Genomic DNA, 55295 nt, shown 5'->3' on the forward strand with positions numbered 1-55295 from the left:
CGGGCGGCGAAGGCGAGGTTCTCCAGCGCGAGCTTGTCCTGCTCGGCCTCCGGGACGCCTTCGACGCGGTTGCCGTAGAGGGCGTTGAAGGTGGTGCAGCCCAGCGACGCGGCGAACTCGATCGCCACGGGGACATTGGCGCGGAACTTGTCGGACTCGGCACCCGGGATGGACAGGGCGCCGCGGTCGGGGCCGGGCAGCTGTCCGGCGTAGAAGTTCAGGCCCACCAGCTGGGTCCCGGCGTCGTTCAGGGCGTCGCGCAGCGCGTCCAGGTCCGCCTGCTCGGGGACCGGGGCGTCCACCCACGGCCACCACAGCTCCACCGCCGTGAAACCCGCCGCCCGTGCGGCCGCCGGCCGCTCCAGCAACGCGAGCTCGGTGAACAGAATCGACAGATTGACGTTGAAGCGCGTGTCCGTGAAACCCATGAAGGCCGGCGCCCCTTCCGAATAGCGGATTTGCATTTCTGTTGTACGGGATGGTGGCGACGCCGGGCGCAGCGGTCAAGCGCGCCCGGCACACCGTGTGAATCCGTACCGGTGTCAGCCCTTGAGGGGCTTGATCGCGGTGGGCGCGTGGCCCGGCTCGGTCGCGATCTCCTCGAACTCGGTGACATCGCTGATGTCGGCGGTCTTGCTCATCGCGATGTTGGTGATGCGCTCCAGGATCGCCTCGACGACGACCGGCACGCGGTACTCGGCGGCGAGCTTCTTGGCCTCCTCGAAGGCGGCCCCCAGCTCGTTCGGGTCGGTGACCCGGATCGCCTTGCAGCCCAGGCCCTCGGCGACCTTGACGTGGTCGACGCCGTAGACACCCAGTTCCGGGGAGTTGATGTTCTCGAACTCCAGGTTGACCTGGAAGTTGATGTCCAGGCCGATCTGCGCCTGACGGATCAGGCCCAGGTAGGAGTTGTTCACCAGGACGTGGACGTAGGGGATCCGGTGCTGCGCGCCGACCGCCAGCTCCTCGATCATGAACTGGAAGTCGTAGTCACCGGAGAGGGCGACGACCGGGGACTGCGGGTCGGCGGTGGCGACACCGAGCGCGGCCGGGATGGTCCAGCCCAGCGGGCCCGCCTGGCCGCAGTTGATCCAGTGGCGCGGCTTGTAGACGTGCAGCATCTGCGCGCCGGCGATCTGGGAGAGGCCGATGGTGGAGACGTAACGGGTCTCCGGGCCGAAGGCCTTGTTCATCTCCTCGTAGACGCGCTGCGGCTTCATCGGGATGTTGTCGAAGTGCGTACGGCGCTGCAGTTCGGCCTTGCGCTCCTGGGTGGAGGCGGCCCACTCGCCGTGGTCGGGCAGCTTGCCCTCGGCCTTGAGCTCCTTGGCGACCTCGACGAACAGCTCCAGCGCGGCCTTGGCGTCCGAGGCGATGCCGTAGTCGGGCGCGAAGATCTTGCCGATCTGGGTGGGCTCGATGTCGACGTGGACGAACTTACGGCCCTTGGTGTAGACGTCCAGCTTGTAACCGGTGTGGCGGTTGGCCCAGCGGTTGCCGATGCCGAGGACGAAGTCCGACTCCAGGAAGTTGGCGTTGCCGTAGCGGTGTGCGGTCTGCAGACCGACCATGCCGGCGTTCAGCTCGTGGTCGTCGGGGAGGACGCCCCAGCCCATCAGGGTGGGGATGACCGGGGTGCCGGTCAGCTCCGCGAACTCGACCAGCAGGTCGGCGGCGTCGGCGTTGATGATTCCGCCGCCGGCGACGATCACCGGGCGCTCCGCCGCGAGGTAGAGGGAGAGCGCCTTCTCGATCTGGGCGCGGCTCGCGATCGGCTTGTAGACGGGCAACGGCTGGTACGTCTCGGGGTCGAACTCGATCTCCGTCTGCTGGACGTCGATCGGCAGGTCGATCAGGACCGGGCCGGGGCGGCCGGAGCGCATCAGGTGGAAGGCCTGCTGGAAGACGCCCGGGACCTGCGCGGCCTCGAGCACCGTGGTCGCGGCCTTGGTGACGGGCTTGGCGATCGAGGCGATGTCGACGGCCTGGAAGTCCTCCTTGTGGATCACATGGGTCGGCGCCTGGCCGGTGATGCACAGGATCGGGATGGAGTCACCGATCGCGGAGTACAGGCCGGTGATCATGTCGGTGCCGGCCGGGCCGGAGGTGCCGATGCAGACACCGATGTTGCCCGGGTTGGTCCGCGTGTAGCCCTCGGCCATGTGCGAGGCGCCCTCGACGTGGCGAGCGAGCGTGTGATCGATGCCGCCACCTTCCTTGAGCGCCTTGTAGAAGGGGTTGATCGCCGCGCCCGGCACTCCGAAGGCGTTGGTCACGCCCTCGCGCTTGAGGATCTCCACTGCAGCGCGGGCGGCTGTCATTCGAGGCATCGAGTACTCCTGCGTCGACCTGTCAGGGGCATGTTTCCGGCGAAGAACCGGAAGGAACCGGCAAGCTCTTAATTCCGCATTATGGAATCAATGTTTTGCTTTATGGAAGAAACGTAGAGCGAGTCGATCCACCCGTCAAGGGGAGACGAGGCTCGCGATGCCGAAAAACCCGCGATGAGGTGCGCGAACGCGGCCGGCCGGACGGCACGCGGGCATGCGGCGCACGGACCTGCGGGCGGTACGGCTGGCCGGCGCACGGCTTGCCGGCGCACGGGCACGCGAAGAGCCGCGCACCGGGCGACGGCCCGAGGCGCGGCTCAGAGGTGTCCGGGTTGCCGTACGGGTTGCCGTACGGGTTGCCGTACGGGTTGCCGTACGGGTTGCCCGCTCAGCGGGCGCCGGGCGCGACGCCGCGACGACGGACGGCCTTGCGGTGGATGACTGCAGCCACGGCGCCGGCCGAGAGGGAGAAGCCCAGCAGAAGGACCTCGCTCGCTGCGGCGAGGACCGCATCGCCCCGGACGGCGTCCGCTCCCCCGTCGAGCTGCGGATCGACCAGGCCCGCGGGGTCCCGAAGCACACGTACGCGATCGCCGACCCGGTCGTCCTTGCTGCAGAAAAGCGCACCGGACGCCGTGGCGGTGCGCTCGTAGCGGAGGGCGCACCAATACGAGGTGCTCCTCCCGCGGGACTCGGTGATCCGCGCGATGACGCCTGGACGCGCCACACCCCGCGCCTGCAGCACCAGCCCCCGCGCCGCCCCCGCAGCGAACGCCGGCGTGGTGAGCAGCGGAACGATCATCAGCCACACCGTCACTATTCGCAGCAGCCGCAGCCGGAGCCGGAGCAGACCGTACCGAATGCGGGACAACCACCACCCAACAGGCCCGAAGGACGCAGACCAAGCGGCCCCCAGAACCCTCGACGTCACCTCGACATCGCCCGCCCTCAAGAATCCCGGCAGCGGCACGGGCAACTGACAACTCACCAGGTGAATCGTCATCATCCCCGCGAACGGATCCGGACGCCCACCAGCCACCGGACCTCACTCGGCGATCACACCTCCGCAAACCGTCGAGTCCCCCGCCTCCCCCCGCCCCCCAACCCGATATCGGATGGCGAACCCGGGCGTCAGTGAGGAAGATGCCGGAATGCGCACCTTCCTGGAAACCGGCCGGCTCGCCCTCCGTGCGTTCACCGAGGCCGACGTCGACCACCTGCTCGCGCTGGACAACGACCCCGAGGTCATGCGCTTCATCAACGGCGGCCGACCGACCAGCCGCGAGGCGGTCCAGGCGCAGACCGTGCCGCGGCTCCTCCACCACTACCCATGCTTCGGCACACGCGGCTACTGGGCTGCGGAGGAGAAGACCACCGGGACCTTCCTGGGCTGGTTCGAATTCCGGCCGCTGGCCGACTGCAGCCCCGCCGTGGTCGAACTCGGCTACCGGCTGAACACGGACGCCTGGGGCACCGGCTACGCCACGGAGGGATCGCGAGCCCTGATCCGCAAGGGATTCACGGACCTCGGGGTGGAGCGAGTGACCGCGAACACCATGACCGTCAACGCGCGATCCCGGCGCGTGATGGAAAAGGCGGGTCTGTCGTTCGTCCGGAGCTTCACCGGCGACTGGCCGCAGCCGATCGAGGGTACCGAGCACGGCGAAGTCGAGTACGCACTCACCCGGGCCGACTGGGAGCGGCGTCGGCAGGCTCCGGCCGTACCGTAGAGCGGTCGCGCCTGTTCACGTGCCGACGGGCCGTGCGCCAACTCAGCCCACGCCTCCGCCATCGGGGTGGAGGAAGACCTTGATCCAGCGGGCGTCGTGGTTACCAAGGTGCCGGTAGCCCTGCGGCACCTGGTCCAGCGGCAGTTCGTGCGAGACCATCCACGACGGCTCGGCCTTGCCTCCGTCGCGAGTCCAGCTGGAACAACGCCGGATCGAGCTGGTCTTGCGGGACGACGAACAGGACGGTGCGCCGAAGAGGACCGGCATTGATCTCGACTCGGGCACCGCCCTCATTGAGAAGCAGGGCGATCGATGACCCGACCCCAATCTCCCACAGGCCGCCTGAGGCGTCCGCAGCGAATCGATGCCCCCGTCCCCCCACCGAGGACGAGGCCATCGCTTACGCGTTGATCTACGCGTGTCCTGCTGGCACTTTGCCTTACCGGATCGGCATTCCCGAAAGAGTCCGGGCGATCACGAGGCGCTGGATCTCACTCGTGCCTTCGAAAATGGTGTAGATCGCGGCGTCGCGATGCATCCGCTCGACCGGGTATTCGCGGGTGAAGCCGTTGCCGCCGAGGATCTGTACGGCCTGGGCGGTGACCTTCTTGGCGACCTCGCTGGCGAAGAGCTTCGACATGGAGCCCTCGGCGGAGGTGAAGGGCTTGCCGGTGACCGCCATCCAGGAGGCGCGCCAGACCAGCAGGCGGGCGGCGTCGATCTGGGTGCGCATATCGGCGAGCTGGAAGGCGACACCCTGGTTGTCGATGATCGGGCGGCCGAACTGCTCGCGGGTCTTGGCGTACTCCAGGGCCTCTTCGTACGCGGCGCGGGCGGTGCCGACCGCCATGGCGCCGACCGCCGGGCGGGACGCCTCGAAGGTGGCCATCGCAGCGTTCTTCACGCGCTCGCCGCCGTTCTTGGCCCGTTCGCGGGCGCGGGCGAGGCGCTCGTCGAGCTTCTCCTTGCCGCCGAGCAGGCAGTGGCCGGGGACCCGGACGTTCTCCAGGACGACCTCGGCGGTGTGCGAGGCGCGGATGCCGTGCTTCTTGAACTTCTGGCCCTGGGAGAGGCCAGGGGTGTTCGGGGGGACGATGAAGGAGGCGTGGCCCTTGGAGCCGGCGTCGGGGTCGACGACCGCGACGACGACATGGACGTTGGCGATGCCGCCGTTGGTGGCCCAGGTCTTGGTGCCGTTGAGGACCCACTCGTCCTTGGCCTCGTCGTAGACCGCGCGGGTCCGCATGGCCGACACGTCGGATCCGGCGTCCGGCTCGGAGGAGCAGAAGGCGGCGACCTTCACGTCACTGGCATCGCCGTACATCTGCGGCACCCAGGTGCCTATCTGCTCCTCGGTGCCGTTGGCGAGGACACCGACGGCAGCGAGGCCGGTGCCGACGATCGACAGGGCGATGCCGGCGTCGCCCCAGAACAGCTCCTCCATGGCCATCGGGATGCCCAGGCCCGTAGGGTCGAAGAACTGCTGGGCGTAGAAGTCCAGCGAGTACAGGCCGATCTTGGCGGCTTCCTGGATGACCGGCCAGGGGGTCTCCTCGCGCTCGTCCCACTCTGCGGCGGCGGGGCGCATGACGTCCGCGGCGAAGCCGTGAATCCAGTCACGGACTTCCTTCTGCTCATCGTTGAGCTCCATGGTGAACTCGGCCATGACCCCTCCAGCGCTGCGATCTTTCAGATGTTACTTGCGGTAACCTGAGTCTGTTACTCGCCAGTAAGGGATGTCAACTACCCGGGCTTCGAATTCACCGTGGAGTTCGGGTGTTACGTTGCGCGAGCGCCACGGATTCACGAGGGTGGGAGCACAACCATGGAGAACACACAGCACGGCGGCCGTCGGCAGACGGCGACCGAGCGCAGACGGCGGGAGCTTTTGGAGGCTGCGGAGCGGATCGTGCTGCGCGACGGCCCGGAAGCGTCGATGAACGCCATCGCCGCCGAGGCCGGCATCACCAAACCGATCCTCTACCGCCACTTCGGTGACAAGGGCGGGCTCTACCGTGCGCTGGCCGTACGGCACACCGACGCCCTGCTGGACAATCTGCGGACCGCACTGGACGCACCGGTCCTGCGCCGCGACCGGGTCGAGGCCACCCTCGACGCCTATCTGGTGGCGATCGAGACCCGGCCGCAGGTCTACCGCTTCCTGATGCACCCGTCCGACGAACAGGGGCAGGCCGAATCCGGCTTCGACGTGGGCCGGCACTCCGCCCCGCTGCTGCGCCGGCTCGGCGAGGAGCTGGCCAAGGTGATCGCCGACCGGCTCGATCTGGGGCCCGAGGGCGAGGAGCGGGCGCGGGTGTGGGGACACGGCATCGTCGGCATGATGCATGCCGCCGGGGACTGGTGGCTGCGGGAACGTCCCTGCTCCCGCGAGAAGTTGGTGCAGCATCTGACGGATCTGCTGTGGGGACAGCTGGCCACCGTCAAGGACTTCGCGGGCGGCCCCGGCTTCTAGCTGCCGGCCCCGGCTCATAGCCGCCGGTCCCGGCCTATAGCCGCCGGCGCCGGCGCCGGCAGCCGGGCAGCGGCTTGCCGATGATGTGGGGAGCCACGGGAATAGCACTCCGGAGCCCCCGCGTTGTGGCCCCGAAGGGGGCGCCCGTATCCCCTACGGGATCTGTTCCCCCCACCCCTAAGGGGTCAGCGGCCGATCCCGGGCTTCCCCACAGGGGTGGCCCACGGCGCGCGGGCGGCCGCGCGCAGCGCCCGGCGGCGTCGCAGCCCGGTGAGGTGGTCGACGTACAGGCCGCCCTCCAGGTGGTCGCACTCATGCTGGAGACAGCGGGCGAAGAAGCCGGTGCCGGTCACGGTCCTCGGCTCGCCGGTCGCGCTGAGCCCTTCCACAACGGCGTGGTCGTGGCGCGGCGTACCGGCCTCGATACCGGGCAGCGACAGACAGCCCTCGGGCCCACGGATGACGGGGCCGTCGGCCTCGACGAGCCGGGGGTTGACGAGGTGCCCGAGGTGGCGGCGGTCCTCGTCGTCGGGGCAGTCGTAGACAAACACCCTCAAAGGGACGCCGATTTGGTTCGCGGCGAGGCCGACGCCACGGGCCGCGTACATTGTCGCGTACATGTCCTCGATCAGCCGGGCGAGCTCGCCGTCGAAGGCGGTGACCTCCTGGCAGGGCGTATGCAGGGCCAGGTCGCCGAGGAGGCGCATGGGGCGCGGACGGCCGGTGCTGCCGGGGATCGTACGGGAGCGCATGGCGTCAAGCGTACGGTCCACAGGACGGCGTCCCGGTCATACCGGATGTCGCGGCACGGGTGGCGGGGTTCGGGCCCACGGCCGGATCTCGATAGGCTGATCCCCGACCGAAGCCCCCGGCCGGTCATCGGCTGCGGAGGAGGCGTTCCACCGGCAGCCACGTGGCAGGCGGGCGCCGGATGCAAGGAGGATCAAGGACGATGGCAGGCAACACGGAGCCGCTGTCGCCGCGGGCCAAGCTGGCCGTGACGGCGGGCAAGGCCGCGGCGGCGGTATCGCGCGCGGCGGGCCGCGGCAGCGGATCGGTGATCGGTGGCCGGGTGGCGCTCAAGCTCGACCCCGACCTGCTGGCGCGGCTGGCCCGGCACCTGGACGTGATCCTGGTGTCGGCGACCAATGGCAAGACGACCACGACGCGACTGATCGCGGAGGCGCTGCGGGCCAGCGGCCCGGTGGTCTCCAACGCGCTCGGCGCCAATATGCCGGCGGGCATCACCTCCGCGCTGGCCGGCGGCTCGGACGCCAAGTACGGCGTTATCGAGGTGGACGAGAAGTACCTGGCCGGCGTGGCCCGGGATGTCACGCCCAAGGCCATAGCGCTGCTGAACCTCTCGCGTGACCAGCTGGACCGCGCCGCGGAGACGCGGATGCTGGCTGAGCACTGGCGCGAGGGGCTGGCCGGTTCCAAGGCCCTGATCGTGGCCAACGCCGACGACCCGCTGATCGTGTGGGCGGCTTCGTCGTCCGCGAATGTGGTGTGGGTCGCGGCCGGGCAGGAGTGGAAGGACGACGCCTGGTCCTGCCCCTCGTGCGGTGGCGTGATGCAGCGGCCCGGCGACGACTGGTTCTGCGGCGAGTGCGGCTTCCGCCGGCCGACGCCCAGCTGGGCGCTGTCCGGCGATCATGTCCTGGACCCGCACGGCAGCGCCTGGCCGATCAAGCTTCAGCTGCCGGGGCGCGCCAATAAGGCGAACGCCACGACGTCGGCCGCGGTCGCCGCCGCCTTCGGGGTGCCGCCGCAGGTCGCCCTGGAGCGGATGTACGGCGTGCAGGCGGTGGCCGGCCGCTATGACGTGGTCACGTTCCTGGAGCGGGAGCTGCGGCTGCTGCTGGCGAAGAACCCGGCCGGCTGGCTGGAGACGTTCTCGCTGATCGACCCGCCGCCGACCCCGGTGATCATGTCGGTGAACGCCCGCGGCGCGGACGGCACCGATACCTCCTGGCTGTGGGACGTCGACTACACCCGGCTGGCCGGGCACCCGATCTTCGTGCTCGGGGACCGCAAGCTGGACCTGGCGGTGCGCCTCGAGGTCGCCGGACTCGACTTCCATGTGTGCGACAACATCGATGAGGCGGTCCAGATGGCGCCGCCCGGCCGGATCGAGGTCATCGCCAACTACACGGCCTTCCAGGACCTGCGCCGCCGCGTGGGCAACTGAGCGCGATGCGCGGACAAGGACGAGCGAGCATGAGTGACAACAGCCTGCGCCTGGTGTGGATCTATCCGGACCTGCTGAGCACATACGGCGACCAGGGCAACGCCCTGGTGGTGGAGCGGCGGGCGCGTCAGCGCGGTCTGGACGTACAGCGCCTGGACGTACGGTCCGACCAGCAGATTCCCACCTCCGGCGACATCTATCTGATCGGTGGCGGCGAGGACCGGCCGCAGCGCCTGGCGTCCGAGCGGCTGATCCGTGACGGCGGTCTGCACCGCGCGGTCTCCAACGGCGCGATCGTCTTCTCGGTGTGCGCCGGATACCAGATCCTGGGCCATGAGTTCGTCAATGACCTCGGCAAGCAGCAGGAGGGCCTGGGGCTGCTGGACGTGGTGAGCACCCGCGGCGAGGCCGAGCGGTGCGTGGGCGACGTACTGGCCGATATCGACCCGCAGTTGGGGCTGCCGCCGCTGACCGGTTTCGAGAACCACCAGGGCGTGACGCATCTGGGTGAGACCGCCCGGCCGTTCGCCAAGGTGCGCTTCGGCAAGGGCAACGGCGTTGGTGACGGCTACGAGGGCGCGTACAACGACACCGTCTTCGGCACGTACATGCACGGTCCCGTCATGGCCCGTAACCCCCACATCGCCGACCTGCTGATCAAGCTGGCGCTGGATGTCAATGCGCTGCCTCCGGTGGATGACCGCTGGTACGAGGCGCTCCGACAGGAACGTATCGCCGCGGCAACTCAGCCCGCCTGATGTCCGCCTGACGCCTGCTTGATGCCCGCTTGATGCCCATTTGGGCGTTTCGCCGGCTTCCAGGTGATTTCGTACGCCCGCAGTCCGCACTGCGGGCGTACGTGTGCCCGGTGGCCCCGCGCTTGTAGGGTGAGCGGGATCCAACCGGACGACGGGGTCCGGGCCTCCGGTTGAGTTGCAGAGGGTTTTTCGAGCAATGCGTATTGGTGTCCTCACCTCCGGCGGCGACTGCCCCGGTCTGAACGCCGTCATCCGGTCCGTCGTCCACCGCGCCACCGCCGATCACGGCGATGAGGTGATCGGCTTCCACGATGGCTGGAAGGGCCTGCTGGAGTGCGATTACCGCAAGCTGGACCTGGATGCCGTCGGCGGCATCCTGGCGCGCGGCGGCACCATCCTCGGGTCGTCGCGGGTGCAGCCCGCGCATCTGCGGGACGGTGTCGAACGGGCCCGCGGCCATGTCGCGGAGCTCGGCCTGGACGCGATCATCCCGATCGGCGGCGAGGGCACGCTGAAGGCGGCGCGGCTGCTGTCGGACGCCGGGCTGCCGATCGTCGGCGTACCCAAGACCATCGACAACGACATCGCCGTCACGGACGTGACCTTCGGCTTCGATACGGCGGTGGGCGTCGCCACCGAGGCGCTGGACCGGCTCAAGACCACCGCCGAATCGCACCAGCGGGTCATGATCGTCGAGGTCATGGGGCGGCACACCGGCTGGATCGCGCTGCACTCGGGCATGGCGGCCGGGGCGCACGCGATCGTGGTGCCGGAGCGCCCCTTCGACATCGACGAGCTCACCGCGCGGGTCTCCGCGCGCTTCGAAGCCGGCAAGAAGTTCGCGATCGTGGTGGTCGCCGAGGGCGCCAAGCCGCGCGAGGGCTCCATGTCCTTCGACGTCGGCGCCAAGGACATCTACGGCCATGAGCGGTTCGCCGGGGTCGCCCGGCAGCTGTCCGTCGAGCTGGAGAACCGCCTCGGCAAGGAGGCCCGGCCGGTCATTCTCGGCCATGTCCAGCGCGGCGGTACGCCCACCGCGTACGACCGGGTGCTGGCGACCCGCTTCGGCTGGCACGCCGTGGAGGCGGCGCACCGCGGTGACTTCGGGATGATGACGGCGCTGCGCGGCACGGACATCACGCTGGTGCCGCTGGCCGAGGCCGTGGAGAGCCTGAAGACGGTGCCCGCGCAGCGGTATGACGAGGCCGAGTGCGTGCTGTGACCGCGGCGGTCCCCGTCCGATAGTTCCGTGCTGTACGAACCGCCCCCGGCCGATGCGATGGCCGGGGGCGGTTCTAGTCTTGTCGCCGGAGCATTGGTACGAATCAGGAGCGAGCGGATGCATCACGGCGGGCACGGCATGGACGGCATGAACATGGATCTGCCGCCGTTCACGCTGGGGCGGGGGCTGGAGTTCGGTGGTGATCCGTTCTTTCTCGTCGGCTGCCTGCTGGGACTGCTGCTGTACGGCTGGGCGGTGCTCCGGCTGCGGCGGCGGGGGGATCACTGGCCGGTGAGCCGGGTCATCGCCTGGGTCGTGGGCGTACTGACGGTGGCTCTGGTGATGTGCACCAAGCTCAACGACTACGGCATGGCGATGTTCAGCGTGCACATGGTGCAGCACATGGTCATCAGCATGCTGTCGCCGATCCTGCTGCTGCTCGGGGCGCCGGTGACGCTGGCGCTGCGTGTGCTGCCGACCGCCGGGCGCGGCCGCAAGGGACCGCGTGAACTCCTGGTGGCGCTGCTGCACAGCCGCTATATGCGGATCATCTCGCACCCGGCATTCACCATCCCCCTCTTCATCGCGAGCCTCTACGCCCTGTACTTCTCGCCGCTCTTCGACTTCCTGATGGAGTCGCGGGCCGGGCACATCGCGATGATGGTGCACTTCCTCGCCGTCGGCCTGGTCTTCTTCTGGCCGATCATGGGCGTCGACCCGGGTCCGCACCGGCCGGGCTATGTGATGCGGATGCTGGAGCTGTTCGCCGGTATGCCCTTCCATGCGTTCTTCGGGATCGCGCTGATGATGGCGTCGGAGCCGATGGTCAACACGTTCCTGCACCCGCCGGCCTCGCTGGGCATCGAGGCGCTGTCCGACCAGACGGCCGCGGGCGGCATCGCCTGGGCGTTCAGCGAGATCCCGTCCGTAGTGGTCCTGATCGCCCTGGTCTTCCAGTGGTACAAGTCCGAGGAGCGCCAGGCGACGCGCGCGGACCGGGCCGCCGACCGCAACGGCGACAAGGATCTGGCCGACTACAACGCCTATCTCGCCTCGCTCAACGCGCGGGGGCAGTAAGCGCGGGGGCAGTAAGCGCGGGGGCAGTAAGGCGGGCACGCCAGCTAGCGGTACGGGCCGCGGCCGGGGACGATGGTCCCATGGCCGCGGCCCGTGGCACAGGTGCTCCGGGCTGCCGTGAGGAGGTTGCGGGTATGCCCGGATCTGCCAAGACGATGGCTGTGTGCACGGTGGGCGGCCTGGTGGTCGCGACCGCGTACACCGTGGCCTTGGGTGGCAACGGCTGGGTCTGGTTCCTGTGGGTCGTGCTGGCGTTGGTGACGGCCGGGATGGTGACGGCGCGGCGGGTCTGAGGGCGGCGGGCGCCGGAGCGGCCGGGTCTCAGAAGCGGAAGACCGGCCCGGTGTCGGAGTCCATGACGCAGCTGTTCGGGAACGACTTGCGCCATGCCACCGGGCGGCCGTGCCAATCACCTGTCACCGCGACGGTGACCGGGTCGTACTGCTTGGTGCACGGGCGCGGGTCCCCCGGCAGCGCGTCCAGATCGCCGTCGGCCTCGGCCAGCGCCACGCAGGCGGCCTCGCCGTGCGGATGGCTGCCGCGGGTGTCCGGGCAGTTGAGCTGCACCCCACGGATCCAGGTGTCGCCGGAACCGGACACCGTCAGAAACAGGCCACGGTCACGGGGCGGCTCGACCGCGCCCGCCGGGATCCCCGAGGCGGCGGCCAGCGTGCTGAGCACGGCGACGGCGGTGAGCGCGACGGCACGGGGTACGCGGCGGGCATGGGGCATGCGGTTCTCCTGAGGGTGGCTCGGTGGGAGCGAGCGCGGGTGCACGCGGGGCCAGCGCACCCCGGCATACGCCGGTGGGCCAGCTGCCACGCCGCGAGGTCGCCCGTATGGACCGGCAGCGGCGTACTCGGGCTCGGGGAGGTGGGAGGTGAACCCGGCGGCGTTCCGTGTGGAGGCGCAGCTCTCCCCGCGATGCCGCGATGCCGCGATGCCGCGATGCCGCGATGCCGCGAACGAGCGGATCCGCCGGTCTCGGACCACCACCCGCGTGAGGTGCCGCGCCCGGTCAGTCCCGCGGTTCGGGTCTTCCGGCGCCGCGGTGGAAACCGTCGAGGTGGGTGATCTTCCCGTGGTGGCGTCCATGGTGGTGAGCGGGTGTCCGGTGAATCGCGATGATCGCGGCGTCGTCGCCGAGACGTCCGCCGACGTGGGCGAGGAGATCGCGCCGGAGGTGGTGCAGGAGTGCCTCTGGGGAGTTCTCGGTCCACTGGGCGGCCCGTTCCTCGAACGGGTAGAAGTCTCCGCCCCGGTCACGCGCTTCGATGACGCCGTCGGTGTAGAGGAGGAGGGTGTCTCCGGCCTCGAAGGTGAACACGTCGAGGGTGTAGCCCGCCGGCCCTGTGCCGCCGACCCCCAGCGGGGGCGCGGGGTGCAGACTCGGAACGGTGACGGAGGACCCCGGGCTGAGCAGCAGGGGTGCGGGGTGGCCGCAGCTGGTCATCCGGGTGACGTGGCCCTCGTCGGGGATCTCCAGCAGCAAGGTGGTGACGAAGCGTTCTCCGGCCTCGTCCGCCGGCTCGAAGTCGGCCTGGTAGCGGGTGACGCTCTGTTCCAGGGCCGCGGCCAGCTCGGGCAGCTGGGATTGCTGGTGGGCGGCCTCGCGGAAGGCGCCCAGCAGGAGAGCGGCTTCTCCCACGGCAGCCAGGCCTTTGCCCCGTACGTCACCGATCATCACCCGGGTCCCGCTTTCGACGCGGGTGGCCGCGTACAGGTCACCGCCGATCTGGGCCTCGTCCTCCGCCGCCAGGTAGAGGGAGGCGATCCGCAGTGGCCCGATTCTTTCCGGGAGCGGCCACAGCAGGACGTGCTGCGCGGCTTCGGCCACCGACCGGACCTGAGCCAGCTCCCGTCTTCGGCGCTCGCGCACGACGCAGAAGAACACGATCAGGGCGGAGAGCACGGCGAGGGCGACGATCTGCACCAGCACGTTCCGGGTGGCCAGCACACCGAAGTGCAGGCCGATGTATGCCTGGGCCGCCATCGCCAGGATCCCGATCACCCCGGTCAGCAGTGGACCGGCAAATGAGGCGGTGATCGCCGGCGCGATGACCAGCAGCGGTCCCAGATGGATGTCGGCCGGTACCAAAAGGTCCACGATCGTGATCACGATGATGAGCACAACGGGAATCGCCAGCAGTGCATGACCCGGCCGCCATGGCTCCCGCAGACCCGCAAAACGCTCCCTGAGGCCCACGTCTTCCACAGTGCACCGCCCCCGGACGGTGCACGAGTCGGCCGGGTGGCGTCGATCGGTCGATCCCGGTCGTTGCGGGGCCCGCGCCCCGCTCGGTACCGGACCTCCAGAACACTCCGTACTCGACCCGTTGAACCCGTTGAACCCGTTGACCCCGTTGACCCCGTTGAACCCGTTGAACCCGTTGAAACATCAACCGAGGGGGCGTGCGCGCTGCTGGGGATTTTCACGGCTCCGACCGGAGTTCCGGAGTTCCGAAATTCCGTCAACGTTCTGGCTTATTCCCTCTCGGCTGTGTACGCAATGACCTCCGCCGCGGCTCAGCCCGCCCCGGGAAAATCGTTCACCAGCTGCGGCGGGGCTGCCTGCTTCCAGGAGTCCACCAGGATGTCCCGGAGCTCGTCCATATCCTCCAGCTCGGCAAGTCGCACCCGTACCCAGGCGGAGGCGGCCTCGTGCGGCGGCACCCAAAACTTTCCCGGCTCCGCCGCGATCAGCTCCTGCCGCTCGTGGATGGGGCACCGCACGGCGAACGACGTCTCATCGTCGGGGAGCGTGATGAACATCTTCCCGGCGACCCGGAAGGTGGGCATGCCCCAGGCGATCTTCTCCACCGTCTCCGGCAGGGAAAGGGCGATGCGACGGACGTCGTCGGAATCGGTCATCGTCATGGTCACTACGTTAGCCACGCAGAGGAGCTTGCACGGAGACACCTGCTTCGGGCTGCCATGGAGCCTCCACGGAGCGCTGCCGCAGAGGAAGGCAGTGCCCCGGCGCCGTGATGACGGCCAGGGACGGGATCACAATGTGCGCAGGGCGGGAAGCAGGCTCGTGTTTGCCCAGTCGAGTGCTATCACCCTGCGGTCGTCGCCCGGAAGTCGGCCACCGTGCAGTTGCTGTCCGAGGGGCGCTTCCGGCTGGGGCTGAGCTCGGGCGAGAACCTCAACGAGCATGTGGTGGGCGGCGGATGGCCGGGCGTCCGTGAGCGGCACGCGAAGTTCGCCGAAGCGGTGGAGATCATCCGCGCACTGTTCAGCGGTGAGACCGTCCATCGCCGCGGCGCGCACTTCGATGTGGAGGCCGCCAAGCTCTGGGATCTGCCCGACGCACCCCCGCCCATCGCCATCGCCATCGCCATCTCCGGCGAGGACTCCTGCGCCCTCGCCGGGCGGCTCGGGGACCCGGTGATCGCCGTCGAGCCGAAGGCCGCACCGGTCAAGTCCTTTGACCGGCATGGCGGCGCAGGCAAGCCCCGCGTGGGCCGGCTGCCCAGCTGCTACGACCCGGACCGGGACGCCGCGATCCGCCGGGCTCATGACCAGTTCCGGTGGTTCGGCGGCGGCTGGAAGGTCAACTCCGAACTCTCCGGCACCAGCTCCGGCACCTTCGCCGACGCGACGCAGTTCGTACGGCCCGACGACGTGGCCGGGGCGATCCCGTGCGGTGACGACGTCGGGGACTTCGTCGACGCCGTACGGCCGTACGCGGTGGCGGGGTTCACTGAGATCGCCGTGGTCCAGTTCGGGGCGAACGTACGAGGTGACGTACGACATGAGCGGGATACGGGAGGTCGCCTGCACGGCCGCTCCCAGCACACTCCAGGCGTAAAGGGCGTGCCCTGAGAAGCCGGCCAAGGGGAGTGTTGGGGTCGGGGGCAGCGTGGTAGCCGGTGATTCGGCCGGCCCGCCCCGGTCGGCCTGACGACGCGGCGTACGGCGGCAGGAACGTCAGCACGAGCCGAGCGGCGCGGCGCCGGCCGCTCCGAGCCCGTGCGCGGTGTGCCGTGCATGACGATCCGGGCCGCATGTCACAGGGCGGGATGGCCGGTTATGGCCCTCTCCTCCATTGAACGCAAGATAAGGGGAGTAGGCTCTTCCGCCCCTAGCTCTTCCCTTGCTCTTCCCTTGACTCCTCCACCCGCGGAAGTGAGCCGATACGGGTACGGCCGCCCTGTCGTAGCGCTGCGGTCGCCGGCTCGGCACCTCGGGAAGGGGACAGGAGCGAGGCGGACGGGCGCTCCGTCAAGGCGCCAGATCAAGCCATCCAATGCAGACCAACGCCCGCACTCCGCAACGAAGCTGTAGCAAGCGGCGTCTTGAGGGCATGTCAGTGATGGTTAAACTTTTCAGCACCGACGTGGCGATGGCGACGTCCAGGCGAAGGGAAGCACGATGGGGGACGGGCTCAAGGCCGACATCGCCTCGTTGCGTACGGGCGGCAGCGATTTTGACCGGATCGGCCAGAGCTACCAGAGCCTCGTCGACACGTTGAAGAACGGGCTGACCTCACTGGAGGGCCAGGACACGCCGCCGTGGGGGGATGACGACCTGGGGGAGAAATTCGGCGTCGTCTACGAGGGCCTGCGGGACGGCATGTACGAATCGATGGGCCATCTCGCCGCCAAACTCCAGGAAATCGGCGGCGGGTTGAACAACATGGCCAAGAACCACGAGGCCGACGAAAACTTCAATGAGTCCATGATGAAGCAGCATGTGGCGAATGCCGAGGCGGAGAGCCAGTTGATTTCCCGCTTCAAGAGCCCCAGCGTCTAGAGCCCTTGTCCAGGCTTTCTTTCACTCAAGGCGATCAACCTCGCTGATCCGAGCCTTTGTCCCTGACCCTTGATCCGTTCATACGTGAACCACAGCCAGCCGGGAGAACCCAGCCGTGTCGTTGATGCTGCCGGACGCACTTGAGTGGGTTCTTGAAATGCTGGGGTTCAACTGGCCCACAGCGGACGAGGACAAGTTGATGGACTCCGCCCAGAAGTGGCGGGACTTCGCGGCCGGGGTGGAGGACCTCCAGCATCAGGGCGTCAAGGCGGCCGGCGACGTGGTGTCGTCCAACTCGGGCGACTCCATCGAAGGCTTCCATACGACGTGGGAGAAGTTCGCGAGCGGTTCAGGCTACTTCGACGACGCCCGTAACGCGGCGAACGCCATTGCCTTCGCTCTGGATGCCGCGGCCGGACTCGTCATCGGAATGAAAGTCGCGGTGATCGCCCAATTGGCGATCCTCGCAGCGGAAATCATCGCGGCTCAGGCCGCGGCGCCGTTCACCTTCGGATTGTCCGAGGCGGGAGCCGTGGCGGCGACCGTCGCCACCCGTGCGATCGTACGGAAAATCATCAAGGAAGCGGCGAAACAGGTTCTAGACGCGGTCCTGGAGACGGTGAAGGAACCGGCAATCTCGGCGCTGCAGGCCATGATTTCGGACGTCATCGCACAGTCCGTGAACATGAACTTCGATGCGCAGAACGGCTTCGACGTCGGCCGTACGGTGAAGAAGGGCGCCGAGGAAGGCGTCAACGCAATCAAGAACTCAGGACAGACATTCACCGAGGCACTGCGTGATGGCGCGGGCGCCAAGGCCGGACACCACGCCCGGAACGGTTTGGAATCGGCGGCCGGGCACAACTCCGGCGACGGTTCCGGGAAAGACTCCGGCGGCGCGAGTGAGACCAGCAGCGGCTCGGACAAGGGAAGTGACAAAGGCGGCGGTGGGGAGTCGTCTTCGGGTGGCTCGTCGTCGTCGAGCGGTTCGTCGTCGTCGGGTGGCTCCCCGTCCTCGGGCGGTTCGTCGTCGTCGGGTGGCTCCTCGTCGTCGGATGGCTCGTCGCCCGGTACGTCCGGGGGTGACGGCTCGCCGAACGGCTCGTCCAGTGGCGCTTCGCACAACGACGGTTCAGGCGACAGCAGTCCCAACGGCGGCACCGGGATCTCGACGAACTCTGCCGGCAACTCGAGTCCGCAGTCGCAGTCCGACGCCCGAGGCGATTCCTCTGGCGGTGGTGGCGAGTCACCGGACCGCGGCGATTCGTCCGCACCCGCACGGTCCGACTCTCCGCCTCCGAGCCAGCTGACTCCGTTCGACGCCGGTTATCGCGAAGCGCAGAGCGGCGGCGACGCGCTGTCGGGTGCCTCCCCCGACTCCACGTCGTCCCCGTCCGATGGATCGCCGTCCTCGGATTCCGGACCCCGGCCAGAGAGTGACTCGGGTTCACGGCCTGAGGGTGACTCGGGTTCACGGCCAGAGGGGGACTCTGGATCACGGCCTGATGGGGAATCGGGTTCGCGGCCTGACGCGACAGCCACGCCGGACACCGACTCACGTCCGAACAGTGCCCCGACCCCGGATGCGGCCCACGTCGATACCTCCTCCACGCAAGGGCCGGAGACCCCCCCGGACTCCGCACCGGCACCCGACCGGTCCGCCACACCGGATTCCGCTGGTCCGGACAGCACGCCCTCGTCGGAGTCGTCCCACGGGGATGCTTCACCTTCGCCGGATGCGGGGGCGCGGCCGGACAGCGGGCCGTCTCCCGACTCCACGCGCGCGGACAGCTCGCCCTCGCCTGACGCGGGGCCACGGCCGGAGAGCGGGCCTTCTCCGGCTCCCGCCCACGCAGACGGCCCGCCCGTCACCACGGCACACCAAGGCGCGCCCAGCCCAGGTGACTCGGGCCCCGATACGCATCAGTCGCCGCAGCATTCCCCATCGTCGTCCCAGTCGTCGTCCCCGTCGCCATCGCCGTCGCCGGACTCGGGAAGCCCGTCTCAGGCGAACGTTCCCTCACCGTCGCCCGCGCCGGAGCACGCTGCCGCGACGGGCTCGGACTCCTCCCACGCGGGACCGCAGAGCGACAACGGCAGCGGTGCCGCCGGCGGCGGCCGGGTCGGTATGCCTCAGGGCGCCGTGCCCCAGGCGGCTTCCTCGGGCCACTCCTCCGGCTCCTCGTACGGCTCCCCTCAGCAGCACATACCGAGTCGGCCGGACGACGACGGTCCCGTCACCATGCATACGGAGAGCGCGACCCTGGCGCCTCCTGCAACCGCTATTCCTCAGCCATCGCAGTCCGGTGGAGATTCGTCCCACTCCTCCGCCACTCCCCCGGCTTCCGCCGCGCCCATGGGCGGCGGCCCGGTACCGGCCCCGAGCGCCCCCGCCGGCGCTCCGCCCGCCGCTGCGCCGCCGCGCTCGACACCGTCCGGCAGCGGCGTCCCGCCCCGCAGCACCCCCACCCGCGACCCGCGCTCCGAGTCGCACGGAGACCCGCGCAACACTCCCCCGCGTCCGCGGCCCGGCACTCCTGACCAGTCCTCGCGCCCGCGCCCCACGCCTCCGCGCCCCGATCGGCCCCATGCCGAGCAGCCGCGCGGCGACGAGTCGTCCCAGCACCAGCCTCAGACGCCTCCGCCCAGCGATACGCCGGAGCACAGTGGCCCCGACCAGAACGTTCCGGAGCAGAGCACTCCGAATCAGCAGGTGCCGCACAGCGACGACGGCCAGCCCACGCCTGACCACGGCACGGATACGCCGCAGTCCAGCACTACGGACAGCCCGGACACCGGCCCGGCCGACGGCCAGACGCCCGATTCCGAGCAGAAGCCCGGCACCGAGCCGGACTCCGAAACGGCCTCCGAGCCGGACTCCGTAAAGGATCCGGCACCGGACAAGGACGAGACTGCGGACGACCCCGACTCCACGAAGTCCGACTCCACGAAGCCGGACTCAGCCAAGCCGGACTCCACAAAGCCGGACTCGGAAAGTCCTGACGCCGAACCTGATGCCGCCAAGCCCGACTCCGAGCAGCAGGACGGCGCCCAGCCCGACGACAACAAGTCCGAGGACAACAAGCCTGACGACAGCAAGTCCGACGACAGCAAGTCCGAGGACGGTCAGTCCGAGGAGGCCAAGAACGACGAGACTCCGGCCGCCGATTCCGACGATTCCGACACCGGTGACGGCGACTCGTCCGATGCGGAATCCGAATCCGACACGGACTCGGACTCGGACTCGGACTCGAACACCGCGCCCGACGGGCAGGACGACCGTCCCAGCCTCGACGACATCCGGTCCGGTATCCAGGAGGCTCCCGGCGGACTGCTGCCGCCCGACCCCGCGGACCAGCAGGCCCTCGACAACGCGGTCCCCCGGAACGACGACGGCACCCCGCAGCGTTTTCCCGATCCGTTCGGGGACTGGTCCCAGCTGCAGAACGACGGCGGTACCGATGTCCCCGGTCGCTCCAACAACTGTGCCGACTGCAGCCGTTCGTTCCTCGAGACCTGGTACGGAAACCCGCAGGTCTCGGCACCTCGTACGCCGGACCTCAACCCGGACGGAAGCCCGGACCGCTGGTCGCCGGAGACGAATGCCAACGAGAACATCATCGACTGGACAGGCGCTCCGCACTCGTACGCGGGCACCAGCCCCGACGGTCACGCCACGATCGCCCAGGACCTCCTGAACGCCGGACCGGGCTCGTCCGCGATTGTGCAGGTCAACTGGGACGGGGGTGGCGGCCACGCGTTCAACGCCGTCAACCACGACGGCCACATCGTCTGGGTGGACACCCAGAGCGGCGAGGTTAGCCACCAGCCCATCAACACCGACGGTGCCACGGATGTCTTCTACATCCCGCTGGACGCCGACCGGAACCCGCTGTACCCCGCTCAGGATCCGGAAACCGACTCCCACGCGTCGGATGACGCCCATTCCACGACGTCAGACCAGTCCGACGATGCCCAGTCCGACGATGCCCAGGCGGCCGATTCCCAGGCGTCGGACGACTCCCAGGCGTCGGACGACTCCCAGACCAACTCCACAGAGTCGACGCAGGAGTCGCACGATTCGCACGCGTCGCAGGAGCCGCAGAAGCCGCAGAAGCCGCAACAGTCGCCCGACGCCACCTCCCAGACGAACGACCCGCCGCAGTCGGATCACGCCCCGCAGTCCGACTCCGTACAGAGCGACCACGACCACGACGCCACCGCGGACGCGACCGATCCCACCAAGCAGACGGCCGACGGCAACGACGGAGCCGGTGACACCACGGCCAACACCTCGTCCGAACCGGCCGGTTCACCTGATTCCTCCCGTCCGGAGCACGAAGACGGCCCCGGGCAGGACAACGGCCCGTACCAGGACGCGCCGGGAGCCGAGCACACGCCTGCGGACAGCACGCCGGACGCCGGGCACGACAAGTCCGCCGACGCGGACACCCCAACACCCGGCCGGAACAGCACGCCGCACACCCCGGACAACGGCCAGAGCGACCAGAACGGCCCGAACGACCAGAACCACCGGAACGACCCGAACAACCGGAACGACCGGAATCCCGGCGACGCTCCGCCGCGCGACGGTGATCCCCAGAGCCAGGACCACAGCCAGCCCGCCTCGGCGCGGCCCGACGGCAACACCACCACCCCCGGCACGCACGACGGCCGGCCGGATCAGACGTCTGCCGACGGCCGTCCGAAGACGCCGGCTCCCGATGGTCCCGAAGCTCCCGGCGGGAAGCGGAAGGCGAGCGATCCGCCGCCCGCGGACAACCAGCCGTCCGGCTCGGGCGACGGATCCTCGGCGGGGGCCGGAGACAGCAACAAGCGGCCGCGAACGGATCCGGATCACGAGGGCCTCGCGGCCCTGAAGCTGGACGATTCTCCCTCGCCGCCGAAGTCCGACGACGCCATGGACGTCGACAAGGAGCCTTACTCCGACCCGCACGACCGCGGCGAGAGTGACACCTCCAAACAGGAGCAGGACGGGGATCACACCCTCGACAAGGAGACGGAGCAGTCCAAGGAATACGGGATCACACCGGACCGGCTGCAGGGTGAACTCCGCCGGGACCGGGATGTACACCGTATTCCGCTCGACAACGTCCATGACCATCTGGACCGTTGGGCGAACGACGGGAACCTGGCGCAGGTTCTGCGGGCCTCGACCGGTGATGCCACACTGCCCTCGCCCGATGCCGGGAAGGGGCCGCGCGCTTTCACCCAGAGTGACCTGGAGCAGCGGCTGCCCGGATTCAAGGACCTGGATCGCGGTGAGCGGCTCGCGGTCGTGACGTCCCTGGCCCGGCTCAGCGTCGGATTCCACGAGCAGCACGGTGTGGGAAAGAATCCGGAGAACATCGACAAGCCGTACCGGAAAAAGAACGAGGGCGACCCCAAGGCGGAGAGCCCGGACAGTGCGGCCAAGAACTCGGGCGAATCGCTCGGCGTGAAGGGTCACCGTAAGTCCAGCGAGAAATTCCTCAACGGCCTCAAGCTTCCGGGCGATATGCCGGCCAGCCTGAGGAACAACAGCCCGGACCTCACCGACCGCAACTACGCGGTCCTTGAGGTCGAGGGTCCGCCGCCCGAGCGCGAGACGCACTACGTCACCGACTCGTCGGTGCCGGTGGGCGAGAAATACGTGGCGGGCCGGCATTCGGAAAAGCATCTCGCCGACTGGCTGAAGCGCGTCAACCAGGGCGACAAGACATACACGCCCAAGGCCGTCTACACGGAACGTGAGCCCTGCGGAATGGGACAGGGGCACGCCAAGTGCTCAACAGTGCTGCGGGACAACGTGCTCAACGGGACGAAGGTGTACTACAGCACGACCTATCGCACCGATCCGGACGATGTCAAAGCGAAGAAGAACCTCGACAGCGAGAAGGCCAAGGAGAAGAAGAACGTCGACAAGTTGACCGCGGCCCAGGTGCAGCAGTCCATCGCGGACCGGATCAATAATCACCCGGACAAGTCTGCCGACCGGGCCGCCAAGGAAATCGCGGCGGCACAAAAGCTCAATGAAGCGGATGCGCGTAAGGAACTCAAGAAGATCATCGAGCGCGAGTACAAAAAGCAGAAGGACAACTCGACGACGCCCGAGAAGCAGGCCATGGTCCGCGAAATGGACCGGCATATCGGTCACCTGGACTCGACCTGGCGGAAGATCCAGCCAAGCTTGATGTGACCGGCCGGCCGGAGTCCCGGCCCTCAGAGACAGCCCGAAGTGCCGAGCGGGCGCGGGCAGACTCCGCCGCCCGGCCCGCCGGTGGAGTACGGTCAACGCCGTAGCCGGGCCACGCGATGAAGGAGTTCTCATGACTTCGGACAACGACGCTCCGACAGAGCCGTCGGATCGGCCGGATCCGCAGAATGTGCCCGCGACCCCGGAAGAGGCACTGGAGTCGGTACGCAGACAATTCGGCCAGCCGCGTTCCTTCGACGGCACCGTGGCACCGCTGCATGTCCAGGAATTCGACCTGGGGTATCTGGTGTACGCGACGTTCGCCAAGCCCGTGGACCAGAACGGCCGGCCGGTCCCCGCGCCGCCGGGCGGCAGCAGCTTCGTGGTGGCGAAGGACAGCGGAAAAATCTCGACTGTCCCCAACTATCCGCCGGCCCAGGCCATCGCGCTCTACCGTAAGCAGCTCCAGCGCGCCGCGAACGCCTCCGAGGCGTAACCATCTGCCCGTTGGAGATGTCGCGGCATTCGCCCCTGGTGCCCGAGCTGTTCAGACCTGGGTGACGCCGCCGTCGACGAACAGTTCGGCTCCGGTGGTGAAAGAGCTCTGGTCCGAGGCGAGGAAGAGGGCGGTGGCGGCGACTTCGTCGGGGCGCCCCATCCGGCCGAGCGGGATTCCGGCCGTGGTGCTGTCCATGAACTGCTGACGGCCCTGCGCGGAGGCGGCCGCCAGGCCGTCGATGCCGGGAGTCTCGATGGGGCCGGGGCTGATGGCGTTGACCCGGATGCCGCGGCCGGCGAGTTCGGCGGCCCAGGTGCGGGCGAAGTTGCGGTTGGCCGCCTTGGTGGCGCTGTAGACGGTCATCGCCTCTGCGCCCTGCGAGGCGACGATGGAGGAGAGCACCATCACCGAGGCGCCGTCCGGCAGCAGCGGCAGCGCCTTCTGGACGGTGAAGAGTGTCCCTTTGACGTTGATGTCGAAGACTGTGTCGTACTGCTCCTCGGTGATCTCCCCGAGCCGGGCCAGCTCGCCGACACCGGCGTTGGCCACTACGACATCCAGTCGTCCGCTGCGGGCCTCGATCGTCGCGAAGAGCCGGTCGAGGTCGTCGAGCTTCGACACATCGCTCTGTACGCCGATGGCCCGTTCCCCGATGCTTTCCACCGCCGCGTCCAGCTCGGGCACCCGCCGGCCGGTGAGGTAGACGGTGGCGCCCTCGGCGGCGAACCGGCGGGCGACAGCATGTCCGATCCCGGTCGAGCCACCGGTCACCAGGGCCACCTTGCTGTCCAGCTGTCCCATGACTTCCCCTTGGGGTAACGAGACTGGTCAGTTACGCCGGAGAACGTTACGGACTGCGGGCATCGACTCCCCATGCGGCGCGCGGGACCGGTGCCGAAGAGGGCAGGCCGGTCCGGCGGGGCCCGCCCGGGGGGCGCGCAGTTCGCGGGTCACCTCGAAGGCGGTGAGGGCGCCGAGGCCGTGGCCGAAGAGGACGTACCGCTCACCTCGCGCCGGGCAGCACTGCCCGCCTCGAGCCGGGCGACACGCCCTCTCATCGTTCGTCTACAGTGACGTAGACCGTCTACTGTGCTGTAGACATTCATGCCTCGGTGCTGTAGACATTTCGCGCCTCTGTGCCGCAGACGTTCGCGTCTCCACACCGGAGCCCCTGACACCCCCCGGAGCAGCCCCTATGGCCGTATTCGCGCTCACGTCAACGCCGCAGGCCGTGAACCTCCTCGACGCGAGTTCGCTGCTTTCCGCGTTCGGCGCCCTGGGTATCGCGTGCGTACTCTTCGCCGAGACGGGCCTGCTGATCGGGTTCTTCCTGCCGGGCGATTCGCTGCTCTTCACCGCCGGACTGCTGTGCGTGCCCGGCACGCACGGCACGGCGCACCTCTCGCTCCCGCAGGTCCTTGTCGCGGCGGTTCTCGGAGCGCTCCTGGGCGCGCAGACCGGCTACTGGATCGGGCGCCGAGGCGGCCGGGCGGTGCTGGCGCGCAGCCGCTCCCGCAAAATTCACCGGGGCGCCGAACACGCCCAGGAGCTGCTGGCCCGGTACGGGCACGCCAAGGCGATCGTCCTGGCGCGGTTCGTACCGGTGGTACGGACGGTTCTGAACCCGCTCGCCGGCACCCTGGAGGTTCCGGTCCGGACGTTCACGCTCTTCCAGGTGACCGGCGGACTGGTCTGGACGGTCGGACTGGTACTGGCGGGCTACGGGCTCGGCTCATCCGTGCCGAACGTGGACCGCTACCTGCTGCCCATCGTCGCCCTGGTGGTCGCGGTCTCCCTCCTCCCTCTCGCGTTCGAGGTCCTGCGGTCGCGCGCCCGCGCCGCCCAGCGCCCTGAGCCCGTGCCCGAGGAGCAGCCGTAACGCCGGCGATCCCGAGACGCTCAAGATGACCGGCGCCCGGTATCGGCCGCCACCGGGAACCCCTCCCCCTCGTTCCACTACAACATGTAGGGTTTGGAGACCCTACAGCTCGTAGGGATCCGTCGGTCACCTGTCGCCGGGAGGCGTCGTGAAGATCCGCTTCCTTACCCTCAACGCCTACACCGTCGATGCGGCCGTACGGACGGCGATCGGCCAGGCCAACGCCTTGGCCGCCGCGGGCCACGATGTGGGCATCACCAGCGTCTGGCGCCGCCGAGAGAGCCCGGCCTTCCCCATCGACCACCGTGTACGCCTGCGCCCGCTGCTCGACATATCCCCTGCCGCGCCCGCCTGGCGCAAGCACTGGGAGTCGCCGGCGGTGCGCGGGCCGAGCCGCCTGGTGCCGGGTACGGAAGTGCGCTTCCACGGGTTCAACCGGCTCACGGACCGCCGTATCGTGCGCTACCTCCAGTCCCTGGAGGAGGGGATAGTGGTCGGCACTCGTACGGAACTGAACCTGCTGATCGCGCAGTATGCGCCGGAGAGCGTGACGACGGTCGGGCAGGAACGGCTGCACTACGCACGCCACGAACCCGCCCTCACCGAGGCCATTGAGGAGTCCTACCGGCGGCTGGACGCGGTCACCGTTCTCACCGAAGCCGACGAGCGCGCCTACCGTTCGGCGCTGACCGTGTCCGATGTGCGAATTGTCCGCATTCCCCACTCGCTCCACGACACCGCCGTCGACACCGGCACCGTCGCCGACGCCGGCGTGCGACGTTCGGCTCCGCGCCGGCCGGTGGTGGTCGCCGCCGGGCGGCTGGTCAAGTCCAAAGGGTTCGACCAGATGATCACCGCCTTCGCCGATGTCGTACGCGACCACCCCGACTGGCAGCTCCGGATCTTCGGCTCGGGGCCGGAGAAGAACCGGCTGCACGACCTCATCCACGCCCATCGCCTGTACCGCCACGTCCACCTGATGGGCGCCGCACGGCATCCGGGCGAGGAACTGGCCACGGCATCGCTGTGCATCCTCGGCTCGCACCACGAAGGCTGCGGGATGGTCCTCGCCGAGGCGATGAGCCACGGTGTGCCGGTGATCAGCCACGACCGGCCGCACGGCCCCGGGGAGGTCATCACGGACGGCGAAGACGGCCTCCTCATCGCCCCGGACGACATCGGCGGCCTCACCGCCTCCATGACGCGGCTGATCGAGAACGAGCCGCTGCGCGCGAAGATGGGCGAACGGGCCGCCGCCTCCGCCCGCCGCCGCGGCATGGATCTCCTCCGGCCCCGGTGGGAGCAGCTCTTCGCCGAGCTGCTCGACCGGAAACACGGCGCCGAACTGCGCGTCGCCTGAGCGTCCCTACACGCCGTAAGGTGGCAGTCATGGTTGGCAGAAACTCGCGCGGCGAAGGTGAGCGGCGCAGTTCCGGTGAGCTGGAGAGCGAAGTCCTCGCCGCGCTGTGGGCGTCCGAGCAGCCGATGACCCCCACCGAGGTCCAGGCGGACATCGGCGGGCTCGCGTACAACACGGTGCACACCATCCTCAAGCGCCTCTACGACAAGGGGCTGGTCGTGCGCGACGCCGGTGGCCGGCGAGGGGCGTACCGCCCGGCCAAGAACGCGGCGCAGCTGACGGCAGAGGTGATGCATCAGGCCTTGGACCGCGGCCCCGACCCGATCGCCGCGCTGCAGCAGTTCGTGACCGGACTGAGCCCGGCGGAGGAGCAGGCGCTGCGGGACCTGCTCGGCGGGAGCGGCGGCGTATGAGGATCGATGTCTACATCCCCCTGGCGCTCGCGGTGTTGCTTGCCGTGGCCAGTCCGGGGGTGGGCCGGGTGCTCGCTCCCGGCTACGCGGCGCGGGCGCTCGTCGTCACCGGCGGGGTGACGGCGGCGGCCTCGGTGTGGGCGCTGATGCTGCTGGGCGGCAGCCTGCTGGACGACGCGCCGCCGGTGGTGGCCGAGGCGCAGGAGCACCGCTTCCACATACCCGAGCCCGTCCCCGAGGTCATTGCCGTACTGGCCATCGCCGTCATGGCATGGGGTGTGTTCCGAGCCCACCGGGTCGTGCGCGGCCACCGCTCCACCGTGCGGAAGCTGAGGCGGCTGCGCGAGACGCACCCCGTGGACAGCGAGCTCATCGTCATCACTTCCACCACTCCCCAGGCGTTCGCCCTGCCGGGTACACCCGGCCGGATCGTGGTCACGTCGGCGATGCTAGCGGGCCTGGATGCGCACGAGCGGCGGGTCCTGCTCGCGCATGAGCGCGCGCACCTGCGGCACCGGCACGACCGGCTCCGGCTGATCGCCGACCTCGCCGCGGCCGTCGTACCGGTGCTGGTGCCGCTACGGGAAACGGTCGCCTTCCTGCTGGAGCGATGGGCGGACGAGGACGCGGCCGATACCGGCGCGGGGCGCGAGTCCACGGCCCGAGCGATCGCCCGCGCCGCTCTCCTGACCCATCGCAGCCGTATCTCCTCCGCCCTTCACCTCTCCCACCTGGCGGTCACCCGACGCGTCGCAGCCCTTCAGTCCGCGCCACCGCCCCGGGCCCGGCTGCTGGCCATCGTGGTGCTCGCCTCGGCGATTCTGCCCGCCGTCGGAGCCGCAGACGCCACCACCGACTTTCTCCACTCCCTGGGCCACGTCCTCGCGCCTTACTGATCGCCTCGGTGATCGCCTCAGTGATCGCCTCAGTGATCGCCTCAGTGTCAGATCGGTGTGTCTGCCTGGTGGTTGGGGCGAGAACAGGCCTGATGACTTGCAGGAGCGGACAGCGCTTTCCACGGAACCGGCGTGGACAGTGGCTACTCTCAACGGACAGCTGCTGTCTGCGACTTCGTAAACAGCGCAGACCCTGACCTCGCTCTCCGGTCAGTGCAGGCTTTCTCCCTTCCCGGCATTCCGCGCTGTACACCAGCGGGCCTGGAAGCTCCCTCATGTCCGTCGATGGCTGACTTCGGTCCGCACCGCTACCCCGAGGCCCTGAACACCTTCATGACTTCCCATATGCGCTGGTCGCGGCGGGGGCGGCCGTCGGCGTAGGTGACCTGCTCACCGAGCCCCTCATCGTCATGCGGTCCGGATACGTCATGAACCGCTACGTACACCGGCTCCTGGCCGGCCGTACCCCGTCCTTCTCGTACTCCACCGACGGCGCCGAAATGGGCAAGCTCATGGTCGCCGAGGGACTCGGCGCCACCGTGCTGCCGGACTTCAGCGTGATCGACGATCCACTGGAACGAGCCGGCGCCCTCACCCATCGCCCGCTGGACGACGACGGCACCCGCATCCTCCTCGTCCTCCAGCGCAGCCGTTCCGGTTCCGTCCCACCGGCCGCCCGTGACCTGCACCGGATCTTCGTCCAGCGATCCCGGGCCTACGCCGAGGCGGCCGCCGTCGGCGACGCGGCCCGGGATGCGCCGCCGCAACGGGAGTCGTAGGGGGCATCACTTCGGCGCGGCGGCTGTGGCGGGCTGCGGCACCGGTTCAGGGAGTGCGCGCGATCACGATGATGGCCACATCGTCGCCCTGGTTTCCGTCGGCGTACCGGAGCAGGTCGTCGTGCAGATACCGCACGAGCGACGGCGGGTCGGTCTCGCCGCATGCGGCAACGCGATCGGTCAGCGGATAGAAGGCGCCCTCACGGTCGCGCGCCTCGATCACTCCGTCGGTGTAGAGGAGAAGGAGGTCGCCGGGCTCAAAGCTGAACGTCTCGGCCTCGTAGTCGCTCTCCGACGGGGCGCTCAGCCCCAGGGGGAGCGCGGGGTCGCGGACCTCGAGTGAGTGGACCTTGTCGCCGCGCAGCAGCAACGGCGGAGGGTGCCCGCAATTCACCATCGTGACGAAGGGTTCGTCGTGGTGGACGTCCATGACCAGCGCGGTGACGAACGTTTCCTCGGTGGCCAGGTCGCCGTCGGCGAGGTGCGTCGTGTTCCAGTGCACGGAGTTGCCCAGGTGCGCCGCGATCCCGGGCAGTGACAGGTTCCGATAGGCGGAGCCCAGGAAAGCCCCGACCAGCACGGCGGCCTCACCGATGGCGGACAGCCCTTTGCCCCGCACGTCGCCGACGACCAGGCGGGTCGCACCGGCGGTGGGCACCGCCGAGTACAGGTCACCGCCGATCTGGGCCTCGGCCTCGGCCGCGATGTACGAGAACGCGATCTGCAGCGGTCCGATCCGCTCGGGAAGCGGCCGCAGCAGAACTTGCTGCGCCGCGACGGCCACCGACTGCACCTGGGTGAACCGCCGCTGATGCCGGTCGCGCACATAGCGGAAGACCGTTACCAGCACGGAGATCACCACGAGGGCGGCGATCTGTGCCTGGTGGTTCGGCGTCATCAGACCGCCGTGCAGAACGCCGATGACGATCTGGGCCGCCACGGCCAGGGCGCCGATGGCTCCGGTGAGCGCCGGGCCGGCGAAGGATGCGGTGATCGCGGGCGCGGCGACCAGGAAGGGGCCCAGGTGGATGGATGTCGGGGCGTTGATGTCGATCACGGTGACCGCCGCGATGATCGCCAGCGGCACCGCCACCAGTCCATGGCTCAACCGCCGGGATCTGCCGAGACGGGTGAATCCACGCCAGACCTTCATACCTCTTCCCTACACCTGCGACGCCGCCCGCGCCCCATGGGCGTCGGCAGAGGGGCCCCCGCGGACACACCCTGCGGTGCACCGCAGCGGAACGGGGAGGCCGGGCAGCACTCCCGGACACCTCCCCCGCACCGCCGGGTCCGATCGTGCCATTTGAAAATGGAATCCACTTTCAAGTAGCGTGCGGTCACCGCGTCACCCAGCCACCCCAGGAGATCGCCATGGCCGTACCCAAGCGGAAGATGTCCCGCAGCAACACCCGCCACCGCCGTGCCCAGTGGAAGGCCACCACCCCCCGGCTCGTGACCGTCACCCTCGACGGCACCCCCTACCTCGTCCCGCAGCGACTGGCCAAGGCCTACGAGCGCGGGCTGCTGCGCCCGGAAGGCTGAGCCGACGGCATGACGCACAACCGACTGCCCGTCACCGTCCTGTCCGGCTTCCTCGGAGCCGGCAAGACCACCCTGCTCAACCACGTCCTGAGCAACCGAGAGGGCCTGCGCGTCGCGGTCATCGTCAACGACATGAGCGAGATCAACATCGACGCCGCCCTGGTGCGCGGCGGCGAGGCCGCCCTCTCGCGCACCGAGGAGCGCCTGGTCGAGATGACCAACGGCTGCATCTGCTGCACCCTGCGCGACGACCTGCTCGAAGAGGTCGACCGGCTGGCCCGCGAGGGCCGCTTCGACCATCTCCTCATCGAGTCCAGCGGCATCTCCGAGCCGATGCCCGTCGCGGCCACCTTCGCCTTCCCCCGCGACGACGGAGCGACCCTCGGCGACCTGGCCAGGCTCGACACCATGGTCACCGTCGTCGACGCCGCCAACTTCCTGCCGGAACTGGCCGGCGGCGACGGGCTGGCCGAGCGGGGACTGGACCAGTACGAGGACGACGAACGCACCGTCAGCGACCTGCTGATGGACCAGGTCGAGTTCGCCGACGTCATCGTCCTCAACAAGACCGACCTGGTCGATACGCACAGCGCCGGCCGCCTTGAGGCCGCACTCGCGCGCCTCAACCCGGCCGCGCGTATCGTGCGCGCCCGGCACGGGCGGGTAGACCCCCGCGATGTTCTCGGCACCGGGCTGTTCGACCTCGAGAGGGCCCAGCAGGCACCGGGCTGGGTGCGGGAGCTCAACGGCGACCACGTACCGGAGACCGAGGAGTACGGCATCTCCAGCACGGTCTTCCGCGCCGCTGCGCCCTTCCACCCCGGCCGGCTGTGGACCCTCGTCACCGAAGGACTCGACAGCGGCACCTACGGCCGGGTCCTCCGCTCCAAAGGCTTCTTCTGGCCGGCCGGCCGCCCGAAGGTCACCGGACTGTGGTCGCAGGCCGGGGCCGTCGCCCGCTTCGAACCGTCCGGCGCCCGCGCCATCGGCGACACCCAGGGCCAGGAACTGGTCTTCATCGGCACCGGGTTGCGCGCCGAGGCGCTGCAAGCCGCCCTGGCCGACTGCCTCCTGGCCGACGGGGAGCCACTCTCCGACGACCCGTTCCCGGCCTGGGACACCTACGGACTCGACGACGCCTGCACACACGAGCACCCGGAACCCGGGGAGCTGATGCCGCAGGCCTGACAAGCCCCAGGTCGGGCGGTGACGTCTCCCCCGGGCAAAGCCCGCCGCACGCAAGGCAGTTGTCGGCTCGGCGTCTCCCGGCTGGTGCTGCTCACCGGCGACGCACCCGAGACCGCGCAGGCCGTCGCCGGCGCCCTCGGCATCACCGGCCGGGCGGCGTCTTTGGCCGGAGCTACCGGACCGCGACCAGAACGCAGCTGTTGCCGAACTGCCAGACCGGAGCGGCGTGTTCAAAACCCGCGGCGCGCAGCAGCTCGGCGTGATCGGACAGGGTCAGGCCGTTGTCGCAGCCGCCGATGGACGCCGGGAGCAGGCGGCGGCGTTCGGCGAGGCATTCGGCAAGCTCGGGCTCGTCCGCCACCGCCGTCCACCACGACTCCCAGTCCTCGTCGGCGAACGCCTGCTGCCGCTCGGCCCGGCGGCGCCCGACGTGCGAGGCGATCACGGCGGGCGCGGCGCCGTCCGGCGGGAGATGGTCACCGTTGATGAGGGTGCCGCCGGGGCGCAGGAGGGCGGCGAGCTGTGCGTAGGTGCTCCGCAGGGTGTCCTTGGGGATGTAGTGGAGTGCGGTGGTGGAGACGGCCGCGTCGAGCGGGCGGTCCAGCTGCAGGGCATCGGTCCAGCCGTGCTCGCCGATCACCGTGTCGACGTAGCGGGCGGCGGATGCGTGGTGGGTGCGGGCCAGTTCCAGCAGCAGGGGGTCCACATCGACGGCCACGATCTCCGCGTGCGGCAGGCGTCCGGCAAGCCGGGCGGCGAGTGACCCCGGACCGCAGCCCAGGTCGACGATCAGCGGTCTGGTCTGGCTCTCCGTCACATGCTCGACGACGTCGGCGATGACGGTGAACCGTTCCTCGCGGTCGATGGCATAGCGCTGTTGCTGGCGCTCCCATCGCTCCACCCACAGTTCGGCCGTCCCCATGCTCAGCCCCATCTGGTCGTGCCACCTCTGCCGTCTCGTTCCGGTCATGCCCTTCCGGGAAGGTGAGAACGAGGCTACAGGTGGAAACGGTTTCCATTAGCATTTTGGGGTGCCGGATCACCCCAGGGTGGCGAGGACGCTGAGCAACCGGTCGATTTCCTCGGGGGTGTTGTAGACATGCAGGCTGACGCGCACCGAGCTGGTCTTCTCGCCGGCGCCGGCCTGGCAGTGCCCGTCGGTGCGCACCATGAAGCCATGGCTGAACAGGATGAAGCCAAGATCGCTCGCTCCGATGCCACGGTGCCGGAACGTGACGATGCCGCAGCGCTGCTGCACCAACGCCTCGGCGGTCAGGCTGTGCTGGCAGCCGAGGATCTCGTAGGCGTCCAGGTGGCGCAGCCCGTCGGAGAGCCGGGCCGCGAGGGCCACCGTCCACCGTTCGATCCGGTCCGTTCCCGCGGCATCCAGCCAGTCGAGCGCGGCCGCCAGGCTCACGATCCCCGTGGTGTTGGGGCTGCCGCTCCACCCGCCCGGGGTGAATTCCGGGCCGCGCGTCTGACGGGCCCAGACGGCCCCGGAGCCGGGCAGCGCCAGGGTCTTGTGCCCGGAGAAGACCACGAAGTCGACGTCGAGGTCGGCGACCGACACCGGCAGGTGGCCTACGCTCTGGGCGGCGTCGAGGCAGATCGGCACCCGCGGTCCCACGGCCCGGCGGATGCGGTGGACGTTCATGTCCCCGCCGTAGACATGGTGCACATGGGTGGCCGCGACGAAGGCGGTGCGGGGGCCGGTCAACTCGGCCAGCGCTGCCGGGTCATAGTCGCCGGACGAGGCCTGGCAGGGCATCTCCCGCACTCGGATCCGTACTCCCTGCCGGTCCAGCAGCTGCTGCGTCTCGAGCCACGGGGAGAGGTTCGCCTGGTGGTCGGCGAACGGGACGACGATCTCGTCCCCGTCGGAGAGCAGTGCGGGCAGCCACTCCCGGGCGATGGCGCGCAGCCCTTCGGTGGTCCCGCTGGTGAAGTGGACACCGGAGCGTTGCGGATCGGGGTCGCCGAGGAAGTCCTTGATCCGGTCGCGGGTGCGCTCCACCAGTGCCGTCGCGGCGTTGGCCCACGGGTAGGTGCCGCGTCCTGCATTGGCGTTGGCGGTGCTCAGATGGGTCTGGACGGCATCGAGTACGGCCTGCGGCTTCTGGGACGTCGCCGCGCTGTCCAGGTAGGCCAGCTCCGGATTGCCGGTGATGATCGGGAACTGGGCGCGCAGCGAACGCTGCCATGTGCGCAACTCCTCCGGGAAACCCGCACCATGACCAGGGGCCGTCATCGGATCACGTCCGTCAGTCCCTGACCAGGGGCGCGCCCGCGTCGCGCCAGGCGATGACGCCGCCGGTGAGGCTGCGGACGTCGGGGTGCCCCATCCGGGTCAGCAGCGCGGCGTACCGGGCGGACTGCTCGCCGATAGGACACACCAGCAGAACCGGCTGCTGCCTGCTGAACGGCATCCCACCGCGCACCAGCTCGTCGAAGAGCTCGTCGACGATGTTGACCGCCCCCTCGATGTGCAGCGCGGCATACGCGAACGGGCTGCGCAGATCGACCACCAGGGGACGCTCCTGCGCGATCCACTTCGGGGCCTCCTGGGCGTCGATGACCGTGGCCGCGGCGATCTCGGCGGCGGACAGATCGGCCGCCGAGTTCTTGCGCGGCGACTGGTGGAACAGGTCGGGGCGGCGCTGCCTGACGTAGCCGAGGTAGCTCTCGATGCGGTCGCAGACGATGAAGACCGCCGACTTGCGGTCCTTTTCGCCGGCCTTACGGGCCGTCAGTGCCGCGTCGGCCTCGCGCAGATGGCGTACGGTCCCGAAGTAGGCGGCTCCGCCGGTGGGCCCGGCCAGGATGCCGCAGCGGCGGGCCAGGGTCAGCATGCCGTCGATGGCTTCGTCGGCGGTCACCGGCCGCATCGTGTCGTAGGTGGCCGGGTCGAAGAGGCCGACCTCCTGGACCTCGTCGATGGTGCGGATCCCCGGGATGAAGTCGGACTTGCCGGCGACCAGCCCGACGACCTCCACCTCCGGGTCGTGTTCGCGCAGCACTCTGGCCACTCCGGTGGAGGAGCCCGCGGTGCCGACGCAGGCGATGAAGTAGTCCGGTGCCCGGCCGCCCATGTCCTTGACGATCTCCGGGCCGGTGCCGACGGCGTGCGCCTCGGTGTTACGGGCGTTGAAGTACTGGTCCGTGTGCAAAGTGGAGCCGGCCGGGTCGGACAGCGCCTGGTGAAAGAGGGTCAGCGGGTCTTCGGTGTTGGTCGGGTCGAGGCATTCGCTCTGTCCGGGCAGCTCCTCGATCTCGGCGCCCAGCAGCAGAAGCAGGTCCTTGATCTCCGGTATCCGCATCCGGTTCGTCACGCTCTTGAAGGGCAGACCGTGCATCCCCGCTATCACGGCCAGGGCCTTCGCCGTATTGCCGCTGGACAGCTCCACCACCTGGCTGCCGTGCTGCACTGCGGTGGCCAGGCCGGGGCGGGCCATGCTCCACGCGGCGCGGTCCTTGACCGAGCCGAAGGGGTTGAGCATCTCCAGCTTGGCGTACAGGTCGATGTGGCGCAGACCGTGGACGGCCGGATCGATGCGCACCAGCGGGGTGTTCCCGATGGCCTCGGTGATGCTGTCGTACCTCATGGCTGTCCCCCCGGACATATCAGCGGCCAGTACTGCTCATCGAGGCACCAGCGCCAGGAGCCCGCCTCCTGCCAGACGGCGGCCTCGCGGGCCACGGGCTGATGCTGCGCGCGGCTGGTCCGGAAATCCATGCAGTAGCCGGCGGTGTTGGCGAAGCCCAGCAGCTCGCCGGGCCGGGGCAGGCGCGGCAGGAAGACCATCCTGCGCGTGATCAGGTCGGCCTCCAGGCACAGGCTGCCGGCCAGATAGACCCCTACCGGTTCGCCACCGGCTACGGCCCCGCCCCCTTCGCGGGTGATGACGAGGGGATCCATCAGCACTCCATGGTCCTCCAGGCTGACATCGTCCGCCTTCATCGCGAGCCGCACCAGATGCTCCCCGGCATCGGTACGGCGTACCTCCAGCACCCTCGCCAGCACCAGCCCGCACTGGTCCACCAGGGCCCGCCCCGGCTCCGTGTACAGGTCGCAGAGGTTCTCCAGGAGCAGTGTGGCCAGCGGGCGGCCGCCCAGTGACGGGGCGGGGCGGGAGAGCAGTGCGTCCAGGTAGCGCTCGGCGGCGACCGGGCGGTGCGCCGGGTACAGGCCGAGCGAGCCGCGAAGGGTGCCCGCCTCGTTGCGCAGTCCGTAGCCGTGTCCGCGCCAGGTCATGGCCGGGCGCCTGCCCAGCACGGCGTTCGTCAGCTCGGAGGTATAGCGCTCCCACTGTTCGCCGTCGGCCAGGTAGTTGACGCCGAATCCCCCGCCGATGTCCACCGCCCGCGGTCGCAGGCCCCGGCTGCGGCAGGCGTCCAGGGCCCTGATGCAGCCTTCGAGGGCGATGGCCTTCTCGTCGAGGCTGGTGGTGTCCAGGTGGTAGCCGACACCGGTCAGCTCGACGGCGTCGCCGTGCCGCTCGACGGTCTTGAGCAAGGAGTCCAGCTCCCGGGCCGGCGAACCGAATCGGCTGGGCCGGGTGAGCACGGTGACACCCGGCGCCTCGAACGCCGACAGCCGCAGCACGACCTTCCTGCGGGGCAGCCGGTAGCCGCGGACCAACCCGGCAAGGTCGTCCAGCTCGGTGTGCGAGTCGACGTTGACGGTGACCCCGGAGCGGGCGGCGAGCCAGAGGAATTCCGGGTTCTTGGGCCCGGTCGCCATGATGCGGTCGGGTGCGAAGCCGGCGCCGAGGGCGTGCTGCAGCTCGCCCAGCGAGGCGACGTCCACGGCCGCGTCCGTCGCCGCGAGCCGCCGCACCAGCGCGCTGGAACGGTTCGCCTTGTGCGCGAAGAACACCTGCCCGCTCAGATGGTGCTTGCGGTATGCGGCGCGGAACCGCTCGGCGTTGTCGGCGATCTGATCGGGCAGCACCACATTCAGCGGCGACCCCAGCGCGTCGACGAGCGTGTGGAGGAACCCCTCCGATCCCAGCAAGGACGCCAGTCGCGGCTCCAGGCGCGGCTCCAGACGTAAGGGCACAGCCGCCAAGAGACCCCAACCCCCTCGTGTGGGCACGCTCGACCTCGACCTGCGCTGTTCGTCGGTAACCACTTCCCTCTCTTGGATACCTTTACGCACTTCCGGTGGCGCGCCCAGCACGTGGCGGTGGATTACGGTCAACCGGCTGGGACGTCATCCGCGTTGTCCCGAACGCCGAGCAGCAGGCGGCCCTGATCTGTGCGGAGGGGCCCGTTCGCGATCGGGGAGCCGCTCGCCGAGGGCGGAGAGGGGTGGTATCAGTAGCGGATGGCTTCGCTGAGGAAGATCATCTTGATGATGTCGGTGTCCCTCGACGGCTACATCGAGGGGCCGGACCACGACATCGGCTGGCACCGTGTCGACGACGAACTGCACCGTCACTTCAACGACCAGCTCAGGGGCATGGGCGCCTTCCTGAACGGACGGGTCACCCATGAGCTGATGGCCGGATTCTGGCCGACCGCGGACGCCGACCCCTCAATTACGGGGCCGATGGCCGAGTTCGCCGGTATCTGGCGGGACACGCCCAAGATCGTGTTCTCCCGGACCCTGGAGCGGGCCGACCGGAACACGACCATCATGCGGGACGTCGTCGTCGAGGAGATCATGGCCCTCAAGGCGCAGCCGGGCGGTGACCTGTCGCTCGGCGGCGCCGGCCTCGCCGCGGCCTTCATGGAGCACGGCCTGATCGACGAGTACCGCATCTACGTCCATCCGGTCCTCATCGGACGCGGCAAGCCGCTGTTCCCGGCCTCGGACGCCAGGGCCGATCTGCGGCAGATCGAGACCCGGACCTTCGGCAACGGCGTCGTCCTCCTGCGGTACGAGGCGACCGGAAGCCGCTGATACGGACCACTCGCGCCCTGTTCAGACGGCGGCTACTCTGCGTCGGCACGGTAACTACGGGGAGGCCGGAACGTGTTCTACCAGCTGCTGAAGTACATCGTTCTCGGGCCGTTGCTGCGGTTGCTGTTCCGGCCGCGGATCGAGGGTCTCGAGCATGTGCCGGAGGAGGGCGCGGCGATCATCGCGGGTAATCATCTGTCGTTCGCCGATCACTTCGTGATGCCGGCGATCGTGCCGCGGCGGGTGACGTTTTTGGCCAAGGCGGAGTACTTCACCGGGCCGGGGCTGAAGGGGCGGCTGACCGCGGCGTTCTTCCGGGGTGTGGGACAGATTCCGATCGACAGGTCGGGGGGTAAGGCGTCCCAGGCGGCGATCTCGTCGGGGCTTGCGGTGCTGCGTAAGGGACGGCTGCTGGGGATCTATCCGGAGGGCACGCGGTCGCACGACGGCCGGCTCTACAAGGGGCGCACCGGCGTTGCCGCGATGGCGATCAAGGCGGCGGTGCCGGTGGTGCCGTGCGCGATGATCGGGACGTTCGAGGCGCAGCCGACGGGGCGGCGACTGCCCCGGGCGATGCGGATCACCATCCGGTTCGGGGCGCCGCTGGACTTCTCACGCTATGCCGGGCTGGTGGATGAGCGCACCGCGCTGCGGGCCGTCACGGACGAGATCATGTACGCGATTCTGCAGCTGTCCGGGCAGGAGTACGTGGACACGTACGCGGGTGAGGCGAAGGCCGAGGCCCAGGCGGAGGCCAGGGCCCAGGGGCGGACACCCGGCCGGCGGGGGAACGGCGGCGGGAGCTGAGCCTCTTTGCGCCGAGGGCGAACCGGGCTGCGGGCGGTGTTCGACGGTTCGTACAGTCCACGCCATGACGACAGGCAGCGCAGTGGTGATCGGGGCGAGCGGACAGATCGGGCGGGCGGCGGTGCGGGCGCTCGCGCGCGACGGGTGGGCGGTACGGGCGGTTTCCCTGCACGGCGGACGAGATGATTCCTGGCCCGGCGAGGTCCGTTCGGTGGCGGTGGACCGGGAGGACGACGCGGCGCTGGCCGGGCTGGTCGGCGACGGCTGTGATGTGCTGCTGGACTGCGTGGCCTACGGGGCGGGGCACGCCCGGCAGTTGGCGGGTCTGGCGGACCGGATCGGGTCGGCCGTGGTGATCTCCAGCGGGGCGGTGTACGAGGACGACCGCGGGCGCGGCTTCGCGACACAGGGCGAGCCGGACGGGTCTCCGGTCTACCCGGTGCCGATTCCGGAGACCCAGCGGACGGTGGCGCCGGGGGATGAGGATTACCAGACGCGCAAGGTGGCGCTGGAGCAGGCGCTGCTGGCGGAGGAGGCGCGGCTGCCGGTGACGCTGCTGCGGGCGGGGGCGATTCATGGTCCGTACAGTCCGCTGCCGCGGGAGCTGCACTTCGTCAAACGGGTGCTGGACGGCCGTCGGGTGCGGGTGCTGGCGTACGGCGGGGGCAGCCGCTTCCATCCGGTGCACGTGGAGAATCTCGCCGAGTTGGTGCGCCTGGCGGCTCGCCGGCCGGGGGCGCGGGTACTGAACGCGGGCGATCCGCAGGCGCCGACGGTGGCCGAGATCGCGGTGGCGGTGGACGCGGCGATGGGGGCGCCGGCGAGCGAGATCGTGCGGGTGGAGGGGGCACCGCCGTCGTCGGATGTCGGTGATACGCCGTGGTCGTTTCCGGAGCCGGTGGTGTACGACATGGCGACGGCCGAGCGGGAGCTGGGGTACCGGGCGGTGACGGGGTATGCCGAGTCGCTGCCCACGACGGTGGCCTGGCTGGTGGACCGGGTTCGTGGGCGGGACTGGCGGGAGGTGTTCCCGAGGATGGCGTCCTTCTACTCGGACGAGACGTTGTTCGGCTATGCGGCCGAGGACCGGTGGCTGGCCGGGCGGGAGGCGTAAGGCCGGGGCCGGGCGGGCTCGTCAGCCGGGGCCGGGTGGAACGCGTCAGTCGGGGCCGGACCGGCGGTTAATCCGTCGCGGGGTGCGGCGCCGGCGCGTACCTTGATCGTCATGATGCAGGGAATACGGGGGTGCCGACGATGAGCGCCCGGCTGCGTGGCATGGCGCAGGAGACGGAGCGGATCGTCACGGCAGGTGTGTATCGCGCACCCAGCGGGCGACTGGTGGACATCGGCGCGGCGGTCGAACGGGCGCGGGCGGGGACCCGGCTGTACGGGCCCGGCACGGTCGCCGTCGAGGGCTCGGGAGCGGGCGTACGGACGGTCTTCGAGGTGACGGGGGAAGGCAGTCTCACGGCGGGCCGACGGCTGGCCGAGGCCGGCGGCGGGCCGCTCGCGGTGCTGAATTTCGCCTCGGCGCGCAATCCCGGCGGCGGCTATCTCAATGGTGCGCAGGCCCAGGAGGAGGCGCTCTGCCGAGGGTCGGCGCTGTATACGTGTGTGCGCGAGGCGCCGGACTTCTACGCCGTGCACCGGGCCGAGCCGAGCTTGTTCTACAGCGACCGGGTGATCCTCTCCCCCGGTGTGCCAGTGTTCCGTGACGACCGGGGTGCGCTGCTCGAAGTGCCGTACGAGGCAGGGTTCTTGACGGCCGCGGCGCCTAACGCCGGGGTCATCGCGCGGCAGCGGCCGACCGAGACGGGCCTGGTGGCGGGGGCGCTGGCGGCCCGTGCGGAGCGGGTGCTGGAGGTCGCGGCGGTGGGCGGACACCGGCAGCTGGTGCTCGGTGCCTGGGGATGCGGGGTGTTCCGCAATGAACCGGCCCAGGTGGCCGGGGCGTTCGCGGCGCAGCTGCTGGGCGCCGGCCGGTTCGCCGGATGGTTCGACCAGGTGGTCTTCGCCGTACTGGACCGGCAGGCGGATTCCCCGGCCAGGGCGGCGTTCCGAGAGGTGTTCGCGCCGCAGGAGGCGGGCCGGTGAGCGGAGCGAGGGGCGGGCCGACGGTCCGCCGCGCGAGCTGATACCCAGATTGATACGCGAACGGGCGGCCGGGAACTTCCCCGGCCGCCCGCGGCGTTGACACTGACGTGATGTCAGGGAGCAACAGGCAGGTCGGAGGCACCCTTTGCGGTGGCCTTCGCCGTCTGCTTGCTCGGCTGCGGCGTGGCGTGCGGGGCGCACGTCACATCCTTGGCATCCGTCTTCCCGGTCAGGAAGTAGGTGTCGACCCGGTCGTTGATGCAGGGGTTGACCTGGCCGGTGACACCGTGCGATCCGGCGTCCCGCTCGGTGATCAGGCGGGAGCCCGCGAACCGCTTGTGCAGCTCGACCGCGCCGTCGTACGGCGTGGCCGCGTCACGGGTGCTCTGCACGATCAGGACGCTGGGCAGGCCCTTGCCGGTCTTGACGTTGACCGGGGTGTGCTGCTTGGCCGGCCAGGTGGCGCAGGGCAGGTTCATCCAGGCGTTGGACCAGGTCATGAACGGCGCCTGCTGGTGGATGCGGGTGTTGTCGCGGTCCCACTTCTTCCAGCTGGTGGGCCACTTGGCGTCGGTGCACTCGACGGCCGTGTAGACGGCGTTGCCGTTCTCCGCGGCGATGTTGCCCGCGGTGTCCTTGAGGTTCGGTCCCGCGTTCTCGACGAGAGGCTTCTCGTCACCGGAGAGATACGCGCTCCAGACCTGGGCGACCGTGGCCCACATGGAGTCGTAGTACGGCGCGTTCTGGAAGAAGCCGGTGAGCTCGGCGGGGCCGACGACGCCACCGATCGGGTTCTTCTTGGCCGTCGCGCGCAGCTTCTCCCACGCCGCCTGGACCTTCTCCGGGGTGTCGCCGATGTGGTAGGTCGCGTCGTTCTTGGCGACCCACTTCCTCCAGTCGCCCCAGCGCGTCTCGAAGGCCACGTCCTGGTCGAGGTTGGCCTGGTACCAGACCTTCTCGCGCGAGGGGTTGACGACACTGTCGACGAGCATCCGGCGGACATGGTCCGGGAAGAGCGTCGCATAGACGGCGCCCAGATAGGTGCCGTAGGAGACGCCCAGGTAGTTGAGCTTCTTCTCACCGAGCGCGGCGCGGACCACGTCCAGGTCGCGGGCGGTGTTGGGCGTGGTCATATACGGCAGGAGCCCGCCGCTGCGCTCGGCGCAGCCGTCGGCGTACTCCTTGGCGAGCTTGCGCTGGGCGAGCTTGTCGGCCTCGCTGTCGGGCACCGGGTCGGCCTTGGGGGCCTTGACGAACTCCTGCGGGTCCATGCAGGAGATCGCCGCGGAGTGGCCGACACCGCGCGGGTCGAAGCCCACGAAGTCATAGGCCTTGGCGGTCTTGGCCCACAGCGGGTTCTTGGTGGTGATGCGGGTCGGGAACTTCATGCCCGAGCCGCCGGGGCCGCCGGGGTTGTAGATGAGGGAGCCCTGCCGCTCCTCCTTGCCGCCGGTACTGACGGCCCGGTCGACGGCGATCTTGATGGTGCGTCCGTTGGGCTTGGCGTAGTCGACCGGAACGGTGACATAGCCGCACTGGATGCCCTTGAGCCCCCAGTCCGCGGGGCAGTCCTTCCAGTCGATGCCTTTCTTGGCCGCGCGCGCGGCGGCGGTCTGGACTCCGCGCGCTTCGGCCGATCCGGTCTTGTGGTGCTCGCCCGCGCTGGCGGGCGTGGCGGCTATCGCGCCTGCTATGAGCGTGCCGGTCACCAAGGTGCCGGCAGCGCCGAGCGCTGCTGTTCGTCTCACGTGGTGGATCCCCCTGCATGGTGCGCCGCTTGTGGCGACGATGATCACAGAGCTAGCTACAGAGGGATCCTGTCGTCTCCTGTCCCCTCCTGAACAGGTTTGACCGCCATTTCTTTACCAATCCGTAGGATTACTGCGGTTGTCGACAGACGGCCGATGGGGCTCGCGTGCCACTGGACACCCGCACCGTCCGGCAGCGGCAGCGGCAGCGGCAGCGGCAGCGGCAGGAGCAGGAGCAGGAGCAGGAGCAGGAGCAGGAGCAGCTGTCGGAGTATCGCCGGTAGCCTGCGCGAGTGAAGCGTATGGAGCGGGTTGTCGGCGCTGTCGTGGGCTCAGCGGTGGGTGACGCGTTGGGAGCCCCTTTCGGGTTCGGCCCCCCGGGCGTGTTCTCCGCCCGGTTCCCCGGTCCGGGGAGCGGTGGGGAGATGTGCGGAGGTGGTGGCTGGGAGCCGGGCGAGGCCACGGACGATACGCAGATGGCCGTTCTGGTCGCGGAGTCACTGCTTCAGCGGGGCGGACTGGACTTGCCGGACATCTTCGCCCGCTTCCAGCAGTGGGCGGCAGCTGAACCCAAGGACATCGGCTTGCAGACCGAAGACGTCTTGACCAACGGCATGCCGTGGGACCAGGCCTCCGCGGTCCATTTCCAAGCCAACCAGCGAGCGGCCGGCAATGGCTCGTTGATGAGGGCGTCGACTTCCGCGGTCTCCTTGGAATAACGCGGTCCGCGGTGGCCGGCCGGCGCCGCCCGGCCGATCGGGACGGCGGCGGGCGCGAGGTCGGCCGGTTCGCAAGGAACCCTGGTCACGCCGCCACCACTTGCCGGCCTGAGGCGCAACGGCCCGGACCTCCTCGACGGCCACCGCGGCGCCTGCCGCACCCCTGCTTCGCGCAGGGCTGCGCGACGACTTCGAAGGCTGCTCCGTCGCTTCCGGTGTTCGACGAACGCCGGCCATGTTTCTGCCGTACGCCGCATCCGGAGCTTGCGTAACACACGCCACAGTGGCGACCACTCCACCGGATGACAACGGGCCGCCGAGGGTCGATAACACGTCAATTGCCACGCACATGCCCATCAGGCATGTGCCGCACCCACCGGCTTCAGTAACCTTCCGTGCAGGCTCTCCCACACGCTGCCACGAGGGAGAGCTTTGGCGTTTTCGTCTCGAGCGGCCCCGTCCGACTCTCCAGGAGGAGATCAGAAGTGCCCGGTATCGATCAGGTGTTGGCCCAAGCGATGGGGATCCCCGGCGTCCTGGGGGCCGGGCTGGTCGACTGGACCAGCGGGCTGACACTCGGTACGGCCGGGCAGGCGCCCCGCTCCGATCACGAAGCGGCCGCCGCGGACACCGCCGAGGTGGTCCAGGCCGTGATGCGCAACGCCACCTTCGACACGACGGATGCGGGCGGCCCCGGCCTGGAGGACCTCATCATCACGGCAGCGGGCAGTTACCACCTCATCCGCTTCGTCCACACGGCCTTCGACAGCCAGACCTATCTATACCTCTGGCTGGACCGCAGGCAGGCCAATCTGGCCATCGCCCGGTTACGGCTGCGCGATCTGGCCGCGGAGCTGGTCGCGGCCTGACCCGCCGCCATGACCTTGCCCATATCGCCCCGCCCGGCCGCGCCCGTCGGACTGCTCGACCGGCTCGCCGCGGAACGCGTCACCGGCGCCCTGCACGGCCCGAACGGCTGTGTCTATCTTCGCGACGGTGCCATCTACTGCATCGAGGGCAGTACGGCGCCTGGGCTGGACACCCGGCTCAGCGCGGCCGGGCGACTGCCCTCGGGGGGCTGGCAGCGGGCGCGGGAATCGGCGGGGCCGGAGCGCCGCGGCGGTCAGTTCCTGGTCAGCGAAGGGTGGCTGACGCAGGGCGAGTTGGAGATCTGCCATCTCGGCGCGCTCCTCGACGCCGCGTTCTTCGCACTGCCCCTGCCGCCGGAGAGCACCTCGTTCACGCCGGGCAGCACACACTGGCTGGGCGTCGTACGGCGGATCAGCGCCGCCGCCCTCCAGCAGGCGACGGCCCATCGCCGGGCCCTGCTCGACCGGCTGCACCCCTGGGCGGCGGTCGACGCCTCGCCCGTCGTCCCCGTCACCCCGCCCGGCTCGGGCCGCCGCTCCCCCACCACCGGCAGACAGCGCCGGCTGCTCGACCGGGCCGACGGCCGGCACACCCCGTACGAACTCGCCCGCGCCCTGGGCCAGTCCGCCTTTGTGACACTGCTCGACATCCGCCGCCTCGCCGCGGCCGGACTCGTCCGGGTGCCCACCGCGCCGGCGGCGCTGCCCCGGCGGCGGCCCGGCGCCTGTAACCCCGTAACAGAAGGGCCCTCGCCGACCTGGCAACTACCGGTACCGGACATTCTCGAGACCGCCGATCCGGATATTGCCCTCCTTGTCCGACTCCGTACGGCGCTGGAGGAAAACCTGTGAACCCATGCGAAGCACGGCCATGAGGCACGTACTCGGAATGCGCGCCGCAAGAAAGAGAATCAGGAGACTTATGACAATCGAACCCGACGTGCGGGATGAATTACTCGCCTTACGTGATCAGGTGCGGCATCTCCAGGGCGGAATGGTGGCCAGCGCGGACGGCATGGTCATCGCCCATGATCTGCGGGACATCGAACCGGACGGCCTCGCCGCGCTCACCGCCGCGGCCATCGGAGTCGCCAAACGGCTCACGGAGGCAACCGGGCAAGGCGCGTTCGAAGAATCCCTCACCCGTGGCACCGACGGTTATATCGCGGCCTATTCGGCCGGCGGCCGCGCCGTTCTCACTGCCGTGGCGGGTCCGGACACCAATGTGGGCCGGCTGCACTGGCAGGCCCGGCGAACGGCCGCGCGTATCGGCGCCCTGATGGACCACTCGGCCCGCCCCTGACCCCGACCACCCGGCCACCCACCCCTACCCAACAACCAGAGAAACACGGAAAGGTCTGTCATACCCATGGCTCAAATGGAAGCCGCCCTCACCGACGCGATGTCAACCATCGAGGGCGCCATCGGTGTCGCCCTGGTCGACTACACCAGCGGAATGGCGCTCGCCACGCTCGGCGACAACAATGCACTGGACCTCAATATCGCCGCGGCCGGCAATACCGACGTCGTACGAGCCAAGCTGCGCACCATGGAAATGCTGGAACTCCAGGGCGCCATTGAGGACATGCTCATCACGCTGACCGCGCAATACCACCTGATCCGTCCGGTGGCCGGAAAGAACGGCTCCGGGCTCTTTCTCTACCTGGTGCTGGACCGCAAGCGCGCCAATCTTGCGCTGGCGCGCCATCGCCTCGCCCGGCTAGAGGCCGAACTGGAGGTGTGACCGGGCAGCCTCGTCCAGGATGCGCCGCAGCCGCAGCGCGTCCGGGGCGACGGCCGTGGCCAGGGCGGCGGGGCCGGCAAGCGGTGCCAGCACGCCCTGCCCGGTGCCGTCGGCCGCCTCCCCCAGGAGCCGTACGCCGACCGGTTCCGCCTCCCACTCCGGGTCCACCGCGAGAAGTTGGCCGACGGCGCGGTGCCCGTCGAGGACGGCCGCGGTGTCCCAGCCGGGGACGCCGGGCCCGTAGGCCGTCTCCTGGTCCAGGAGGGTGCGGCCCGCGCGGCGGATCGTGAGCCGGCTGCGCAGCGTTCCGGTCTGCTCGCCGCTGCGGCCCAGGACTTGTTCCTCGCGCAGGACGAGGCGTGCGGTGGGGGCCAGTTCGACGGTCGTGGTCATCCGCAGATCGCTGCCCGCGGCGGAGATCAGCGGCTCCGGGAGCCAGTCCAGCCGCGCGCCGTCGGCCACCCTCAGCCGCACATCGTAGGTGGCGCCTTCCGGGCTGCGGCCGGGCAGCGCGACGGTGGCCGCGGCGGCCGTGATGCGCAGCGCCGCGCCCTCCTCGGCCACGGCCTCGATGCACAGCCGGTCGCCGCCCAGCGGGGCGCTCATGGCGCCGACGACGCAGACCCGGGCCCGGTGGTCGTGCGAGCGGACACGGCGCAGCGCGAGCGGGCCGTCGCCGTCGAGGACCGGGAGGCGGGTATGACCGTCCGTGCCGGCGCGGGCGACGATACGGGCGGTGGCCCGCAGACCGGCCGCCGAGGCAGCGGCGGCCGGCGGCCGGGCGGGTGCGGGGACGGCGAGGGTCATGCGGCGCCCGCGGTCCAGTGCGCCAGCTGGTGGCGGATCCAGTCGGACACCGGGCGGACGCCGTTCGCCGTCTTCAGGGCGGTGAAGGTGACGGGGAGTTCGCCGCGCTGCGCCTTGGCGTCGCGGGCCATGCCCTCCAGGTCGACGCCGACGTAGGGCGCGAGGTCGGTCTTGTTGATGACGAGGAGGTCGGAGTTGGTGACGCCGGGGCCGCCCTTGCGGGGGATGTCGTCGCCGCCCGCGACGTCGATGACGAAGATCTGGGCGTCGACCAGCCCCTTGGAGAAGGTCGCCGTGAGGTTGTCGCCGCCGGATTCGACCAGGACGAGGTCCAGCGGGCCGACCTGCTCCTCCAGGTCCTCGACGGCCTCGAGGTTGGCGGAGATGTCGTCGCGGATGGCGGTGTGCGGGCAGGCGCCGGTCTCCACGGCCGCGATCCGCTCGGCGGGCAGTACGGCCTCGCGGAGCAGGAATTCGGCGTCCTCGCGGGTGTAGATGTCGTTGGTGACGACGGCGATGGACAGCTCGTCGCGCAGCGCACGGCAGAGCGCGGCGACGGTGGCGGTCTTGCCGGTGCCGACCGGGCCGCCGAGGCCGATGCGCAGGGCGCGTCGCTTGCCGTCAGGGCGTACCGGGTCGGCGGCGCTGTAGGTGTGGCGCTGGGGGAAGACATCGTCGCTGTGGTCAAGATGCATGCGGGCTCCAGGTGGTGCGGCGTGGTGCGGGGGTCAGGACGCGAAGAGGCGGACCGGCCAGGCGGCGTGCTGTTCGGCGGTGATGTCGAGCAGCGGCGCGGACGCGGCGGGCAGTGCGTCGACTCCTTCGGTGGTGACGCGGGCCGCGGCCTCGGCGCCCTGTTCCGCGACCCGGTCGACTTCGGGGGCGAGGCGGGCGAGGACGGCGGTGGCGTCGAAGGGGTCCAGGCTCAGCAGGCGAACGGCCGCGGTGGCTGGGCCGCTGATGTTCTCGTACGCGACGACGTAGGCGGCATCGAGCGGGGCGAGGCCGGCGGACCGGGCGGCGAGGCCGAGGACGACGGGCTGGTGGGCGCCGCGCGGGCGGGCCGCGGCGAGCGCGTCGAGTTCGGGGCCGGGCCAGGTGGCGCGGGCGGCCCGCATCATCTGCCGGCCGAGCCGCCGGGCGACCTGGCGCAGCGCCGGTACGGGCGTACGGGCATCGGCCGCGTCGTCCAGGAGGAGCGGGTCGCCGCCGGCCGCGGCCGCGGCGGCGAGCCCCGCGGCGACCAGGCCCGCGGTGTGCAGGCGGCCCCGGCAGAAGCTCTCCAGGGTGGCGGCGTCCTTGATGCGTCCCGCGGTGACGGCCGGTTCGGCGCCGCCCGAGTGGGCGTGCCCTCCGGCGGGGAACCGGCCGTCGGCGAGGACGAGCAGCGCTGCACGGCTCATCGGTGGTGCTCCGGGATGCTCATCGGTGGTGCTCCGGGATGCTCATCAGGGCCGCTCAGAAGAGGAAGTACCGCTGGGCCATGGGGAGTTCGGCTGCGGGGTGGGGTTCGACCACCTCGCCGTCGATGGTGACCGTGAAGGTGTCGGGGTCGACGTGGACACGGGGCAGCGCGTCGTTGTTGCGCATATCCGCCTTGGTGACACCGCGGGTGCTGCGGATGGCCTCGTACGACTTGGCCAGCGGGAGGCGCTCGGGGAGGTCGTCCTCGAGGGCCTGCTGGGAGACGAAGTTGACGGAGTTGCTGCCCGGGGCCTTGCCGGTGGCTCCGAACATCGGGCGGGGCAGGATCGGCTGCGGAGTGGGGATGGACGCGTTGGCGTCGCCCATCTGCGCGTACGCGATCTGGCCGCCCTTGATGACCAGCTGCGGCTTGACGCCGAAGAACGCCGGGTTCCACAGGACGAGGTCGGCGAGCTTGCCCTCTTCGACCGAGCCGACGACGTGGTCGATGCCCTGGGCGATGGCCGCGTTGATGGTGTATTTCGCGACGTAGCGGCGGGCGCGCGTGTTGTCCGCGCTGCCGTCGCCGGCCAGGGTGCCGCGGCGCCGCTTCATGACGTGCGCGGTCTGCCAGGTACGCATCACGACCTCGCCGATGCGGCCCATGGCCTGGGCATCGGAGGACATGATCGAGATGGCGCCGAGGTCGTGCAGGATGTCTTCGGCCGCGATGGTGGAGGGCCGGATCCGGGACTCGGCGAAGGCGAGGTCCTCGGGGACGGCGGGGTTGAGGTGGTGGCAGACCATCAGCATGTCGAGGTGTTCCTCGATGGTGTTGACGGTGTGCGGCCGGGTGGGGTTGGTGGACGCGGGCAGCACGTTCGGTTCGGAGACCATCGCGATCATGTCGGGGGCGTGGCCGCCGCCGGCACCTTCGACATGGAATGCGTGGATCGAACGGCCGGCGATGGCGGCGAGGGTGTCGCCGAGGAATCCGGCCTCGTTGAGCGTGTCGGTGTGGATCGCGAGCTGGGCGCCGCTCTCCTCGCAGACCCTCAGGCAGGCGTCCAGGACGGCGGGGGTGGCGCCCCAGTCCTCGTGGATCTTGAAGCCGAGGATGCCGGCCCGCAGCTGGTCGCGCATCGACGCGAGGGACGTGGTGTTGCCCTTGCCGAGCAGACCGACGTTCACCGGCAGGGAGTCCATCGACTCGAACATCCGGGCAACGTGCCAGGCGCCGGGGGTGATGGTGGTGGCCTTGCTGCCCTCGGCCGGTCCGGTGCCGCCGCCGACGAGCGTGGTGACGCCCGAGGCCAGCGCCTCGTCCACCTGCTGGGGGCAGATGAAGTGGACGTGGGTGTCGATGGCGCCGGCGGTGAGGATCTTGCCGTTGCCCGCGATGACCTCGGTCTCGGGGCCGATGACCAGGTCGGGGTGGACGCCGTCCATGGTGTCGGGGTTACCGGCCTTGCCGAGGGCGGTGATCTTGCCGTCACGTATGCCGACGTCGGCCTTGACTATGCCCCAGTGGTCGAGCACGACGGCGCCGGTGATCACCGTGTCCGGGGTGCCCTCGGCGCGGGTGGCGCGGGACTGGCCCATGGACTCGCGGATCACCTTGCCGCCGCCGAAGACGGCCTCGTCACCGGCCCGGCCGGGCCCGCCCGAGCGGTCCTCGGTGATCTCGATGACCAGGTCGGTGTCGGCGAGCCGGATCCGGTCGCCGGCGGTCGGGCCGAAGAGATCGGCGTACGCCTGGCGGGTCAGCTCAGCCATCGAGAGTGCCTCCGGTCTCGCCCCGTAGGCCCGCGACGATCCGCTTGCCCCCGATGGGGACGAGCTCGACCTCGGTGGGGATGCCGGGCTCGAAGCGCACGGCGGAGCCGGCCGCGACATTCAGCCGCATGCCGTGCGCGGCCACGCGGTCGAAGTCGAGGCCGGGGTTGGCCTCGGCGAAGTGGTAGTGGGAGCCGACCTGCACGGGGCGGTCGGCGGCGTTGAGGACGGTCATGCGCGTGAGGGGGAGGCCTTCGTTGAGGCGCACCGGCTCGTCGGCGTAGAGGATCTGTCCCGGGATCATCTTCTGCTCTCCCGTGGTCAGTTGATGGGTTCGTGAACGGTGACGAGCTTGGTGCCGTCGGGGAAGGTGGCCTCGACCTGCACGTCGTGGATCATTTCGGGGACGCCTTCCATGACGTCGTCCCGGCTGAGCACCTTGCGCCCCGAGGACATGAGCTCGGCGACCGTACGGCCGTCCCGGGCTCCCTCGAGGATGTGGACGGTGAGCAGCGCAATGGATTCCGGGTGGTTGAGCTTCAGCCCCCTGGACCGTCGCCTTTCGGCCACGTCTGCCGCCACATGAATCATCAAGCGTTCTTGTTCATGCGGGGTCAGTTGCATACCTTCCACCTCACAGTCTTCCCGCCTGGGCGCATTCGTCCAGGTCACAGACGTGGACACGCCCATGTGGGTAGGTGTACCACGCAGCAATTAAAGAGGGAGCAAACCGACTTCCAGCACTTGATCATCAATAGCCCCACAGCCAGAGGCTAGTTCGGCGTGATTTCGGCGGCGTTACAAGCGCGGTCGCGTAGGTGACCCGTCTCAAGCTCGACGTAACACGGCGTTTCGCCATCCGTTACGGCGCCGCAACCGGATTCCCGGCAGCTCACACGCACCGCACTTCCCAGACAGTGGGCGGCGACGGTGGCTCAATTCGCCTCCCGAAGGCGCCGCCGGACCACCGAAACGGCGAGCCACGCGGCGCGCCAATGGCCACCAACTCCCCCAAACCAGACGCACCCCGCTCCGCGGACACCGCTGTCCGGTATCCGCTCTTGACGGTTCGCGGAGTGATCGCGATCCTCATGTGCGCGTCAATACGCTCCGCACCAACCCCCCACACCAGTATCGGAGCCATACCGTGACTCGTTCTGTACGAATACGCCGGGCCGCGCTGGCCACGGGCGCCGTCACCGCCCTCGCCGCCACCCTCTTCACCGCGGCCGGCGCCCACGCCGATCCCGCGCCGACCGCCGCCCCGGACATCGACGTCAAGGCCGTCAAGGCCGACCTGGACCAGCTCCAGTCGATCGCGGACGCCAACGGCGGCAACCGCGCGCACGGCAAGCCCGGCTACAAGGCGTCCGTCGACTTCGTCAAGGGCAAGCTGGACCAGGCCGGATTCACCACCCAGGTCCAGGAGTTCGACAACAACGGCGCCAAGGGCTACAACCTCGTCGCCGACTGGCCCGGCGGCGACGAAGGCAAGACCGTGATGGCCGGCGCCCACCTGGACTCGGTCGACGCGGGCCCCGGCATCAACGACAACGGCTCCGGCTCGGCCGGCATCCTCGAGGTCGCGCTCGCCGTCGCCAAGTCGAACCTCAAGCCCGCCAAGCACCTGCGGTTCGCCTGGTTCGGCGACGAAGAGGACGGCATGGTCGGCTCGCAGGCGTACGTCGACAAGCTCGGCGCCGACAAGTCGAAGATCGACTCGTATCTCAACTTCGACATGATCGGCTCGCCGAACCCGGGCTACTTCGTCTATGACGACGACCCGCGCCTGGAGAAGGTCTTCAAGGACTGGTTCGCGGCCAAGAACATCGCCACCGAAAAGGAGACCGAGGGCGACGGCCGCTCCGACCACGCCTCCTTCAAGGACGCGGGCATCCCGGTCGGCGGCCTCTTCTCGGGAGCCGACTACATCAAGACCGAGGCACAGGCGAAGAACTGGGGCGGCGAGGCGGGCAAGGCGTTCGACGCCTGCTACCACCAGTCCTGCGACACGTCGAAGAACCTCGACGACAAGGCGCTGGACACCAACACCGACGCCATCGCCAACGCGCTGTGGGAGCTCAGCTCCTGACGCTCACGCCGCACTGAACGGCCGGCTGTCCCGAACCGCCTGGCCTTCCTGAACGGCCGGCTGTCCCGAACGGCCGGCCGGCCCGAACGGTCAGCTCTCGCGACCCGGCCGCCGATCCCCGGCGGCCGGGTCGCGGTGTTCTGCCGCGATACCGAACCGGCGCCGTTCGCCCGGAGCGGACGGCAAGTGCCGCACGGAAGAGACCGTGCTGATCACCTGCTCCTCCTGAGCATCCTCCTCGCGCCGCCCCAGCTCTTCGAGAAGCTGCAGGTCAGCGGCGGACACCAGCGCCACCAGGGGCTTTCCGTGGCGCGTGACGACCACCCGTTCGCTGCCGTAGACGACGCGGTTGATCAGATCCGCCAGCTCGGCACGGGCTTGCGTCACCGGAATTTCGTAGGCCATGCTTCCATTCTAACGGGATGTACGTCCTGTACATTTTTTACGGAGAAGAGGAACGGTCATGCTGCGACCGACGGCCCGCTACGTCCTGCCGGAGTTCACCGAGCGCACCACCGACGGGACGCGCACCCTGGACCCGTACTCCAAGCTGCTGAGCGAGCGCATCATCTTCCTGGGCACCGCGATCGACGACACCTCCGCCAACGACGTGATGGCCCAGCTCATCTACCTCGAACACGCCTCCCCGGACCAGGACATCTCGCTCTACATCAACTCCCCCGGCGGCTCCTTCACCGCGATGACCGCCGTCTACGACACGATGCGCTTCGTGACCTGCGACGTCCAGACGGTGTGCCTGGGGCAGGCCGCCTCCGCGGCCGCGGTGCTGCTCGCGGCCGGCACCCCGGGCAAGCGGCTGGCCCTGCCCAGCGCCCGGATCCTGATCCACCAGCCGTCCCTGCACGAGCCGATCCAGGGCCAGGCCACCGATCTGCAGATCCAGGCGACGGAACTGCTGCGCACCCGCGACAAGCTGGAGGAGATGCTGACCCGCCACACCGGGCAGCCGCGCGAGGTGATCGCCGCGGACATCGAGCGCGACAAGATCTTCGACGCCCGCGGCGCCCGGGAGTACGGCCTGATCGACGACCTCACCCGCGGCCGCAAGCAGTCGTCCGCACCGTCCGGCGCACGGTGACCGAGAGTGCCGCCCCCGGAGCTGCCGCCGCTGCCCGCGCTGACGCGGGCCGAAGGTGACGTGATCGACCGGTATCTGGAGGTTCTGGACCTGCTGGGCCGGATCAATCCGGCGCGCACGAACGGCACTTACGGCGGCCTGCGCGCGGCCCAGGCCCTGGTCGGCAAGGCGGCCGAACTGCGCGACGCGCTGGCCCTGATGCACAGCCGCGGCGAGAGCGAACTGCACTCCGCGACGCTGAGCCGGGCGCTGCGGGTCCTGGACGGCGAGCGGCGGGCCCGGCTCGTCACGCTGCCGCCGCCCGCCGGCCCGTGACACGACACGCCCCCCGCCCGACACGCCCGTACGGCGTACCCCGCACGCTTGTTATAGAGGGGCGACAAGTTGCAGAACGCGCCCACACGACATGCGGCACTTGACGCTTCGCCGCTGGTCCCGGCCTCACCCGCCCTCGCACCACCCTCGCCAAACCGGGCATAAGTCACCATTCGGAGCAAATGTGACTAATGTCACGCACTCCATTTCTTACCGGATTTCGAGCGGTGGCGGCGTGAAGATCCCTCCACGACAAGACCCCGCCACCGCGACGGGGCGGTCCGGACGGACGCCTAATCCTGCCGCCGTCCCGGATGTCAGGTCGACGCGGTTGGATCGGCAGGAGCGGAGGACCCGAGCAAGACGGGGCCCCGGCCATCACGGCCGACGGGCTCCTTGGGGTGAAGCCGTACGCACGGCCGGGCATCTTCGCCTGCCCGAACCCGACAGGTCTCCCTTCGTAGGCGGCTGACGAAGGGTTGCGCATGAGCATGCGCAGGCATCTGCCGAATCTGCTGGCGCGCGCCGGCACCGTTTCCGCCCTCACCATGGTCACCATCGGGGGCACCACTGTGGCCCCCGGGGCGACCCAGGACGCCGAAGCGGCCGTGGTCTCCGCGAAGGCGCTGCGGATCGCGGCCTCCAAGCGGGGCTCGCCCTATCAGTGGGGAGCCCAGGGCCCGTACCGCTTCGACTGTTCGGGGCTGACGCGCTACTCGTTCAAGCACGCGGGCAAGGTGCTGCCCCGCACCGCCGCCGCGCAGTACAACGACATCAGCCATGTCTCCCGCGCCGCGCGCAGAACCGGTGACCTGGTCTTCTTCCATGGAGGCCGCGGCGTCTACCACGTCGGCATCTACGCGGGCCACGGCCGGATCTGGCATGCACCCAAGGCGGGAGCGGTGGTGCGCCTGGAGCGGATCTGGAGCTCCGCCGTATGGTACGGGCGGGTGGGCTGAGCACGGTCTGACCTGCGGCGATCCATGATTCTCGATCAATTGTCAGTGGGCCTGGGTACGTTGGCCGGTCACGCCGGGCAACGCCCGCGGCCTCCGCCCGATGCCGACCGCGGGTTCGTGCCAAGGGCTCAGGCGAGCACCAGCTCGGCGAGCAGGATGCCGCCGAGGGCGGTCAGCAGCGCCCCGGTGGTGGCCTCCAGGGCGCGGGCCACCCGCGGGCGGCGCAGCCAGTTGCCGAGGCGGTCGACGAGCAGCGCGACGGCGGGGAACCACACCGCCGCCATGCCGACCACGATGGTCGCCAGCAGCAAGGTGCGGGGCAGTGCGGGCTGCCCCGCCGGGACGAACTGCGGAAGCAGGCTGAGGAAGAGAACGGGGGCCTTGGGGTTGAGCGCGTTGGTGAGGAAGCCCTGGCGCAGGGATTGCGCGGTGCCGAGGCGGGCGGCCGGATCCGGGCCGGGCGTCTCGCCCGGCCGGTCGGCCGACGGCTGTGGGGCGGCGGCCGGGCGGCGGGCGACCGCGATCAGCGCACGCGCGCCGAGATACAACAGATAGGCACCGCCCAGGAGTTGGACGGTCTCGAACAGCGCCGGCACGGCGACCAGCACTGCCGCCAGCCCGGCCACCGCGAGCGCCGTGTGCACCAGCAGCCCGCCCGCGACCCCGACGGCGGCCGCCACCCCCGCCCGGCGCGAGTCGAGGGCATTGCGCACCACGACCGCGAAATCCGCGCCCGGCATGGCGACCATGCCCGCGGCGAGTCCGGTGAAGGCGATCAGCTGTCCGTCCATGAGAGCAGCATCGCCGGTCAGAGCCTTTAATAGGTACTGGCAATCTTCTTGGTCTGCCTAAAGAGATCCTTAAGGCTCGGGCGGAAGCCGGGACCGGGACGGAGTGGGCTACGGGAGGCTCTGATGTACGACCCCACGCGGCTCGCCGCCCTGGTGGCGGTGGCGGAGGCCGGCTCGATCACCCGGGCGGCCGGGCGGCTCGGCTACACCGCGCCCGCGCTCTCCCAGCAGCTCGCCAAGCTGGAGCGGGAGGCGGGGGCGGCGCTGCTGGTCCGCCACCACCGGGGCGCCCGGCTGACGGCGGCCGGTGAGCTGCTGCTCGTACGGGCGCGGCGGGTGCTGGACGAGCTGGATCTGGCGCGGCACGAGCTGTCCCAGCTGACGGGGCTGTCGGGCGGCCGGCTGCGGGTGGGCACGTTCGAGACGGCCGGTACGCATTTGCTGCCGCCCGCGCTCAGCGCGTTCCGGCGGGCGCACCCGGATGTGGAGCTGAGCGTGACGGAGTTCGTCCCGCCGCAGGAGATGGCGGCGGTGGCGCTCGGCGAGGTGGATCTGGCGCTGACGCATGAGTATGTGCCGGGCGAGGCGGTGCCGGTGCCGGACGGTGTGCGGCTGGAGCCGCTGCTGACCGAGGAGCTGGTGCTGGTCACCGCCCCCGGTCATGCGCTGTCCGCGGGCACCGGGCGGCTGGCACTGCCCGAGCTGGCCGGGCAGCCGCTGGTCAGCATGGCGCCGGCCAATCCCAACCGGCGCGACGTCGAGGCGGCGCTGGCGGCCGCCGGGGCGAGTGTGGCGGTGCGCTGCGAGTCACCGGGCTATGCGGTGGTGTGCGCCCTGGTGAGCGCCGGTCTCGGGGTGGCGGTGGTCCCGGA

Annotated in this window: 54 protein-coding genes, 4 pseudogenes and 1 riboswitch (1 of these 59 running past the window's edge); of the genes and pseudogenes, 34 read left to right on the forward strand and 24 right to left on the reverse strand. The window is 69.8% G+C overall.

Features of this window, described 5'->3' with window-relative positions; genetic code table 11:
• From ACZ4S3_RS00005 to ACZ4S3_RS00015, 3 genes are all read right to left on the reverse strand, one after another.
• On the reverse strand, positions 1-428 hold a 428-nt coding region (locus ACZ4S3_RS00005; protein WP_467923882.1), incomplete at its 3' end, for a TIM barrel protein.
• Between the two features lie 114 nt (positions 429-542).
• A complete protein-coding gene (gene gcl, locus ACZ4S3_RS00010; RefSeq protein ID WP_467923884.1) occupies positions 543-2330 on the reverse strand; it encodes a glyoxylate carboligase in 1788 nt (595 codons plus the stop codon).
• Between the two features lie 388 nt (positions 2331-2718).
• Positions 2719-3201, reverse strand: coding sequence for a hypothetical protein (locus ACZ4S3_RS00015; RefSeq protein WP_467923886.1), 483 nt, complete (start codon positions 3199-3201; stop codon positions 2719-2721).
• 280 nt (positions 3202-3481) lie between these two features.
• Here ACZ4S3_RS00015 and ACZ4S3_RS00020 point away from each other — a divergent pair, with 280 nt between their 5' ends.
• Positions 3482-4060: a GNAT family N-acetyltransferase gene (locus tag ACZ4S3_RS00020; protein ID WP_467923888.1), complete on the forward strand. Its 579-nt coding sequence runs from the start codon at positions 3482-3484 to the stop codon at positions 4058-4060.
• 175 nt (positions 4061-4235) lie between these two features.
• On the forward strand, positions 4236-4376 hold the full coding sequence (locus ACZ4S3_RS00025) for a DUF6191 domain-containing protein (RefSeq protein ID WP_467923890.1): 141 nt from the start codon (positions 4236-4238) through the stop codon (positions 4374-4376).
• Positions 4377-4499: 123 nt separating this feature from the next.
• Here ACZ4S3_RS00025 and ACZ4S3_RS00030 read toward each other — a convergent pair whose 3' ends face one another.
• Positions 4500-5726: an acyl-CoA dehydrogenase family protein gene (locus ACZ4S3_RS00030; protein WP_467923892.1), complete on the reverse strand. Its 1227-nt coding sequence runs from the start codon at positions 5724-5726 to the stop codon at positions 4500-4502.
• Between the two features lie 159 nt (positions 5727-5885).
• Here ACZ4S3_RS00030 and ACZ4S3_RS00035 point away from each other — a divergent pair, with 159 nt between their 5' ends.
• Complete coding sequence (locus ACZ4S3_RS00035; RefSeq protein ID WP_467923894.1) at positions 5886-6533, forward strand: TetR/AcrR family transcriptional regulator; 648 nt, start codon at positions 5886-5888, stop codon at positions 6531-6533.
• A gap of 185 nt (positions 6534-6718) precedes the next feature.
• Here the strand turns inward: ACZ4S3_RS00035 and def are convergent, their stop codons facing one another.
• Positions 6719-7285 carry a peptide deformylase gene (gene def, locus ACZ4S3_RS00040; protein WP_467923896.1) on the reverse strand — a complete coding sequence of 189 codons (567 nt, stop codon included), beginning with the start codon at positions 7283-7285 and terminating at the stop codon, positions 6719-6721.
• Between the two features lie 200 nt (positions 7286-7485).
• Here def and ACZ4S3_RS00045 point away from each other — a divergent pair, with 200 nt between their 5' ends.
• The 5 genes from ACZ4S3_RS00045 to ACZ4S3_RS00065 all read left to right on the forward strand — a co-directional run bounded on the left by ACZ4S3_RS00045 (position 7486) and on the right by ACZ4S3_RS00065 (position 12074).
• Positions 7486-8724, forward strand: coding sequence for a DUF1727 domain-containing protein (locus ACZ4S3_RS00045; protein WP_467923898.1), 1239 nt, complete (start codon positions 7486-7488; stop codon positions 8722-8724).
• 29 nt (positions 8725-8753) lie between these two features.
• Positions 8754-9482 (forward strand): type 1 glutamine amidotransferase, encoded by a 729-nt coding sequence (locus ACZ4S3_RS00050; RefSeq protein WP_467923900.1) that lies wholly within the window; start codon positions 8754-8756, stop codon positions 9480-9482.
• Positions 9483-9678: 196 nt separating this feature from the next.
• Positions 9679-10704: a 6-phosphofructokinase gene (locus tag ACZ4S3_RS00055; RefSeq protein WP_467923902.1), complete on the forward strand. Its 1026-nt coding sequence runs from the start codon at positions 9679-9681 to the stop codon at positions 10702-10704.
• A 117-nt stretch (positions 10705-10821) separates the two neighbouring features.
• On the forward strand, positions 10822-11781 hold the full coding sequence (locus tag ACZ4S3_RS00060; RefSeq protein WP_467923904.1) for a cytochrome c oxidase assembly protein: 960 nt from the start codon (positions 10822-10824) through the stop codon (positions 11779-11781).
• Between the two features lie 134 nt (positions 11782-11915).
• Positions 11916-12074: a hypothetical protein gene (locus ACZ4S3_RS00065; protein WP_467923906.1), complete on the forward strand. Its 159-nt coding sequence runs from the start codon at positions 11916-11918 to the stop codon at positions 12072-12074.
• Positions 12075-12102: 28 nt separating this feature from the next.
• On the opposite strand, the gene ACZ4S3_RS00070 is transcribed toward ACZ4S3_RS00065, so the two are convergent.
• The 3 genes from ACZ4S3_RS00070 to ACZ4S3_RS00080 form a co-directional block, all read right to left on the reverse strand.
• Positions 12103-12513: an SSI family serine proteinase inhibitor gene (locus ACZ4S3_RS00070; RefSeq protein WP_467923908.1), complete on the reverse strand. Its 411-nt coding sequence runs from the start codon at positions 12511-12513 to the stop codon at positions 12103-12105.
• A 286-nt stretch (positions 12514-12799) separates the two neighbouring features.
• Positions 12800-13903, reverse strand: a complete 1104-nt coding sequence (locus ACZ4S3_RS00075) for a PP2C family protein-serine/threonine phosphatase (RefSeq protein WP_467925159.1) — start codon at positions 13901-13903, stop codon at positions 12800-12802.
• Between the two features lie 404 nt (positions 13904-14307).
• Entirely contained in the window at positions 14308-14652 is a 345-nt protein-coding gene (locus tag ACZ4S3_RS00080; RefSeq protein ID WP_467925161.1) for an MmcQ/YjbR family DNA-binding protein, read from the reverse strand.
• A gap of 171 nt (positions 14653-14823) precedes the next feature.
• Between ACZ4S3_RS00080 and ACZ4S3_RS00085 the strand changes: the two are divergent.
• From ACZ4S3_RS00085 to ACZ4S3_RS00095, 3 genes and pseudogenes are all read left to right on the forward strand, one after another.
• Positions 14824-15519: pseudogene (locus ACZ4S3_RS00085) on the forward strand (TIGR03557 family F420-dependent LLM class oxidoreductase); the annotation flags it as partial.
• Between the two features lie 639 nt (positions 15520-16158).
• Positions 16159-16539, forward strand: a complete 381-nt coding sequence (locus ACZ4S3_RS00090; protein WP_467923910.1) for a hypothetical protein — start codon at positions 16159-16161, stop codon at positions 16537-16539.
• Positions 16540-16738: 199 nt separating this feature from the next.
• A pseudogene (locus ACZ4S3_RS00095) lies at positions 16739-17035 on the forward strand (WXG100-like domain-containing protein); the annotation flags it as partial.
• On the opposite strand, the gene ACZ4S3_RS00100 reads toward ACZ4S3_RS00095, so the two are convergent.
• Positions 17026-17727, reverse strand: coding sequence for a hypothetical protein (locus ACZ4S3_RS00100; protein WP_467925243.1), 702 nt, complete (start codon positions 17725-17727; stop codon positions 17026-17028). The pseudogene ACZ4S3_RS00095 and the gene ACZ4S3_RS00100 overlap by 10 nt on opposite strands.
• A 1525-nt stretch (positions 17728-19252) precedes the next feature.
• Between ACZ4S3_RS00100 and ACZ4S3_RS00105 the strand changes: the two genes are divergently transcribed.
• Both ACZ4S3_RS00105 and ACZ4S3_RS00110 read left to right on the forward strand, forming a co-directional pair.
• Positions 19253-22738: a toxin glutamine deamidase domain-containing protein gene (locus tag ACZ4S3_RS00105; protein WP_467925163.1), complete on the forward strand. Its 3486-nt coding sequence runs from the start codon at positions 19253-19255 to the stop codon at positions 22736-22738.
• A gap of 130 nt (positions 22739-22868) precedes the next feature.
• Positions 22869-23231 (forward strand): hypothetical protein, encoded by a 363-nt coding sequence (locus tag ACZ4S3_RS00110; protein WP_467923912.1) that lies wholly within the window; start codon positions 22869-22871, stop codon positions 23229-23231.
• Between the two features lie 51 nt (positions 23232-23282).
• On the opposite strand, the gene ACZ4S3_RS00115 is transcribed toward ACZ4S3_RS00110, so the two are convergent.
• Positions 23283-24035: an SDR family NAD(P)-dependent oxidoreductase gene (locus tag ACZ4S3_RS00115; protein ID WP_467923914.1), complete on the reverse strand. Its 753-nt coding sequence runs from the start codon at positions 24033-24035 to the stop codon at positions 23283-23285.
• A 394-nt stretch (positions 24036-24429) separates the two neighbouring features.
• Here ACZ4S3_RS00115 and ACZ4S3_RS00120 point away from each other — a divergent pair, with 394 nt between their 5' ends.
• The 5 genes and pseudogenes from ACZ4S3_RS00120 to ACZ4S3_RS00140 all read left to right on the forward strand — a co-directional run.
• Entirely contained in the window at positions 24430-25113 is a 684-nt protein-coding gene (locus ACZ4S3_RS00120) for a DedA family protein (RefSeq protein WP_467923916.1), read from the forward strand.
• Positions 25114-25261: 148 nt separating this feature from the next.
• Positions 25262-26473, forward strand: a complete 1212-nt coding sequence (locus ACZ4S3_RS00125) for a glycosyltransferase (protein WP_467923918.1) — start codon at positions 25262-25264, stop codon at positions 26471-26473.
• Between the two features lie 29 nt (positions 26474-26502).
• Complete coding sequence (locus ACZ4S3_RS00130) at positions 26503-26886, forward strand: BlaI/MecI/CopY family transcriptional regulator (RefSeq protein ID WP_467923920.1); 384 nt, start codon at positions 26503-26505, stop codon at positions 26884-26886.
• Positions 26883-27782, forward strand: coding sequence for a M56 family metallopeptidase (locus ACZ4S3_RS00135; protein WP_467923922.1), 900 nt, complete (start codon positions 26883-26885; stop codon positions 27780-27782). The genes ACZ4S3_RS00130 and ACZ4S3_RS00135 overlap by 4 nt, the downstream gene beginning before the upstream one ends.
• Before the next feature lie 365 nt (positions 27783-28147).
• Positions 28148-28561: pseudogene (locus tag ACZ4S3_RS00140) on the forward strand (LysR family transcriptional regulator substrate-binding protein); the annotation flags it as partial.
• Between the two features lie 46 nt (positions 28562-28607).
• On the opposite strand, the gene ACZ4S3_RS00145 reads toward ACZ4S3_RS00140, so the two are convergent.
• Positions 28608-29714, reverse strand: a complete 1107-nt coding sequence (locus ACZ4S3_RS00145) for a PP2C family protein-serine/threonine phosphatase (RefSeq protein ID WP_467923924.1) — start codon at positions 29712-29714, stop codon at positions 28608-28610.
• 221 nt (positions 29715-29935) lie between these two features.
• Here ACZ4S3_RS00145 and rpmF point away from each other — a divergent pair, with 221 nt between their 5' ends.
• A complete protein-coding gene (gene rpmF, locus ACZ4S3_RS00150) occupies positions 29936-30106 on the forward strand; it encodes a 50S ribosomal protein L32 (RefSeq protein WP_467923926.1) in 171 nt (56 codons plus the stop codon).
• A gap of 9 nt (positions 30107-30115) precedes the next feature.
• Positions 30116-31294, forward strand: coding sequence for a GTP-binding protein (locus ACZ4S3_RS00155; protein ID WP_467923928.1), 1179 nt, complete (start codon positions 30116-30118; stop codon positions 31292-31294).
• Between the two features lie 172 nt (positions 31295-31466).
• Here ACZ4S3_RS00155 and ACZ4S3_RS00160 read toward each other — a convergent pair whose 3' ends face one another.
• The 4 genes from ACZ4S3_RS00160 to ACZ4S3_RS00175 all read right to left on the reverse strand — a co-directional run bounded on the left by ACZ4S3_RS00160 (position 31467) and on the right by ACZ4S3_RS00175 (position 36362).
• Positions 31467-32228 (reverse strand): methyltransferase domain-containing protein, encoded by a 762-nt coding sequence (locus ACZ4S3_RS00160; RefSeq protein ID WP_467923930.1) that lies wholly within the window; start codon positions 32226-32228, stop codon positions 31467-31469.
• 105 nt (positions 32229-32333) lie between these two features.
• Positions 32334-33542, reverse strand: coding sequence for an aminotransferase class V-fold PLP-dependent enzyme (locus ACZ4S3_RS00165; protein ID WP_467923932.1), 1209 nt, complete (start codon positions 33540-33542; stop codon positions 32334-32336).
• Between the two features lie 13 nt (positions 33543-33555).
• A complete protein-coding gene (locus tag ACZ4S3_RS00170; RefSeq protein ID WP_467923934.1) occupies positions 33556-34896 on the reverse strand; it encodes a pyridoxal-phosphate dependent enzyme in 1341 nt (446 codons plus the stop codon).
• Positions 34893-36362 (reverse strand): type III PLP-dependent enzyme domain-containing protein, encoded by a 1470-nt coding sequence (locus tag ACZ4S3_RS00175; RefSeq protein WP_467923936.1) that lies wholly within the window; start codon positions 36360-36362, stop codon positions 34893-34895. Before ACZ4S3_RS00175 ends, ACZ4S3_RS00170 begins: the two co-directional genes overlap by 4 nt.
• Before the next feature lie 267 nt (positions 36363-36629).
• Here ACZ4S3_RS00175 and ACZ4S3_RS00180 point away from each other — a divergent pair, with 267 nt between their 5' ends.
• From ACZ4S3_RS00180 to ACZ4S3_RS00195, 4 genes are all read left to right on the forward strand, one after another.
• Entirely contained in the window at positions 36630-37199 is a 570-nt protein-coding gene (locus tag ACZ4S3_RS00180) for a dihydrofolate reductase family protein (RefSeq protein ID WP_467925165.1), read from the forward strand.
• Positions 37200-37271: 72 nt separating this feature from the next.
• Positions 37272-38006 (forward strand): lysophospholipid acyltransferase family protein, encoded by a 735-nt coding sequence (locus ACZ4S3_RS00185; protein WP_467923938.1) that lies wholly within the window; start codon positions 37272-37274, stop codon positions 38004-38006.
• Between the two features lie 64 nt (positions 38007-38070).
• Positions 38071-39120 carry an NAD-dependent epimerase/dehydratase family protein gene (locus ACZ4S3_RS00190; protein WP_467923940.1) on the forward strand — a complete coding sequence of 350 codons (1050 nt, stop codon included), beginning with the start codon at positions 38071-38073 and terminating at the stop codon, positions 39118-39120.
• 140 nt (positions 39121-39260) lie between these two features.
• On the forward strand, positions 39261-40100 hold the full coding sequence (locus ACZ4S3_RS00195) for a TIGR02452 family protein (protein WP_467925167.1): 840 nt from the start codon (positions 39261-39263) through the stop codon (positions 40098-40100).
• A gap of 113 nt (positions 40101-40213) precedes the next feature.
• Here the strand turns inward: ACZ4S3_RS00195 and ACZ4S3_RS00200 are convergent, their stop codons facing one another.
• Complete coding sequence (locus tag ACZ4S3_RS00200; protein ID WP_467923942.1) at positions 40214-41848, reverse strand: alpha/beta hydrolase; 1635 nt, start codon at positions 41846-41848, stop codon at positions 40214-40216.
• 293 nt (positions 41849-42141) lie between these two features.
• Between ACZ4S3_RS00200 and ACZ4S3_RS00205 the strand changes: the two are divergent.
• The 5 genes and pseudogenes from ACZ4S3_RS00205 to ACZ4S3_RS00225 form a co-directional block, all read left to right on the forward strand.
• A pseudogene (locus ACZ4S3_RS00205) lies at positions 42142-42555 on the forward strand (ADP-ribosylglycohydrolase family protein); the annotation flags it as partial.
• A 497-nt stretch (positions 42556-43052) separates the two neighbouring features.
• Positions 43053-43436, forward strand: a complete 384-nt coding sequence (locus tag ACZ4S3_RS00210) for a hypothetical protein (protein WP_467923944.1) — start codon at positions 43053-43055, stop codon at positions 43434-43436.
• Positions 43437-43445: 9 nt separating this feature from the next.
• Complete coding sequence (locus ACZ4S3_RS00215; RefSeq protein WP_467923946.1) at positions 43446-44288, forward strand: hypothetical protein; 843 nt, start codon at positions 43446-43448, stop codon at positions 44286-44288.
• Positions 44289-44358: 70 nt separating this feature from the next.
• Positions 44359-44739 carry a roadblock/LC7 domain-containing protein gene (locus ACZ4S3_RS00220; protein WP_467923948.1) on the forward strand — a complete coding sequence of 127 codons (381 nt, stop codon included), beginning with the start codon at positions 44359-44361 and terminating at the stop codon, positions 44737-44739.
• Between the two features lie 66 nt (positions 44740-44805).
• Positions 44806-45180 carry a roadblock/LC7 domain-containing protein gene (locus ACZ4S3_RS00225; protein ID WP_467923950.1) on the forward strand — a complete coding sequence of 125 codons (375 nt, stop codon included), beginning with the start codon at positions 44806-44808 and terminating at the stop codon, positions 45178-45180.
• Here the strand turns inward: ACZ4S3_RS00225 and ACZ4S3_RS00230 are convergent.
• Genes ACZ4S3_RS00230 through ACZ4S3_RS00255 form a run of 6 tightly spaced genes read right to left on the reverse strand, consistent with a single transcriptional unit; the run spans position 45157 to position 49791 of the window.
• A complete protein-coding gene (locus ACZ4S3_RS00230; RefSeq protein ID WP_467923951.1) occupies positions 45157-45987 on the reverse strand; it encodes an urease accessory protein UreD in 831 nt (276 codons plus the stop codon). The two genes, ACZ4S3_RS00225 and ACZ4S3_RS00230, sit on opposite strands and share 24 nt — an antisense overlap.
• On the reverse strand, positions 45984-46682 hold the full coding sequence (gene ureG / locus ACZ4S3_RS00235) for an urease accessory protein UreG (protein WP_467923953.1): 699 nt from the start codon (positions 46680-46682) through the stop codon (positions 45984-45986). Before ureG ends, ACZ4S3_RS00230 begins: the two co-directional genes overlap by 4 nt.
• Positions 46683-46715: 33 nt before the next feature.
• Positions 46716-47390 (reverse strand): urease accessory protein UreF, encoded by a 675-nt coding sequence (locus tag ACZ4S3_RS00240; RefSeq protein ID WP_467923955.1) that lies wholly within the window; start codon positions 47388-47390, stop codon positions 46716-46718.
• 55 nt (positions 47391-47445) lie between these two features.
• Positions 47446-49167: an urease subunit alpha gene (locus ACZ4S3_RS00245; RefSeq protein WP_467923957.1), complete on the reverse strand. Its 1722-nt coding sequence runs from the start codon at positions 49165-49167 to the stop codon at positions 47446-47448.
• Positions 49160-49471 (reverse strand): urease subunit beta, encoded by a 312-nt coding sequence (locus tag ACZ4S3_RS00250; RefSeq protein ID WP_467923959.1) that lies wholly within the window; start codon positions 49469-49471, stop codon positions 49160-49162. Before ACZ4S3_RS00250 ends, ACZ4S3_RS00245 begins: the two co-directional genes overlap by 8 nt.
• 17 nt (positions 49472-49488) lie before the next feature.
• Positions 49489-49791 (reverse strand): urease subunit gamma, encoded by a 303-nt coding sequence (locus ACZ4S3_RS00255; protein ID WP_467923961.1) that lies wholly within the window; start codon positions 49789-49791, stop codon positions 49489-49491.
• A gap of 523 nt (positions 49792-50314) precedes the next feature.
• On the opposite strand from ACZ4S3_RS00255, the gene ACZ4S3_RS00260 reads away from it, so the two are divergent.
• Positions 50315-51259 (forward strand): M28 family metallopeptidase, encoded by a 945-nt coding sequence (locus ACZ4S3_RS00260; protein ID WP_467923963.1) that lies wholly within the window; start codon positions 50315-50317, stop codon positions 51257-51259.
• Between the two features lie 90 nt (positions 51260-51349).
• On the opposite strand, the gene ACZ4S3_RS00265 is transcribed toward ACZ4S3_RS00260, so the two are convergent.
• Positions 51350-51664 carry a type II toxin-antitoxin system Phd/YefM family antitoxin gene (locus ACZ4S3_RS00265; protein ID WP_467923965.1) on the reverse strand — a complete coding sequence of 105 codons (315 nt, stop codon included), beginning with the start codon at positions 51662-51664 and terminating at the stop codon, positions 51350-51352.
• Positions 51665-51722: 58 nt separating this feature from the next.
• On the opposite strand from ACZ4S3_RS00265, the gene ACZ4S3_RS00270 reads away from it, so the two are divergent.
• The 3 genes from ACZ4S3_RS00270 to ACZ4S3_RS00280 all read left to right on the forward strand — a co-directional run bounded on the left by ACZ4S3_RS00270 (position 51723) and on the right by ACZ4S3_RS00280 (position 53632).
• On the forward strand, positions 51723-52358 hold the full coding sequence (locus ACZ4S3_RS00270) for an ATP-dependent Clp protease proteolytic subunit (protein ID WP_467923967.1): 636 nt from the start codon (positions 51723-51725) through the stop codon (positions 52356-52358).
• 6 nt (positions 52359-52364) lie between these two features.
• Positions 52365-52673: a hypothetical protein gene (locus tag ACZ4S3_RS00275; protein WP_467923969.1), complete on the forward strand. Its 309-nt coding sequence runs from the start codon at positions 52365-52367 to the stop codon at positions 52671-52673.
• Positions 52674-52966: 293 nt separating this feature from the next.
• Positions 52967-53155, forward strand: a riboswitch (cyclic di-AMP (ydaO/yuaA leader).
• Positions 53156-53158: 3 nt separating this feature from the next.
• Entirely contained in the window at positions 53159-53632 is a 474-nt protein-coding gene (locus ACZ4S3_RS00280; RefSeq protein WP_467923971.1) for a C40 family peptidase, read from the forward strand.
• Between the two features lie 128 nt (positions 53633-53760).
• Here the strand turns inward: ACZ4S3_RS00280 and ACZ4S3_RS00285 are convergent, their stop codons facing one another.
• Positions 53761-54423, reverse strand: a complete 663-nt coding sequence (locus tag ACZ4S3_RS00285; RefSeq protein WP_467923973.1) for a LysE family translocator — start codon at positions 54421-54423, stop codon at positions 53761-53763.
• Between the two features lie 123 nt (positions 54424-54546).
• Between ACZ4S3_RS00285 and ACZ4S3_RS00290 the strand changes: the two genes are divergently transcribed.
• A protein-coding gene (locus tag ACZ4S3_RS00290) for a LysR family transcriptional regulator (RefSeq protein WP_467923975.1) crosses the window boundary here: on the forward strand, positions 54547-55295 show its 5' portion. 169 nt of this gene lie beyond the right edge of the window; 749 of the gene's 918 nt are visible here — the first part of the coding sequence; the start codon lies at positions 54547-54549; its stop codon lies beyond the right edge, outside the window.

This window comes from Streptomyces sp. NPDC028368 (genome assembly GCF_055565615.1).

Excerpts from the sequence above, each read along its gene's own strand:
- gcl (WP_467923884.1), bottom strand. The coding sequence starts at position 2,330 with ATGCCTCGAATGACAGCCGCCCGCGCTGCAGTGGAGATCCTCAAGCGC.
- ACZ4S3_RS00020 (WP_467923888.1), top strand. The coding sequence starts at position 3,482 with ATGCGCACCTTCCTGGAAACCGGCCGGCTCGCCCTCCGTGCGTTCACC.
- ACZ4S3_RS00030 (WP_467923892.1), bottom strand. The coding sequence starts at position 5,726 with ATGGCCGAGTTCACCATGGAGCTCAACGATGAGCAGAAGGAAGTCCGT.
- ACZ4S3_RS00035 (WP_467923894.1), top strand. The coding sequence starts at position 5,886 with ATGGAGAACACACAGCACGGCGGCCGTCGGCAGACGGCGACCGAGCGC.
- def (WP_467923896.1), bottom strand. The coding sequence starts at position 7,285 with ATGCGCTCCCGTACGATCCCCGGCAGCACCGGCCGTCCGCGCCCCATG.
- ACZ4S3_RS00045 (WP_467923898.1), top strand. The coding sequence starts at position 7,486 with ATGGCAGGCAACACGGAGCCGCTGTCGCCGCGGGCCAAGCTGGCCGTG.
- ACZ4S3_RS00050 (WP_467923900.1), top strand. The coding sequence starts at position 8,754 with ATGAGTGACAACAGCCTGCGCCTGGTGTGGATCTATCCGGACCTGCTG.
- ACZ4S3_RS00055 (WP_467923902.1), top strand. The coding sequence starts at position 9,679 with ATGCGTATTGGTGTCCTCACCTCCGGCGGCGACTGCCCCGGTCTGAAC.
- ACZ4S3_RS00060 (WP_467923904.1), top strand. The coding sequence starts at position 10,822 with ATGCATCACGGCGGGCACGGCATGGACGGCATGAACATGGATCTGCCG.
- ACZ4S3_RS00065 (WP_467923906.1), top strand. The coding sequence starts at position 11,916 with ATGCCCGGATCTGCCAAGACGATGGCTGTGTGCACGGTGGGCGGCCTG.
- ACZ4S3_RS00070 (WP_467923908.1), bottom strand. The coding sequence starts at position 12,513 with ATGCCCCATGCCCGCCGCGTACCCCGTGCCGTCGCGCTCACCGCCGTC.
- ACZ4S3_RS00080 (WP_467925161.1), bottom strand. The coding sequence starts at position 14,652 with ATGACCGATTCCGACGACGTCCGTCGCATCGCCCTTTCCCTGCCGGAG.
- ACZ4S3_RS00090 (WP_467923910.1), top strand. The coding sequence starts at position 16,159 with ATGGGGGACGGGCTCAAGGCCGACATCGCCTCGTTGCGTACGGGCGGC.
- ACZ4S3_RS00110 (WP_467923912.1), top strand. The coding sequence starts at position 22,869 with ATGACTTCGGACAACGACGCTCCGACAGAGCCGTCGGATCGGCCGGAT.
- ACZ4S3_RS00115 (WP_467923914.1), bottom strand. The coding sequence starts at position 24,035 with ATGGGACAGCTGGACAGCAAGGTGGCCCTGGTGACCGGTGGCTCGACC.
- ACZ4S3_RS00120 (WP_467923916.1), top strand. The coding sequence starts at position 24,430 with ATGGCCGTATTCGCGCTCACGTCAACGCCGCAGGCCGTGAACCTCCTC.
- ACZ4S3_RS00130 (WP_467923920.1), top strand. The coding sequence starts at position 26,503 with ATGGTTGGCAGAAACTCGCGCGGCGAAGGTGAGCGGCGCAGTTCCGGT.
- ACZ4S3_RS00135 (WP_467923922.1), top strand. The coding sequence starts at position 26,883 with ATGAGGATCGATGTCTACATCCCCCTGGCGCTCGCGGTGTTGCTTGCC.
- ACZ4S3_RS00145 (WP_467923924.1), bottom strand. The coding sequence starts at position 29,714 with ATGAAGGTCTGGCGTGGATTCACCCGTCTCGGCAGATCCCGGCGGTTG.
- rpmF (WP_467923926.1), top strand. The coding sequence starts at position 29,936 with ATGGCCGTACCCAAGCGGAAGATGTCCCGCAGCAACACCCGCCACCGC.
- ACZ4S3_RS00155 (WP_467923928.1), top strand. The coding sequence starts at position 30,116 with ATGACGCACAACCGACTGCCCGTCACCGTCCTGTCCGGCTTCCTCGGA.
- ACZ4S3_RS00160 (WP_467923930.1), bottom strand. The coding sequence starts at position 32,228 with ATGGGGCTGAGCATGGGGACGGCCGAACTGTGGGTGGAGCGATGGGAG.
- ACZ4S3_RS00165 (WP_467923932.1), bottom strand. The coding sequence starts at position 33,542 with ATGACGGCCCCTGGTCATGGTGCGGGTTTCCCGGAGGAGTTGCGCACA.
- ACZ4S3_RS00170 (WP_467923934.1), bottom strand. The coding sequence starts at position 34,896 with ATGAGGTACGACAGCATCACCGAGGCCATCGGGAACACCCCGCTGGTG.
- ACZ4S3_RS00190 (WP_467923940.1), top strand. The coding sequence starts at position 38,071 with ATGACGACAGGCAGCGCAGTGGTGATCGGGGCGAGCGGACAGATCGGG.
- ACZ4S3_RS00195 (WP_467925167.1), top strand. The coding sequence starts at position 39,261 with ATGAGCGCCCGGCTGCGTGGCATGGCGCAGGAGACGGAGCGGATCGTC.
- ACZ4S3_RS00215 (WP_467923946.1), top strand. The coding sequence starts at position 43,446 with ATGACCTTGCCCATATCGCCCCGCCCGGCCGCGCCCGTCGGACTGCTC.
- ACZ4S3_RS00220 (WP_467923948.1), top strand. The coding sequence starts at position 44,359 with ATGACAATCGAACCCGACGTGCGGGATGAATTACTCGCCTTACGTGAT.
- ACZ4S3_RS00225 (WP_467923950.1), top strand. The coding sequence starts at position 44,806 with ATGGCTCAAATGGAAGCCGCCCTCACCGACGCGATGTCAACCATCGAG.
- ACZ4S3_RS00230 (WP_467923951.1), bottom strand. The coding sequence starts at position 45,987 with ATGACCCTCGCCGTCCCCGCACCCGCCCGGCCGCCGGCCGCCGCTGCC.
- ureG (WP_467923953.1), bottom strand. The coding sequence starts at position 46,682 with ATGCATCTTGACCACAGCGACGATGTCTTCCCCCAGCGCCACACCTAC.
- ACZ4S3_RS00240 (WP_467923955.1), bottom strand. The coding sequence starts at position 47,390 with ATGAGCCGTGCAGCGCTGCTCGTCCTCGCCGACGGCCGGTTCCCCGCC.
- ACZ4S3_RS00245 (WP_467923957.1), bottom strand. The coding sequence starts at position 49,167 with ATGGCTGAGCTGACCCGCCAGGCGTACGCCGATCTCTTCGGCCCGACC.
- ACZ4S3_RS00250 (WP_467923959.1), bottom strand. The coding sequence starts at position 49,471 with ATGATCCCGGGACAGATCCTCTACGCCGACGAGCCGGTGCGCCTCAAC.
- ACZ4S3_RS00255 (WP_467923961.1), bottom strand. The coding sequence starts at position 49,791 with ATGCAACTGACCCCGCATGAACAAGAACGCTTGATGATTCATGTGGCG.
- ACZ4S3_RS00265 (WP_467923965.1), bottom strand. The coding sequence starts at position 51,664 with ATGGCCTACGAAATTCCGGTGACGCAAGCCCGTGCCGAGCTGGCGGAT.
- ACZ4S3_RS00270 (WP_467923967.1), top strand. The coding sequence starts at position 51,723 with ATGCTGCGACCGACGGCCCGCTACGTCCTGCCGGAGTTCACCGAGCGC.
- ACZ4S3_RS00280 (WP_467923971.1), top strand. The coding sequence starts at position 53,159 with ATGAGCATGCGCAGGCATCTGCCGAATCTGCTGGCGCGCGCCGGCACC.
- ACZ4S3_RS00285 (WP_467923973.1), bottom strand. The coding sequence starts at position 54,423 with ATGGACGGACAGCTGATCGCCTTCACCGGACTCGCCGCGGGCATGGTC.